We start from the raw sequence: 57,047 nt of genomic DNA, 5'->3' as shown, positions 1-57,047 counted from the left end.
CACGTCGAGGGTTTGCGGGTGGCAGTGGCGCGAGACCAGAAACCGGTCGCGCCCGCGCACCTGGCGGTGGGCAAGCGCCATCGCTTCAGCCGCCGCGGTCGCCTCGTCGAGCAAGGACGCGCCGGCGACGGCCAGCCCGGTGAGCTCGGTGACCAGCGTCTGAAAGTAGAACAGCACCTCGAGCCGGCCTTGCGATATCTCGGGCTGATACGGCGTGTAGGCGGTGTACCAGCCCGGGTTCTCGAACACGTTCCGCGCGATCACAGGCGGCGTGTGCGTGCCAAAATACCCCTGCCCGATCAGGCTGCGAGCAACCGTGTTGCCGCAGGCTTTATCGGCGAGCTCTGCAAGCGCAGCAGGTTCGTCGAGTGGTGGCGGCAACTGCATGGTGTCCTGCCGACGGATCGACGCCGGCACGATCTGCTCGATCAGGGCGTCCAGGCTCAACACGTCGAGTTTCGCCAGCATCCGACGCTGATCAGCGTCGCTTGGCCCGATGTGACGCTTGAGAAAGGGGGAAACAGACTCGCTCATCAGCCGATGCTCGCCTGATAGCCGTCGGCGTCAAGCAACGCGTCCGCCTGAGACGCGTCGCTCGGCTCGATCACGAACAACCAACCGTTCTCGTAGGGCGCGTCGTTGACCAGTTCCGGGCTGTCGGCCAGTTCGCCGTTGACCTCGATCACGGTGCCACCGACCGGTGCGTAGATGTCGGACGCGGATTTCACCGACTCGACCACGGCGATCGCTTCGCCGGCCTCGACCACACGCCCGACCTCCGGCACCTCGACGAACACCACATCACCGAGCTGGTCTTGTGCGTAGTCGCTGATACCACACGTTGCACGCCCCTCTTCGAGTTTGCACCACTCGTGGCTCTCGGCGTATTTCAGATCCGATGGCAAGTTCATGTTCCCCTCTCCTCGTTGCTTGGCAGTGTGGATTGGCCGTTCCTCACAAAGGGAAACGGCACAACCGTGACCGGGACGTGACGCCCCCGAATGTCAACGTTCAAGGTCTCTCTGCAGGGATGCTCGACACGGGCGAGCGCGACCGAACGCGCGGTCGTGGGCGAGAATCCCCCGCTGGTAATCTGACCAATATGGCGATCGCCGTCGTAGACGTCCTGGTGGCCGCGCAGCACCCCACGGCCGTCCAGCACCAGCCCGACCAACTGCCGGGTGACGCCGTCCGCGCGCTGGCGTTCGAGGGGTGCACGACCGATAAAATCCCGATCCGGATCCGACCAGTCAACCGTCCAACCGAGGCGCGATTCGAGCGGCGTGACGCCGTCGTCGAGATCGTTGCCGTAGAGAGCCATGCCCGCCTCGAGCCGCAGCGTGTCGCGCGCGCCGAGACCCGCAGGGCTGACTCCCTGCGCCAACAACGCCTGCCACAGAGCATCGGCGTCGGCAGCCGGCACAGCCACCTCGAAACCGTCTTCACCGGTGTAGCCGGTGCGCCCGACAAACACGTCGCCGTGCTCGATCGCCTGAAACCGGTCGAGCGCTGCGGCCTGCCGTCCGACGTCCGACGCCAGCGCAGCGACTGCCTTGTCAATCGCCTCGGGCCCCTGCACGGCCACCATGGCGAGCGCATCGTCAGAGGTGAGCGCGACCTCGAAGTCCGCCGCCACCTGGGCCATCCAGGCAGCGTCCGACTCGCGTGTGGCCGCGTTGCTGATGACGCGGTAGCGGTTGTCGCCGAAGCGGTAGGCAATCAGGTCGTCGATCACACCGCCGTCCGGGTTGAGCATGCAGCTGTAGAGCGCGCGTCCATCGGTGTCGAGTTTCGCCACGTCGTTGCCGAGCAAACGGCGCAGGAACGCGGTCGCACCCGCACCCTCGACCGACGTGTGCGCCATGTGCGAGACATCGAACATACCGGCGTGACGGCGCACCGCGTGGTGCTCATCGACTTGCGAGCCGTAATTGATCGGCAGTGCCCAGCCTGCAAAGTCCACGACCTTGCCACCGGCATCGAGGTGTTGTTGGTGCAGCGGGGTGTGTTGGGGCATCAGGTTTTCCGTTCGGGTCAGATGACCGACACGCCTGTGCGCGTCGCATCGCCCCTCTGTCCGGTTACCTGAGAGATTGAGCCGCTGACGCGGCCTTACCCCGTTGGCGGGCGCGTCTCGCGCCACTCTCCAGAGTCGACTGTTTCTGCAGGTCCGGGTACCTGAGCGTTTCCGGGCGGGTTGCGCCTTCGGCGGCTCGCAGTGCGAGCACTCTCCCTGCAGAACGTAACGTCGTCAGACAGTATAGGCCAAGCGCCGACGCCAGGCCAACACCCCCGGCACACCGACGCCGAGTACCAGCACCAGCACCACCGGGACATTGCCCCCGTTGACGTAGGGTGTCGTGCCCTCGCGTGGCTGCACGTCGACGTCGACCACCGCCTCGACGAAGGACGGCCCGCTCTCGCGCACCCGGCCGCGGTGATCCACCAGGGATGTGATGCCGGTGTTGGTGGCGCGCAGCTGGGGACGGCCGGTTTCGATGGTGCGCATGCGGGCGATCTCGTGGTGTTGCGCGGGCGCCCAGCTGTCGCCGAACCACGCGTCGTTGCTCACGTTGACCAGCAGATTGGCCACCGGCAGCTGGCGAATCAGCTCCTCCCCGAACGCGTCTTCGTAGCAGATCGACACCGCCACGCGGACGGGCCCGAGATGCAGCGGTTCGGGTTGTGTTGGACCGGCTGAAATATCCGACATCGGCACCGCGATGATCGCCGAGAGGGCGTCGAGCAACCCGCGGAATGGCAGGTATTCCCCAAACGGCACGAGGTGGTGCTTGCGGTACTCCGGCAAGGCCGGGTCGGTGATCAGCCGAACAGCATTGAACACGCGCCGCGTGTCCCAGTCGAAGGAAAAGCCGCCAATCAACCAGTGCCGTCCCTGCGCCACCAGGTCGTCGCGAAACCCGCCGATCACCGGCCCGACCTGGTCGAAGAACGCCGGCACCGCGGTCTCGGGCCAGACCAGCACATCGTAGTCGGCCCCGCCCTGCTTCGACAGGCTGACGTAGCGCGCCAGCGAGGGCACGAGGTTGTCGGGGTCGAATTTGATGCCCTGTTCGATGTTGCCCTGCACCATGCGCACCCGGAGCGGCTCCCCGACCGGCGAGGTGAACTCGAGCAGGCGGAGCTGTGCCGCGCCACCCGTGAACACGAGTGCCACAACCAGCGCCGCCGCTGACGCCCGGCCCACCGCCGGCCGGCTGCACAGGCAAGCGAGCCACGCGGGCAACAGCAGCAACAGCCACCCCGCACCGTAGACACCGACGACTGCCGCAGAGGCGTCGAGCGGGGTGTCAAGCGTGGCATAGCCGCTGACGAGCCAGGGGAAGCCGCCAAGAAACCAACCGCGGAACCACTCGACCAGCACCCACAGGGACGGCAGCGCGAGACAACGCGAGGCAAACGGCAACGGCCCGCCAAAGCCGCGCGCCCAGAGCCAGGCGAACAGCGCCGTGTAGAGCGCGGCAACGGCGATGAACGCCGCCGTGCCGAGCAGCGCCACCGCGGCGATCGCCTCGCCGAAGTAGCGCAGACTCTCGTACACCCAGGCCACTCCGACACCGAACAGGCCGAGTCCGAAAAGGTAGCCGCGCGCAGCGGCGCGCCGCGGTGCGAGGCCGTCGAGCGACCACCAGAACAGCACCAGGGCCACGACCACGGCGGGCCGAAAGCCGATCGGTGCAAAGCCCAAGGGGTAGAGCGCGCCGGCGAAAACGGCGAGCCCATCGCGCCAGCGGGAGTGGGGGGCGGGAAGCGTGATCATCTCGGCGTGCGACGCAGCAGGGCCGCCCGGCGGCCACCGCGGCGACCGAGTGCAGAACGGTTCAGCCCGGCTGGGCGGCCGGCATCACGGAGAGCGACTCGATGCGGCGCTTGTCGGCGGCGACCACCGCGAACTCCCAGCCCTGGAGCGCCACGGACTCGCCGGCTTCGGGCACGCGGCCAAAGGCGTGTGTCACCAGGCCGCCGATGGTGTCGAACTCCTCGTCGGAAAACGCCAGGCCGAGCAGGTCGTTGACGTCCTCGATCGGCGTCAGTGCCTGCACCGCATAGTGCTGTTCGCCCTGCTCGCGGATGTTCGCGTCCTCCTCGGTGTCGTGCTCGTCGTCGATGTCGCCGACAATCTGCTCAAGGACGTCCTCGATGGTGACCAGCCCGGCGACGCCACCGTACTCGTCGATCACGATCGCCATGTGGTTGCGGTTGTTGCGGAAATCCCGGAGCAGCACGTTCAGTCGTTTGCTCTCGGGGGTCAGAACCGCCTTGCGAAGGTGGTCCTGCATGACGAAATCGGTGCCCGCCGCGACGACTTTCAGGATGTCCTTGGCGAGCAGCACGCCGCACATCTCGTCCCGGCTCTCGCCCACCACCGGAAAGCGCGAGTGGCCCGATTCGATGACGGTTTCGAGGATTTCGGAGAACGGCGAGTCGGATTCCACGCAGACCATCTGGCCCCGAGGAATCATCACATCCCGCACCTGCATGTCGGCGACTTCGAACACGCCATTGATCATCGACAACGAATCGCCGTCGAGTAGCGCCCTTTCGTGTGCATCGGTCAGGATTTCGGTGAGCTCTTTGCGGTCTCGGGGCTCACCACCGAGTGCTTGTGCTATGCGCCCCACGAAGGAGCGCTGACTACTGTCGGGGTTGTCGTCAGCCATGGCTGTCGGTTGGGTGACCTCGTGTGTCGTCGTATGGGTTGCCGATGCCACGGGAGGCGAGCAGCTCACACTCGAGTCGCTCCATCTCCTCGGCTTCGGGGTCGGTTATATGATCGAATCCCCGAAGATGCAAGACACCGTGCACAATCAAGTGCACGAAATGGTCCCGAAGCCGCTTGCCCTGGGTGGCCGCCTCGGCTCGGGTCACGGGCAGGCAGACCGCAATGTCGCCGAGGGTGCGCGGCGCCTGGTCCTCGGGCAGCACGGCGAGCCACTCGGCCGGCAGCGCGTTCGGAAACGACAGCACGTTGGTGGCCGCGTCGCGCCCCCTGTGCTGGTGGTTCAGGCGCCGGCTCTCGGCCTCGTCGACGAGCCGGACGGTGCAGCCTGGCCCGGTCGGCGGCAACGCGAGTTCAGCGGCCTCGACGGCCAGTTCCACGCCGCCCGGCACATCATCGAGCGCGGTCGTGCCCCCCACCTGCACGCAGATGCGGCCCGTCCAGGTCTCGTGCACATCGGCGCGCTCGGGGTTCACGAGCTGCGCGAACCGCTCGCCTCGTCCGCGTCGTAGGCGTTGACGATCCGCTGCACCAGCGGGTGCCGCACGACGTCCCGGCTCGCGAAACGGACAAAACCCACGCCGTCGACGTCGGCCAGCACCCGTTTGGCGTGCACCAGACCGGAGCGGCGCTTGTCCGGCAGGTCAATCTGCGAGGTGTCCCCGGTCACGATTGCTTTCGATCCGTAGCCGATGCGGGTGAGGAACATTTTCATCTGTTCCTGCGTGGTGTTCTGGGCCTCGTCCATGATCACGCACGCGTGATTCAGGGTGCGGCCGCGCATGAACGCCAGTGGCGCCACCTCGATCACGTGACGATCGATCAGTTTGCCGACCCGCTCGAAGCCCAGAAACTCGTAGAGCGCGTCGTAGATCGGCCGCAGATAGGGGTCGATCTTCTGGCTGAGGTCCCCGGGCAGAAAGCCCAGGCGCTCGCCGGCCTCGACCGCGGGCCGCACCAGCACCAGCCGGCGCACCTGTTCGGATTCGAGCAACGAGACCGCGCACGCCACGGCGAGGTAGGTCTTGCCGGTGCCGGCCGGCCCCTCACCGAAACAGAGGTCGCGCGACTCGATCGTGCGCAGGTACTCGGCCTGGTTCTGGCTGCGCGCGCGGATCTGTTGCCGGCGCAAGCGCACAACCACCTCGCCGTCGGCGCTGTCGAGCAACTCGGCAGCCGAACGGTCTGCGGCCCGGTTGCCGACTTCGCTCAGCGCGAGGTGCACGTCTTCGCCGCGCACGTCGCGCTCGCCCGCGAGGCGGTAGAGCTGGCGCAGGATCTGCTCGGCTTGTGCCGCCGCATGCGGGTCGCCGTGGATTTCGAAGCGGTTGCCCCGGTTGGCAATGTCGACGTTGAGCGCGCGCTCGACGTGCTCGAGGTGGCTGTTGAGCTCACCGAGCAGGTTGATCAGGCGGTCGTTGTTATCGGGTTCGAGGGCGAAGGCCGCGGGTGCACTCTGGCTGACGTCAGGCGCTGGCAAGGTGGTGTTCCTGTCGGTAGGGGTCGTTCAAACCGATGAACTCGCCACGCAGCGAGTTCGGTCGGGCCTCGGTGATGCGCACGTCGACGAAGCTGCCGATCAGGCGCGTGTGGCCCGGGAAGTTGACCACGCGGTTGTTTTCGGTCCGGCCGGCCACTTCGGCCTGTCCGCGACGCGCCGGCCGGTCGACCAAGACGCGCTGCACCGTGCCGACCATCGCGTCGCTGATCGCTGCGGCCTGGCTGTTGACCTGGCTTTGCAAGCGCTGCAGCCGGGCTTTCTTCGCATCGGCCGGTGTCGGGTCGTCGAGTTGCGCGGCGGGAGTGCCCGGGCGCGCGCTGTAGATGAAACTGAAGGACTGGTCGAAACCGACCTCCTCGATCAACTTCAGTGTGTCCTCGAAGTCGGCGTCGGTCTCACCGGGGAAACCGACGATGAAATCGGAGGAGAGACAGATGCCGGGGCGCGCGGCCTTCAGCCGTCGAATCCGGCTCTTGTACTCCAGTCGCGTGTGGCCGCGATTCATCGCTGCCAGAACCCGATCAGATCCGCTCTGCACCGGCAAGTGAACGAAGCTCACCAGCTCGGGCACATCGGCGAAGGCGGCGATCAGGTTGTCGCTGAACTCGCGTGGGTGCGAGGTGGTGAAGCGGATACGATCGATACCCGGAATGGCGGCGACACGCCGAATCAGCGCCGCGAGATCGGCCAGGTCGCCGTCGAGGGTGTCACCCCGGTAGGCGTTGACGTTCTGACCCAGCAGGTTGACCTCGCGCACGCCCTGCCTGGCCAGGGAGACGACCTCGGCAATCACATCGTCGAGCGGCCGACTGATCTCTTCGCCCCGGGTGTAGGGCACCACGCAAAAGCTGCAGTATTTCGAACACCCCTCCATGATCGAGACAAAAGCGCTCGGCCCGTCGGCGCGCGGCTCCGGCAGGCAATCGAATTTCTCGATCTCCGGGAAGCTGATGTCGACCACGGGCGCCTGGCTGGCGCGCGCCTCGGCCACGAGTTCGGGGAGCCGGTGGAGTGTCTGGGGCCCGAACACCATGTCCACCTGCGGCGCGCGCTCGGCGATGTAGTCGCCTTCCTGACTCGCCACGCACCCACCCACGCCAATGATCACACCCGGTTTGCGCGCTTTCAGCGGCTTCCACCGACCGAGTTCGGAAAACACCTTCTCCTGCGCTTTCTCTCGGATCGAGCAGGTGTTGAGCAGCAGGATATCGGCCTCTTCAGGCGAATTGGTCAGCTCGACCGCGTCCGACTCACGCAGCACGTCCAGCATCTTGGCGGAGTCGTACTCGTTCATCTGACAGCCGTGCGTCTTGATAAACAGCTTTGTCATGGCGTTGGCATGGGTGTTTCAGCCCCACAGTTTACCGGCTTTGGCCCGGATCCGCGTGTCACGGCTGACAGTTTTTCACGCCATCGGACGTCGCTGTTCCAGGACGGTCACGCCCGCCGTCTGCAGACGCATCAGGAGGGCGGCGATGGCGGCAAACCAGTTCCAGGTGAACCGCCAATCGGAGTTGTGCAGGTGAAAGTTCGGCAGATTCCAGAGCGCCCAGCTCAGCATCACCGCACCGAGCAGCCAGCGCAACTGCCGGGCGTCGAGGCTCTGTCTCGGACTGTGCACCAACACGCCCCGGATCAGCGCAACCAACAGCAGAGCAACGGCCGCGCCGCCAACCACCCCGCCCTCGACCAGCACCTGGACGTAGGTGTTGTGCAGGTGCGGGTGGATGTGGAAATCCGGGTCCTGTTGCAGAAACACCGGCACAGCGGCGGGGCCGTGGCCCATCAGTGGCCGTTCCAGCCAGCGTTCGATGCCGTAGGCCGCCAGGAAAATCCGCCGGTCCGGAAAGATGTCCACCGAGCGGTCCATCTGCTCGAGCGAGAACCACCGAATGCCGACGTCGGAGGTCACGGAGACGCGGTGCTGAATCTTGTCATACGAACCGAGCACGACCACCGCCACGACGAGCGCCCCGGCCAACGCCGCGCTGCGGCGCAGCCGTGGCGTGGTGTGCTCGATCAGGTGACGGCGGCTCCACCACAGCAGGGACACCAAGCCGACCGCGGTGCAGATCCACGCCCCGCGCGACCCGGATGTCACGAGCCCCTGCAACAGCAAGGCGAGCGCCACGCACGCCGCGAACCAGAACACCCGCCGCCGGCCCGTCGACCCGATTCGACGCTGCGTCAGGCCGAGCAGCGCGACGCCGCAAATCAGGGCGAGCGTCGCGTGCATGCCGAAGGTCACATGGTGGGTGCCGAAGCCGAAGTGCTCGGTGTTCAGGAAGGTGCCTGCGAGGTCTCCGTAGTCGGTTCGGTGAAGCATGCGCACAACGACGGCGATGACCGGCACCCACAGGAGCCAGATCAGGTGCCGGCCAGCGTGCCAGAGGGCGACCGAGAGCGGAATGAACAGGGTCAGCTCGGCGTAGTGTCGGTAGGCCACCAGGGTGTCGACGAGCGGGTATTCCCCGCGCCACACCACCCAAACAGCGTGGCCGCACCACACCGCGAGGTACGCCAATGCGGACCGGATCAGCCACCGTGGCAGTGGCGGAGCGCTCGGGCGCACGCGAAGCCACCAGAACGCGAGCAGCAGCACGCCGAGCCAGTACACCCCGCCGCTGCTGCGGTAGGTGAAGGCAAAGAAGAACAGGCCGAACAGCAGCACGCCGTTAAGCCAGGTAGCGCGGGCACCGTCAAGGGCAGGCTGGGAGCGTGGCACGGGGCTTCCGGTGGCGGGGTTGAGCACATCGCAGCGACGCCGAACCCGAGCCGGTTCGGTCATTCGGTGCGCGTTCGGGGAGTATAGGCCAGTGGCACCGGGCGCCTGGCAGCGCAGCCGGCCGTGCTCAGTAGGCGTTCTTGTTGACGAAGCCGCGTATCAGCGTGAGACAGAGAATCTTGAGATCGAACAACAGCGACCAGTTGCGGATGTAATACAGGTCGTGTTCGATCCGCTTGGTCAGGTCCGTGTCCCCGCGCCAGCCGTTGATCTGCGCCCAGCCGGTGATGCCCGCCTTGACTCGGTGCTTCTGCATGTAGCCCGGCACCTCGTGCTTGAACTTCTCGACGAATACCGGCCGCTCCGGGCGGGGCCCCACGAGCGACATCTCGCCTTTGATGACGTTGAACAACTGCGGCAACTCGTCCAGGCTGGTTTTGCGCAGGAAGGCGCCGAAGGGTGTTGCCCGCCGGTCTTCCGGCTTGTTCCACACGGGCCCTGACACCTGCTCGGCGTTTACCGGCATCGTGCGAAACTTGTACATCTGCAGGGGCTTTCCGCCCCACCCCACACGCTCCTGTTGATACAAGACCGGGCCTTTCGATGTCAGCCTGATGCAGAGCGCGATGCACAGCATCGGCACCGCCGCGATCGCCAGAAACAGCGCCGCGAGTACACGGTCACCGATCTCCTTGAGCATCATCTTGCCGCCGTCGATCGGCGCCATGGCGAGGTTCAGCATCGGCAGGCCGGCCACGGTGGTCAGCGAGCCCCGCATCATGTCCGCGCCGGCCTGGTCGGGGGCATAGCGCACGCCGACAACAAAGCGGCTGAGCTTGTTCGACAGCGCCGACGTGGTTTCGGCGTCGCGCAAGGGCAGGGTCAGCCACACCTGATCGACGTGGTTGGCCTGCAGGTACTGCGCAATGTCGTCCCAGCGGGCCAGCACCGCGTTGTCGCCGGACTGTCCGGTGAACACCCGGCTGATGTGAAAACCGGCCCAGGGCGCGGCCCGAATCGCCCGCTCGGCACGCCGGCAGAGTGCGGGTGTGCCGATCAGCAAGACGTGTCGCCGATTGAATCCCGAGCTGCGTAGCCAACTCAGTGCGCTGCGGATGAGCACGCGCGAGCACATCAGACCGGTGAGCGTCAGCAGAAACCACAACCCGAACCAGACGCGCGAAAAGAGGTCGGTCGCGCCACTCATGACCGCCAGCACCATCAGCGAACCGAACAGCGCGACCACGGCAAAACCGAGGTTGCGCAGCTCGGACAGCACCCATTCACCGCGCCTCGGGCGATACAGGGACACCAGCGGAAAATACAGGGCTGACATTAGCACCGCAGCCATCAAGGCGGCGTAGTAATAGGAGTCTACCGGGCGATCGCCCAGGTAGACAGCATGCGCAATGTAGAAGCCGATCGCGGGCACAGCAATATCGGCAAGCCACGTCATCGCGACAAAGCGGGTGGAATGAGATTGAACGTATCCGGGTAACACGTGGCTGAGTAGGAGCGCGGCGGATGCCACTTAGTCTAGCAATTCTGACTCCTTACACAGCCCGGACCAACACCGAATTGATTCATTTAGGGGACTCACATAGCCCTTCCAGACGACGGCTTAGCTCGGAGCCTGCCCGGCGGATCCGCTGCGATCAGTGCGCCCGCTGCAGCCGACGTCGAAGCACTCGGTATGCCCACAGCGCGTGCCGACCACCGGGCACCGCGTGCGCTGCACGCCGAGCAACGGACAGCGCCCTGCCGCGCACGCGCCAGCAGCTTGCACCGGTCACCGGAGCTGCGCCTTCCAGTGTCAAGGCAGAACCGGCGTCGAACAGGTGTGCATGCCTGGCTCTGGCGTCCTCGTAGGCGTCATCCAGGCGTCCTTGACGCACATCGCATTCACGTTGGTCGGCGGGCACGCGGTACCGACTGGTGGTTTTATCCACATGCAGGAAGCTAGCACCGGTGGCATACCGCACCCAGAGGTTCCAGTCTTCGAGCTGATCCATGTCCTCGGCAAACCCACCCTTCCGCTCGAACAGAGCACGCTTGAACAGCACGCTTTGAATTGGCAGAAAGTTGCTGTTCAGAAGGCGACGGTAGTCGAAGTGCGATTTGTGCACAGTCGACGCGGGGAGCTCGTCGTACCGAAGCGGGTCGAGCGAGTGGAAATGCGTTGGCACCTCCCACGCCCAGCCGTAGGCTGCATCCACGTTCTGATCGAGTGCGACCTGAAGCAGCGACTCGACATGATCGAGGTAGAGCCCGTCATCGTCGTCGAGAAAACAACACCACTCTCCTCGACTGGCCTCGAGCGCACGGTTGCCGGCAACGGATCGACCCTGTGGTGTACCGAGGCAAATGTAACGCACATTCTGTTCACCGAATTCCGTGTCAATCAGCGCGCGCGAACCGTCCTGACCGTCTTCGACGACCACGACTTCGACGTTGGGGTAGGTCTGGCGGGTCGCGGTGAGCAACGCCTCACGCAGCAATTGAGGCCGATTGCAGGTGCGGATTAATATGGACACGAGCGGAAGCCGCTGCCACTGAGCCCGTTCACGGTACACTTCAAACGCCCCGTCGCGGTGCACTGCATAGTCCCAGAGCTGAAACTCCGCGATACCAGCGCTTCGCCGACGCAACGACGCGTACTCGCGGCGGATGCGCGACAGGCGGGCGAGGAACCGGCGACCAATACGGAGCAAGCCGCGTCGACGGCCCGGGAAGTCCTGCGGTGCGCACACCTCCGCAGCCAGCTGCAACAGTCCGGCACCCACAGCGCGCAGCGTGCCGAACTTGGCGCGCAGGTAGAGGTTGGAGTACGTGCCTTCGAGCGCTTGAAGCGGCTTGACCTGCCCTGCATAGTCATAGGTATCGTGACGCCCCGCCGCCCAGGGCAGGTATCTCAGCCGCCGTCCACTGGCGCGGACACGCCAAGACAGGTCGACATCCTCACCGTACATAAAAATGTCCGGATCGAATCCGCCAATCGACTCAAACGTGTCGCGTCGAATCACAAACACAGCCCCACTTGACCAAGACGTCTCGAGTGACACGGGGTTGTAATTTTTCGGGTGCTCGTACGGGATCTGGCGCAGCTCCCACAACCCACCGTCGGCGTCGGCTCGTGCAAACTGGATGACCTCTGCCAATGCGCCGGGTTCGAGGCGGATGTCCTGGTTCAGTACGAGCACATACTCGGCGTTGCCAAAGGACACTGCAGTGTTGTTGCCAATGCCAAAACCCGCATTCTCACTGCTCTGTTCACAGCTGACACACTCGAAGCGGGATTCGAACTTGGCAGACAGCACACGGATAGCGGCGAAGACGCTGTTATCGCACGAGTTGTCGTACAGGTATAGTCTGAGCTGCTCGCGCGGAATGCCCTGCTTACACAAACAAGCCAACGAGGCGTTGAGCTTGTCCAGATCGGGGTGGTACGTCACGATGCAGACATCGATTCCAGGCGATGGAAGATCGATATCGCAAGGCGCTTGCATTGGCATAGAGCTGTGAGTCACTTGCGGATTCGCCTGGCTCATTCACGTGGCGCTGGGGACAGCGACGTCGTCACGGGGTCCGGTGCCACGCTGTGCTGGCACGGACAAAGGCACGACGCAGAATCCCCGGCGTGAAACCGGCAAGGCCAGGCTCCATCGGGGGTTGATGCCAGCGCCGCACCTGGTCCGACTGCCCTATCGTACAACATCATAGCTGCCTAACAACGCCTGCACACGCTGAATGCCAAGCCACCTCGGCTGTCACCATCACATCAAAGCGCCGGGATTTTGGCGCAACCGGGCCCGCACCACCGACAGTCGAAAAAAGAGCGTACCCGATCGGGCGGTTCACGCTGAGTGCAACGTTTAACGAGTCGTGCCGGGGAATCTGCGCGCTCAGCTGCAAACCGGCGGTTGCGTTAACGCTGTCTCGGACCGAGACGCCTTGGCAACCACTAGCGGACGTTGCAGTACTTCGACCCGAGACATCAGCAGTGAGACACGGTCGCTCCAACGTTGTTCACGGCCAAACGCGACCCGCCGCGCGCGCGCCCCATCGTCCTCAGGATGTGACAAACACGACGCCAAGGCCTGAAGGAATGCCGCGTGGTCAGCCGCAATGTCAATGACGTCAGCATAAAACTGCATCTCGGGTAAATCTGTTGCGACCACCGGTTTTCCCAGGCACAAGTACGTAAGCAGCTGGGTGGGACTCACGGTCAATGCGTTCCGCGTGACGCGCATTGGCGCGATGCACACGTCCACACATTGCAGTTGGTTCGCCGTTTCACTGGCCGAGATGCCACTCTGGTACACCACATTCGGATTGGCGAGAAAGGCGTCCGAGCAGTCGCCGCAGCCCTCGTCGAAAACGTAGACATCACACTCTGGAAACCGGTGCGCAATGCGATCGATCAACTCGATATCGAACGCGTCATCGACAGGGCCGACGCAGCCGATCGCCTTTCGCGCTGTGGAATGTGTGACCACATCAATCGGGTTGACGCCGAGGAGCTGATCGTCTGCCGCATCCCTTAACAGCAGAGACGCGCGTGCGCACGTCTCGGCATCCTGCGCCATAAGCTCCGTGGACGACACCGTCAGGTCAGCCAGACACATCAACTCACGGTCAAGAGCACCGAGTTGCGAAGAGGCTGACGCCGTGTGCAAACGCATCACCCGGTCGTAGACGGTGACCCCATCCGGCCAACAGACTGCAACCTGCCCCCATCCCGCGTGGGTCACCAGGGACAACCTGCGTTCCGATTGCGCCCAGTCGCAGACTTTCCGCGTGGTCGCCATGAGTTGCGTCAACGTCGGGCTTGGCAAGCCACCCTGTTTGACGTCGGCGGACGAAGGCAAGCGAACAGTCAGTGTGTAAAGTCGGTTCGTGCCCTCGACCCGACTTGCATCGAACCCAGGTCTGTTTGCAGCACGAACCACGGCGGACACGTGAAAAACGCGGTGACCCCGTGCCGCCATGCCCAGCGCGAGCTGTCGCGTGCGACAGCTGCTGACTGGCCAGTCTGCCTCGGCCCAGAGGAACACATCCGTTCGATCACGCTCAGCTGCAATCGGTACGTCGGCGGGTATCTGTAACACACCATCGAGCGTCGCCTCATCCGCAGTCTGTGGTACCCACTTGAACTGTCTGCGCTGCCGGGCTTGCGCGATGTAACTGTCCAAAACCGCCGGTATCCAGAGGGACTCATGGGCCCGCCTCAGCCCCGTCCGAGCCAATTGAAAAAACCGGTGCTGCACGTGCCTTGCATGCCGCGCCAGCCGTCTGAGCGGCGCCGTCAGCCGCCACGAGGCACTCGACTCGAGCGTTCTCAAGGCCGATTCTAATGCATCGATACGCGCCCTTTGAGCGGTTCGCTCCGCAGCGAGATCAAGGCCTTCAGGCAACCCACGGAGAACCTGGTCTGCACGGTGTTTAACAGGCATCACGCGGTCGAACGCGTCCAGCAGTGACCCTGGCGCCAGGCCGGATACCGCTCGCTGAAAGGCGAATTCGCGCTCGAGGTACACAAGATACGTGCGCTCGTTAAGCTCGATTCCGCATCGGCGTGCTAACTCGAGCGTGATGCTACGCCAACTTTGCGGTTCGCCTGCTGCGGCCGGTGCAGTGTGAACCAGCGCGCACAAGCTCACAAAAACGGCTCTGAAAAAAAGGTATGCGCGTGGCAGGGGGGCGTCACACACCCACTCCAAATCAAACGGCTGGGCGTGACCGGTCGCATCGACAATCAGATTCTGCGGTACCAGATCCATAAGTTCGCCGGGCACATTCTCAGACGAGCACGCAACTCTACGCGCCGCCATGACCTCATCGACATGGCCGAGGTAGGCCGAAAAAACGGCTGCCAATTCATCGAGTCGCCACCCAGCACGGCTTACGCAATGGTGGATCTGATCGGACAACAGGGTGCCTGCATGGTAACGCTCGCATGGCGTGAGCTGGTGGCTCACGTGACCTTCCTCTAGTGACAGCGTCTGCGCAGCCTGATTGCCATTGAGCCGGTGAGATTCGACCTGGACACCATCGCGCGTGCGTCGAAAGTCGGCCCGTTTGCAGAGCGAAGGTTGTCTGGAGGTACTGTAGTGAACGGCGAGAAGCCCAGGCTCGACGGCCTCAACGTCACCACGTGACGCAACTGCCACGAAAGAATTGGACATGACGCCGCCGAGACCGTTCTGCAAGATCTGCGGCCAAACAAGGTTGGTGAAGAACGCTGCGGGTACATCTCGTCGCGTGTGCGTGTCTCGCGCGCCGCAGATCAACGGCAGTGGGTCGAAAACCGGATCAGAGAAACCGGCTTCGGTAATCACCGCCTGGGACAACTTGTAGTCGGGAAAGGGGTAGAGAAATTCCACGCTAACCAATCCCGCGTCGGCGAGCAGTTCGGCCAACGCGCGCCTGCCGAAGGTACGAACCCCCTCCGGCTCATACCGGTCCTCAAGGCCGACCATCGCTTCTGCGAGGTGGTCCTCGTGACCACCGGAAAAGTACTTCAATCCGAGCTGGTTCTCAATTGCAACGACCAGACATCCGCCAGGTTTCAACAGGGAAGACAATCGTTCAAGCAGTTCATGGCAGCCGGTCGCGCTGCCAAAAAACAGATTCGCATACTCGAGCACTCCGATCAGCGTGACGACATCGAATCGCGCAGTCGTCTCGAACTGTTTGATGTTCTCGGCGATGACAGTGACATTGGCCAGATCGCGCGTGCGCAGGCGCGTGATGCGTGCCCGTCGGAGACTGCCCTCGAGTGCGGTGACCCGTGCACCCGTTTCACCGAGGTAGCGCGTGATGGCACCACAGCCAGAACCCACTTCGAGTACATCACCCTTGAACAGAGACTCGAGCGGCCGCACCACGTTCGCACGTGTGCCACTGAAGTGGTAGAGCGTGGGCCAATCAACACACTGCCTACGCAACTCGACTGAACCCAAGGACACGTTTTCAGCATCGGCCAGAATACGCTCAATCGCACTTTCTACCGCGTCGCCATCGTTGTAGGGAATGCCTTGGTATCCCGGTCGTCTCCAAATTCCGGTGTCCGGGTCGAGACCGTAGCCCTTGTCCTCAAGATGTGACTTCACAACGCGCTTCCGACGACTGCATGTGCAATTGCAAGTTGACCAGGCCCGAGTACGCCGTGTCACCGACCACATGGACATGGATCGAATTGTACCGCCGATCATGCGGCACAATCTCGCTGCCAACCGTGGATGCGACGCCGAGCGATAGGAAGTAATCGCCCGGTGCTAGCACGCATTGGAAGCTCAACCGCACGAACACGCCCTGGCCGGTGTCGTAGACGCCAGTCAGACTGGTCTCAGCGAGGGCTTGTGAATTGGTGCCGTAAACGAACACGCCCTCGGTGTTCCTTACCGTGATACCAAATATGGGGTCGAGGATGCGCGAACAGAACTGAACAGCCACGTCCAGAACGATCTCTGCGCCTTGTTGCACTGTTGCCGGGTTGGATTGGCCGAGCGAGGCAATATGGTAGTCCTGTATCAGCGCGCGTTTGTCGCCCCAGCGATACTCCTCAACGTTGTAATTCGGCCGTGTTGCAAAGCTGTCCTCATCGAGGTTCAGCTTTGCAGGGGACGCCACGTTGATATCGACAGTCCTCGCTGACGCCCTGTCGGGCTTTCGATCGGGCGAGCTCTGTGGACTACCAAACATGCGATCCAAGTAGCGATTTACCACTGTTTTCGGGTCGCCGTGTGCGATCTTCACACCTTTCTCGAGCAGCAGCGCCGACGCACAGTGTGTGAGGATTTGCTCGTGGGAGTGTGTCACCAACAACACGCTTGCCCCACCCTCCTGAAGCTGGCGTAATCGGTCGTAGCACTTGGCTTGAAACTTCGCATCACCTACAGCCAGGGCTTCGTCTACAACGAGAATATCCGGGTCGACCTGGGATTGCACCGCAAACGCAAGCCTGACAACCATACCGCTCGAGTAATTCTTGACGGGCTGGTACAGGAAATCACCGATGTTTGCAAAACTGGCGATGTCGTCGAACTTATTCTCGATCTCTGAGCGCGGGATGCCGAGTATGGAGGCATTCAGAAAGACATTCTCGACACCACTGAAATCGGGGTTGAATCCGGAACCGAGCTCGAGCAGCGCAGCAATGCGGCCTCGAGTCAGCACTTCGCCCGCACTCGGCTCGAGTGTGCCACAGATAATCTGCAGCAGCGTTGACTTGCCAGAACCGTTTCGGCCGATGATGCCCACCGTTTCGCCTCGCCCAACCTCAAAAGACACCCTTTTGAGCGCACTGAATTCGGCGAAGTAGTCTCCAGTGTGAGCGCCAAGTCGCGCACGCAGTCCGGGCGCGATCCGTTGCTTCACCCGATCGCTCACTGATGCATAGACTCGGTAGTGCTTTTCGACGTTAGAGACCCGAATGGCGAGGTTGTCAGACAACATCTGCAAAGCCCCGCCGCAGAGACTGGAACACCCGATAACCAAGCCATGCAATCAGCACGGCGATAACCGAGTACACTGCCAGGCCGCTCCAATCCGGTGGCAAGCCGAGAAGTGTGACGCGGCGCACCTGATCAACAACGAAAGTCAGCGGGTTGAGCATAATCCAGCCCCGAAACCCCTCCGGCACTGCTGTGATGGGATAGAAAATGGGAGCGAGGAACAAAAGCACCATGGTGAGTAGCGGCATGACTTGCTCTAGGTCTCGCACGAACACTGTCACGGATGCGAACAACCACGCCAAACCCACCGCGAGCACACAAAAGGGCAACAGCACGACCGGCATGAACAGTACGGTTGGGTAGGCTGTCTGGTACACGATCGCGTGAAGCACCAGCAGCACAGTGACACCGAGACACAGCTGAAAGAGCGCGGAAATGGCTTCGACAACCGGCAATATTTCGAGTGGAAACACCACTTTCTTAACGTAGTTGGCATTGCCGCTGATCAGGCGTGTAGAGCGGTTGAGGACCTCGGCGAGAAACGCGTGCGTGACCAAGCCTGCAAACAGTAGCATGGCAAAATCAAATCGGTTTTCTGCCTCACCGATACTGCCCCAACGCGCCTGAAACACCACGGAAAACACAAAGGTGTACACGGCAAGCATCAATATCGGTGTGATCAGCGACCAGGCGATACCCAACAGGGACCCACGGTACCGCGCCGACACAGCACGTTTGCTCAAATCCCAAACAAGTTGTCTGTGTTGCACGCCACTGGCGTACAACGACGTGACCGATGCTGGATACTGGGCGCCAGCTCGCACGGTTCTAACGGGCGCGCTCATGGTGTATCGAACTGCTGGGCGAGTGTGGGAGCCTGGCGATCCTTGTCAGATAGCACTGGATCAGCGTCCATGGGCCACTCAATGGCAATGTCAGTATCGTCCCATACGATGCACCGTTCGTCATCCGGGTAGTAGTATTCGGTTGTTTTGTACAGAAAATGCGCGGTGTCGCTGAGGGTGAGGAACCCGTGGGCGAAGCCGCCGGGCACCCAGAGTTGCCGTCGGTTCTCGGCGGACAGGGTCTCGCCGACCCACTGGCCGAAGTGCGGCGAGTCGCGGCGGATGTCGACCGCGACGTCGAACACCGCACCGGCCACCACGCGCACGAGCTTGCCCTGCGGGTGCGATGCCTGAAAGTGCAAGCCGCGAAGCACGCCGCGGTTGGAGACGGAATGGTTGTCCTGGACGAACTCGACCGACGGGTCGACGCACTCGCGAAACCGCCGCAGATTGAAACTCTCGAAGAAACAGCCCCGCTCGTCTTCGAACACCCGGGGTTCGAGGATCTTGACGGCGTCGATCGCGGTGTCGACCACGTTCATGACCGGGCCACCAGAAAGCGGTCGATCGGGTCCAGCGCAGCGGCCCAGTCGCCGGGCTGGATCCCGAAGGCCTGCGTCAGTTCGTGTGTGTCCAGGCGGGAATTTGCCGGCCTGCGCGCGGCGGTCGGGTACTCGGCTGTCGTGATCGACCGAACCGTCGGGACGTCAAACAGGCCGCGGGCAGCCACGCGCTCGAAAATGGCGGTGGCGAAGCCGTGCCAGCTCACGTAGGGCAGTCCGCAATAGTGGTAGGTGCCCCAAGGGAACGCGGCCAAGGTGTCTTTGGCGTCGTCAGCGTGGACACGGTGCGCCAGCGTGATCAGTGTGCGTGCGATGTCGCCGGCGTAGGTCGGCCCACCGACCTGATCGTCGACCACGCCAAGCTCGTCCCGGGCCTGCCCCAGCCGCAGCATGGCCTTGACGAAATTGGCACCCTGCTCGCTGAACACCCAGGCGGTGCGCAGGATCAGGTGGTGCGGGTTGGCTTCAGCCACCGCCACTTCCCCCGCGAGTTTGCTTTCGCCGTAGACCCCGCATGGCGCGGGTGCATCGGTCTCGCGGTAGGCCGTGTCGCTCTCGCCCGAGAACACGTAGTCGGTCGACACGTGGAAACACGCTGCCCCGACGGCTGCTGCCGCCTGCGCCAGGTGTCCGGCACCGTGGGCGTTCACCGCAAACGCGGCCTCACGCTCGGATTCGGCCCGGTCGACCGCCGTGTAGGCCGCCGCGTTGATGACGAGCTGCGGTTGCAGCTCGGCCACGGCGGCGTCGACGCGTGCGGCATCGGTGATGTCGAGTTCAGTTCGGTTGCAGACCGTCACCGACCACGACAGGTCTGCGGTCTCACGCCGCAGGCTGTGCCCGAGTTGGCCGTCGCCGCCGGTGATCAGCACCCTCATCGGGCTTCGGTTCCGTCGGCCAGACGTTGCAGGTAGTGTGCGTAGCCCGTGCTGCCCATGCTGTCGGCACGCACCGCGAGTTCCTTGGCGTCAATCCAGCCCTGGGTAAAGGCGATCTCTTCCAGACACGCGACCTTGAGCCCCTGCCGGTGTTCGATCGTCTGCACGAACTGACTCGCTTCGAGCAGGCTGTCGTGGGTGCCGGCATCGAGCCAGGTGAAACCCCGCCCGAGTCGCACGACCTGCAGGTCGCCCGACGCCAGGTAGGCGTTGTTGACCGCGGTGATTTCCAACTCGCCGCGCTCGGACGGCTCGAGCGACTCCGCGATCTCGATCACACGGTTGTCGTAGAAATACAACCCTGTGACCGCGTAGTTCGACTTGGGCATCGCCGGTTTCTCTTCGATCGAGCAGACACGACCCCCGGGATCCACGTCGACGACGCCGAAACGGTTCGGGTCCCTCACCCAGCACGCGAACACCGTGGCCCCGTGCGTCGACGACGAGGCCGCCGTGAGTTTCTCCGAGAAACCGTCGCCGTAGAAGATGTTGTCACCGAGCACCAGGCAGACACTGTCTGCACCAATGAAATCCCGGCCGATCAGGAAGGCTTGTGCCAGGCCATCGGGGCTCGGCTGCTCGGCGTAGGCGAGCGACACGCCGAACTGTGCGCCATTGCCGAGCAGTTTTTCGTAGTTCGGCAGGTCAGCGGGTGTCGAGATGATCAGGATGTCCCGGATGCCGGCGAGCATCAGCACGGACAACGGGTGGTAGATCATCGGCTTGTCGTAGATCGGCAACAGCTGTTTCGATACGCCTTGCGTGATCGGGTACAAGCGCGTACCGGAGCCACCGGCGAGGACGATGCCTTTCATCCGGTTCCGGCCCCCTGCTCGCGCTTGCCAGCGATGTGCTCGAGCCAGCGCTGATTGCCGAGGTACCAGTCGATGGTGTCACTCAACCCGGATTCGAAGCTTCTCGAGGGGGTCCACCCCAATTCAACGGCAATCTTGTCGGTGCAGACAGCATAGCGAAAGTCGTGTCCGAGCCGGTCTGTCACGTGGGTGATCAGCGCCTCGTAGGACCCTGAAGGACGTGGGGCCTTGGCATCCAGCGCAGCGCAGACCGCCTGCACGACATCGATGTTGCGTCGCTCGGCGCTGCCGCCGATGTTGTAGGACTCCCCCACACGACCGCGGCAGAGGACAGCGTGGAGCGCAGCAGCATGGTCCTCGACGTGAAGCCAGTCGCGTATTTGCAAGCCCGAACCATACACCGGCAAAGGCTGACCCGACAGCGCGTTCTGCACCATCAACGGGATCAGCTTTTCGGGGTACTGGTAGGGGCCGTAGTTGTTGGAGCAGTTCGTGACCAGCGCCGGAAAACCGTAGGTGCTGTGCCAGGCGCGCACCAGGTGATCCGACGCCGCCTTGCTGGCCGAGTAGGGTGAATTCGGCTGGTACCGGCTGTGCTCGCTGAACTCGCCGCTCTCGCCCAGCGCACCGAACACCTCGTCGGTGGAGACGTGAACGAAACGGAACTGCGCCCGCTGCGCCCCGCTCAACGACTGCCAATACCGGTGGCACTGCTCCAACAGCGTGTAGGTACCGACCACGTTGGTCTCGATGAACACGCGCGGCCCGGTGATCGACCGGTCGACGTGGGTCTCGGCCGCCACGTGCATCACGGCGTCCGGCTGGAACTGCGCCAACAGCGCAGCCAGCGACGCTGCATCACCGATGTCGCCCTGCACGAATCGGTAGCGGGGGTTGGACACCACGGTTTCGACGGTACTCGGGTCACCGGAGTAGGTCAGCTTGTCGAGGTTGCAGACTGCGTAGCCCGCGTCGGTTGTCAGCAGGCGAACCACGGCAGAGCCGATGAACCCACACCCACCCGTCACCAACACCTTCATGCCTGCCGCTCCCGACGCGTCCGGATGCCATCAACCGAGGCGCTCGGCCGCGTCGCAGGTCGGGTGCTCCACATTGAACGGTCCGCGTTCACCTTCGTTCCGCTCCGGTTGTGAAATAGGCTTTGTTCATCGTCATGGCGCGCTTCACGAACGCGGGCAGGCGTTGCGCCCGGAGACCGATCCGGTAGCCGAGATACCGCAGGCCGTTTCGACATACCAATGCGAAGGCGGTCAGCGGGTTGCTGCCGGCCACCGCCCGGATTTCCGACCGCACGAACGCACGACCGCTGGCCCCGGCGCCGCCGCGCAGGCTGTGCAGCTCCGTCTCAGCGGCGTGCATCACTCCCATGTCGAAATAGCGTTTGTACTCCTGCAGTGGAGTGTAGTCATGGGCATGCCACACACACGCGGCGGGCACGTAGCACTTGGCGTAGCCCGCCCGCAGGATGCGCAGCGCCGCGAGCATGTCTTCACCAAAAACCACCGACTCCGGAAAGCCGCCCGCTGCCGAGAGTGCCGTGCTCCGGTAGGCGGCAAAGGAATTCGAGCAGAACGCTGCTCGCAATCCCTGGCGCTCCAGGTCGCTGGCGTCAACGCGCGCGGGCTCGTCCGGGTAATTGTAGGTGCGATGGTGGCGGGCGATGGCGGTGTGCGACGGCCGAGCGAGCTGCCGCCCGTAGGCGCAACCCACACCTGGGTCGTCAAACGCCGCCATCAGGGCGGCCAACGCCGTGCTGTCAGCCAATTCGGCATCCTGGGTCAGGAACGCCGCGACATCGACGGCGTCGCGCACCCGATCAAAGGCCCGCTGCCGAGTGCCACCGTGGTCAAAACCCGCCCGGTCGATCACGGCCACGTCGAAGCCCGCCTGCGACGCGAGCACAGCGGTATCGTCGGTGGACGAGGAATCGACCACCAGCACGGTGTCGGGCGCGCGGCTCTGCTGCGCGACCGCGGACAGCCACGCCGGCCAGGCCTCCCCGGCGTTGAGGGTCGGTACGATCAGAGCGAATCGCAGCGCACCGCCACTGTTCATCCGCGTGCCGAAACCGGCTCAGTAACGGTAGTGCTCGGCCTTGTAGGGGCCATTCACGTCCACCCCGATGTACGCGGCTTGCTCGGGCGTCAGCTCGGTGAGCTTGGCGCCGATGCGATCAAGGTGCAAGCGCGCCACTTTCTCGTCGAGGTGCTTGGGCAGGATGTACACCTCGTTGCCGTACTGGTCCCCGTTCTGCCACAGCTCGATCTGCGCCAGGGTCTGGTTCGTGAAGGAATTCGACATCACGAAACTCGGGTGTCCGGTCGCGCAGGCCAGATTCACAAGCCGGCCCTCGGCGAGCAGGATGATCTTCTTGCCGTCCGGAAAGACCACGTGGTCCACCTGCGGCTTGATGTTCTGCCACTCGTAGTTTTTCAACCCCGCCACATCGATCTCGTTGTCGAAGTGGCCGATGTTGCAGACGATGGTCTGGTCCTTCATGCGGCGCATGTGGTCCTGGGTGACAATGTTGGCGTTGCCTGTCGTCGTCACCACCAGATCGATCTGGTCCACGACATCGTCCAGACGCACAACGCGGTAGCCCTCCATCGCCGCCTGCAATGCGCAGATCGGGTCGACTTCGGTGACCATCACGGTGGCGCCGAGGCCCCGAAGCGATTGCGCCGACCCCTTGCCGACGTCGCCGTAGCCGCACACCACCGCAACCTTGCCGGCGATCATCACGTCGGTTGCCCGCTTGATCGAGTCGACCAGCGATTCACGGCAGCCGTAGAGGTTGTCGAACTTGCTCTTGGTCACCGAGTCGTTGACGTTGATGGCCGGGAACGGCAACTCGCCGTCCGCTTGCATGCTGTAAAGCCGCTTGACACCCGTTGTGGTTTCTTCGGTCACGCCCTTGATGCACGCGAGTCGAGTGGAATACCAGTTGGGGTCGGTCGCGAGCTTCTGCTTGATCGCGCTGAAGAGTGCAACCTCCTCGTCGGAATCGGGCGCCTCCAGAAACGCGGGATCGGACTCGGCACGGGTGCCGAGGATCAGCAGCAAAGTGGCGTCGCCGCCGTCGTCGAGGATCATGTTGGCCTGATCACCCGGCCAATCGAAGATGGCGTGGGTGTAGGCCCAGTATTCGTCAAGCGTCTCACCCTTGAAAGCGAACACCGCCGTGCCCCCGTCGGCCACGGCCGCGGCGGCGTGGTCCTGCGTCGAGAAGATGTTGCAGCTCGCCCACCGCACGTCGGCGCCGAGCGCCTCGAGGGTCTGGATCAGCACGGCCGTTTGAATGGTCATGTGCAATGAGCCCGCAATGCGGGCGCCTTTGAGCGGCTGTGCGCCACGGTACTCTTCGCGGATCTGCACGAGGCCCGGCATCTCCGTCTCGGCAATCTCGATTTCCTTGTGCCCGAAAGCAGCGAGCGCCATGTCGCGCACGATGTGGGCTTGGCCGGTGTAGGCCGGGGCTTCAAAACTCATGGGGTTGTGTCCGGTGAGGGTCAGGCGATGCCAGCGGCATCTTTGAGGGCGGCGGCGCGGTCGGTGCGCTCCCAGCTGAAATCCGGGTCGTTGCGGCCGAAGTGCCCGTAGGCCGCCGTCTGGCGGTAGATCGGCCGTTCGAGCTCGAGCATCTTGAGAATGCCGTAGGGCCGAAGGTCGAAGTGTTCGGCGACGAGGGCTTCGATGCGCTCGTCCGAGACCGCGCCGGTGCCGAACGAGTTCACGGTGATGGACGTCGGGCGCGCCACGCCAATTGCGTAGGACACCTGGATTTCACACTGCCGGGCAAGCCCGGCGGCGACCACGTTCTTGGCCACGTAGCGCCCGGCGTAGGCGGCCGAGCGATCGACCTTGGAGGGGTCCTTGCCCGAGAAGGCCCCGCCGCCATGGCGTGCCATGCCGCCGTAGGTGTCGACGATGATCTTGCGTCCGGTCAGGCCGCAGTCGCCAACCGGCCCGCCGATCACGAAATTGCCGGTGGGGTTGATGTGGATGTTCTCGTGCGGACACGCGGCCAGCCACTGCGCCGGGAGCACGGGCTTCAACACGTGCTCCATGACCGCTTCCTGAAGGTCCTTGAGGCTCACGTCAGGCGCGTGTTGCGTCGAGAGCACGACCGCGTCGATGCCCGCGGGTTCACCGTTTTCGTAGCGCAGGGTCACCTGGCTCTTGGCGTCCGGGCGCAGCCAGGTGAGCTGCCCGTTCTTGCGCACCTCGGCCTGACGCTGCACCAGGCGGTGGGCGTAGGTGATAGGCGCGGGCATGAGCACATCGGTTTCGTCGCAGGCGTAGCCGAACATCAGGCCCTGGTCGCCCGCGCCCTGCTCCTCATCACGCTCGCGATCGACGCCCTGGGCAATGTCGGGTGACTGTTTGCCGATGGCATTGAGCACCGCGCAGGTGTTGCCGTCAAAACCGACCTCGGAGTGGTCGTAACCGATGTCACAGACCACCTCGCGCACGATCGCCTCGATGTCGACCCAGGCGGTGGTGGTGATCTCCCCCGCCACCGCGATCATGCCGGTCTTGGCCAGGGTTTCGCACGCGACCCGAGCGTGCCTGTCCTCACTCAGAATGGCATCGAGGATGGCGTCCGATACCTGGTCGCACAGCTTGTCGGGGTGCCCTTCTGACACCGATTCCGATGTAAATATAAAGTTGTCACGCATGGTTTAGTGTTTCAATTCTTTCCGAATGAGACAGGCACAGACTTAAATCTAGACGAAAGTCACCTGAAAGGCTGCAACGTCGATCACACTAGAACGGAATATCGTCGTCGAAATCGACCTCGGGCACAGGTTGGCTCGACGCGGGCGCGCTGTCGCGGCTCGGCTGAGACGGACGCGACTGGCCGTGCGGTGGCGCGAACCCGGCCCCGCCCGCGTCACCGCCGCGGCCACCGAGCATCTGCATCTCGTTGGCGACGATCTCGGTCGAGTACCGCTCGATACCGTCCTTTTCCCATTTGCGGGTCTGCAAGCGCCCCTCAACGTAGACCTGGGACCCCTTGCGCAAGTACTCGCCAGCGATCTCCGCCAGTCGGTTGAAAAACACCACACGGTGCCACTCGGTGCGCTCCTGGCGTTGCCCGCTCTGTTTGTCGGTCCACGAATCCGCGGTGGCAAGTGATACGTTGCACACCGCGCCACCGCTCGGCATGTAGCGCACTTCCGGGTCCGCGCCGAGGTTGCCGACCAGAATCACCTTGTTGATTCCTCTCGCCATTTGTAGTCTCCCATTGCAAGGGCGCACGCGGCGCCCGGTATTCGGTCAATTGCCTTGTGCCGCCGCGACGTCCGCGCGCGGCTTCGCGCTGCCGGACATGCCGGAGGCAATGCCCAGCCAGAGCAGCGCCAACGCGGCACTGCCTGAAAACAACCACACGGCGCCGCCGGCGCCAAACAGCAGCCCGCCCAACACGCCGCCCGCAAACGCGCCGAAGAACTGGCAGCTCGCGTAGACCCCGAGGGCAGTGCCCTTGAGGTCCGGCGTGACGATCTTGCTCACCCGCGATGGCATCACGGCTTCGAGCGCGCTGAACGCGCCGAAGAATACCGCGAGCAGCACACCGAAATGCCAGGTTGCGTCTGCCAGCGTGACGCCAAAGGGCGTGATCGCCAGCAAGGTGATGCTCAGCAGAAACACCGCGCGCAATCGGGCGCGCCGCTCGGCCAGGTACACCAGCGGCAGCAGCACCAGCAGCGACCCGAGCACGGCCGGCACGTACACCTGCCATTGGTCGCCGCCGCCGATGCCCGCGTCGCGCAGCGCCAGGGGCGCGGCGACGAACAGCGCTGTCATCATCGCATGCAACACGAACACACCGGCGTCGAGCCGCCACAGTTCCGGGTGCGCGATCACCCGGGACAGGCCGGCCGCGGGCTGTGCTGCAGGGCGACCCGTCGCAGGCACACCGGGGGGTGTGGGCACCCAGGTGTGAAGCACGGCGATCGCAGCCAGTCCAAGCGCGGTTGCCGCCCAGAAAACCGCCCCAAGACCGCCCACCGCCGCCAATGCCGGCCCGAGTACCAACGACAGCATGAACGCGAGGCCGATGGTGCCACCGAGGATCGCCATCATGATGGTGCGTTGCCGTTCACGGCTGAGGTCTGCCGCCAGTGCCATCACGGCGGCAGCCACGGCCCCGGCGCCCTGCAGCGCTCGGCCGAGAATGAGCGTGAGCACATGATCCGAGTTGGCTGCAACGACGCTCCCGAGCACGAAGATCAGCAAACCCGCGGTGATCACGGGCTTGCGCCCCACGCGGTCGGACACCATGCCGAAGGGGATCTGCAACGCGCCTTGCATCAGGCCGTAGATGCCGATCGCGAGTCCGATCAGCAGCGGTGTCGCACCGGCCAGGTCGTCGGCGTAGACACTCAGCACCGGCAGCACCATGAACAACCCCAGCATGCGGCACGCAAACACCGCAGCCAGGCCTGAAGCGGCTCGGCGTTCGTCGCGCGTGAATGCGGTGCCTTCGGCCATGGGGGTTGAGTGTGGGCGTATTGGGTAAACCGGGTATATTACCACCCGCTCTCCCTCCAACCCACCCGCGCTGTCGAGGCAACACATGGCCAGCATCCGGGTGCGCGGTGCCCGCGCGCACAACCTCAAGAACGTCGACATCGATTTGCCGCGCAACGCGCTTGTGGTCGTCACCGGGCCCTCGGGCTCGGGCAAGTCCTCCCTGGCGTTCGACACGATCTTCGCAGAGGGACAACGCCGGTATGTCGAGTCGCTCTCCGCCTACGCGCGCCAGTTCCTGGCGCAAATGGAGAAGCCGGACCTGGACCACATCGAGGGGCTCTCACCGGCGATCGCAATCGAGCAGAAGAGCACGTCGCACAACCCACGCTCCACCGTTGGCACGATCACCGAGATCCACGACTACCTGCGTTTGTTGTTCGCCCGCATCGGCACGCCCCACTGCCCCGAGCACGGCGAGCCGCTCACCGCGCAGACCGTAAGCCAGATGGTCGACACCATCCTCGAACAACCGGAGGGCAGCCGATTGATGCTGCTCGCACCGATCATAAAGGACCGCAAGGGTGAACATGTGCAGGCGCTGGAGAGCCTGCGTCAGCAGGGGTACTTGCGCGCCCGCGTCGATGGCGAGGTGGTGGAACTCGACGGCACCCTGCCCACGCTCGACGGTCGTCGGCGGCACAGCGTCGATGCGGTGGTCGACCGCTTCCGCGTGCGGCAGGACCTGCGTTTGCGCCTCGCCGAGTCGATTGAAACCGCGCTGGCGCTCTCCGAGGGCACCGTTGAAGTGGCCTCGATGGATGACGACAGCCTGGCGCTTGAATTCTCGTCCACATTCTCCTGCCCACGGTGTGGCTTCGCCGTGGCCGAGTTGGAACCCCGCTTGTTCTCGTTCAACAGCCCGCACGGCGCCTGCACACAGTGCGACGGCCTCGGCGTCGAACAGTTCTTCGACCCCGCCCGGGTTGTGGCAGACCCGACACTGTCGATAGCCGAGGGCGCAGTGCGCGGCTGGGACAAGAAAACCGGCTACTTCTACCAGCAAATGCAAAGCCTGGCGACGCACTACGGCTTTGATCTCGACACCCCCTTTGCCGAGCTCGGCGACGCTGTCCAACACCGCATTCTCTACGGCTCCGATGGCGAGGAAATCACGTTCCGCTACGTCAACGACCGCGGTGACAAACGCGACCGGACCGACACCTTCGAGGGCGTGATCAACACCCTGGCCCGCCGCTACCGGGAAACCAGCTCCACCCCGGTGCGTGAGGAGCTGGCGAAACTCCAGGCCAAGCGGGTTTGCGACAGCTGTGGCGGCAGCCGCTTGAACGCATCGGCACGCCACGTCACGATCGGCGAGCTGAACCTGCCGGCACTCGCCGACTTGCCGATCGACCTCGCGCGCGCGCGCCTCGCGTCGCTTGCGCTGACCGGCCAACGGGCACAGGTGTCAGAGAAGATTCTCCGCGAGCTCGACCAGCGACTGGGTTTTCTGGTGGACGTGGGGCTCGACTACCTGAACCTGGCACGCGGCGCCGACACACTCTCCGGCGGCGAAGCGCAGCGGATTCGCCTCGCCAGCCAGATCGGCGCCGGCCTCTCGGGTGTGATGTACGTCCTGGACGAGCCGTCGATCGGCCTGCACCAGCGGGACAACGACCGCTTGCTGGCCACGCTTTCACGCCTGCGCGACCTCGACAACACCGTCATCGTGGTAGAGCACGACGAGGACGCGATTCGCCACGCCGACCACATCGTTGACATGGGGCCCGCCGCGGGCGTGCACGGCGGTGAGGTGGTGGCGTCGGGCACGCTCGACGAGCTGCTGCAACACGACACGCTGACCACGCAATACCTCAGCGGCCAACGCGAGATCGCTCCGCCGGCAAAGCGGCGCAAAGGCACCGGTGACCGCCTGACCCTCTCGGGTGCGAACGGCAACAACCTCAAGGACGTCAGCATCGACATTCCGCTCGGTACGCTCTGCTGCATCACGGGCGTCTCGGGTTCCGGCAAATCCACGCTGATCAACGACACACTGCTGCGTGCCGTCGCACAGCACCTGCACCGCGCACGGCGCACACCGGCACCCTACGCCACACTCGAGGGCCTCGACGCCCTCGACAAGGTCATCGCCATCGACCAGAGCCCGATCGGCCGCACGCCGCGCTCCAACCCGGCGACCTACACCGGCGCGTTCAACCTGATCCGCGATCTCTTTTCCGGCACTCAGGAAGCCCGTTCACGGGGCTACGGGCCAGGCAGGTTCAGTTTCAACGTCAAGGGCGGACGCTGCGAGGCCTGCCAGGGCGACGGGGTCATTCGCGTCGAGATGCACTTTCTGCCCGACGTCTACGTGCCCTGCGACGCCTGCCGCGGTGCACGCTACAACCGGGAGACGCTCGACATTCTCTACCGCGGCAAGAGCATCGCAGACGTGCTCGGCATGACGATCGAGGACGCCAGCGCGCTGTTCGACCCCGTGCCACAGATAAAACGCAAGCTCGACACCCTGCTGGATGTGGGCCTGGGTTACCTGACACTCGGTCAGAGCGCCACGACGCTGTCCGGCGGGGAGGCGCAACGCGTCAAACTCGCGCGCGAGCTGTCGCGTCGCGACACCGGACGCACCCTGTACATTCTGGACGAACCGACAACGGGCTTGCACTTCCACGATGTCGCCCAGCTCATGGCTGTGCTGCAGCAGCTCACCGCGCGCGACAACAGCGTTGTTGTCATCGAACACAACCTCGATGTGATCGCCTGCGCCGACTGGATCATCGACCTCGGGCCAGAGGGCGGCGACAAAGGCGGAACCGTCGTGGCAGCGGGCACGCCCGACGCGGTGGCGAAGGTCAAGCGCTCGCACACCGGGCAGTACCTCAAGCGCCAGCGCGCGGCCCGACGTAAACGCGCGAAAGCCGGCTGACACCGCCCCGTCAACCCCCGAATTCCCTGTACCCGGCCACAAAAAAAGCCGCCTGGATGAGGCGGCTTTTCGTGCGAAACAGGTTAGGCTCAGCTGCCCGCTTCGTCCACCAGCTCGATGATGGCCATCGGCGCCTTGTCGCCAGCACGGTAGCCGCACTTCAGGATGCGCGTATAGCCGCCCGGGCGGTCCTTCGAACGCGGACCGAGCTCAGTGAACAACTTGCCCACGGCGGCCTTGTCACGCAGGCGCGAAAACGCCAAGCGGCGGGTGTGCACACTGTCGTTCTTGGCCATGGTGATCAGGGGCTCGATCACACCGCGAAGTTCCTTCGCCTTGGGCAAAGTCGTGCGGATGTGCTCGTGCTCGATGAGCGACGCCGCCATGTTGCGGAACATGGCTTTACGGTGGCTGCTGTTCCGGTTGAATTTGCGGCCGGATTTTTGATGACGCATCGTTGTGTACCGTTCGTGATCGCGCTGTTCTAGCGGACGCCTGCTTCACGCTGCTTGAGCAGCTCGGGCGGCGGCCAGTTGTCCAGGCGCATGCCGAGTGACAGGCCCTGCTGGGCCAGCACATCCTTGATTTCCGTGAGCGACTTCTTGCCCAGGTTGGGCGTTTTCAGCAGCTCCACCTCGGTGCGCTGAATGAGGTCACCGATGTAGTAGATGTTCTCGGCCTTGAGACAGTTGGCCGACCGCACCGTGAGCTCGAGGTCGTCGACCGGTCGCAACAGCACGGGATCGAGGTCGCTTGCCGGCGCTTCTTCTTCCACGTGCTCGTCGCCGCTGAGCTCGACAAACACCGACAGTTGGTCCTGGAGGATGGCCGCCGCTCGGCGTATGGCTTCCTCCGCGTCCAGCGTGCCGTTGGTCTCGATGTCGATGACCAGCTTGTCGAGGTCCGTGCGTTGTTCAACACGCGCACTCTCGACGCTGTACGCCACCCGGTAGACCGGGCTGAAGGTCGCGTCGATCTGGAGCGCACCCACCGGACGGGACTCACCCTCTTCCAGGCCACGCTGCGTGGCGGGCTCGTAGCCACGACCCTTGCGGACCTTGAGGGTCATGTTGATCTCGCCGGCCTTGGTGAGGTTGCAGATCTCGTGGGTCGGGTTGACGATCTCGACGTCATGGTCGAGCGAGATGTCCGCGGCTGTGACCAAGCCCGGTCCTTTCTTGCGCAACTGCAGCACGACTTCGTCGCGCTGGTGCATCTTGATGCCGACGCCTTTGAGGTTGAGCAGGATGTCGAGGACGTCCTCCTGAACCCCTTCCATCGTCGTGTACTCGTGCAGCACACCGTCGATCTCGACTTCCGTGATCGCGGCGCCCTGCATGGAGGACAGCAGGATGCGGCGCAACGCGTTGCCGAGGGTGTGGCCAAAGCCACGTTCCAACGGTTCCAGCGTGACCTTCGCCTGACGGCTGGACACCTGGTTGACGTTGACAATGCGGGGTTTGAGGAATTCTTTGTAAAACGCAGCCATATGTCGCAGCCCCTATTTCGAGTACAGCTCGACCACAAGCGATTCGTTGATCTCGGCGGGCAGATCAGCGCGCTCAGGTACGGCCTTGAAAACACCGTCCATCTTGTTGCTGTCAACGTCGACCCACGAGGGCACACCGCGCTGTTCAGCAATCTTCAGGGCATCCGCGATACGGGTCTGCTTCTTGGCGCGCTCGCGCACGCTCACAGCCTGCATCGGTGCAACCTGGAAAGACGGGATGTTCACGACAGTGCCGTCGACCACGATGCCCTTGTGTGCCACCAACTGGCGCGCTTCGGCACGGGTCGAGGCATAGCCCATGCGGTAGACCACATTGTCCAGACGGCACTCGAGCAGCTGCAACAGGTTTTCACCGGTTGAGCCTTTGCGGCGCGCTGCCGTCTTGTAGTAGTTGCGGAACTGGCGCTCCAGCACGCCGTACATGCGACGCAGTTTCTGCTTCTCGCGCAACTGCAGCGCGTAGTCGGTCGCCCGGCCACGCTTCGCACCGTGCATTCCGGGCGGCGTTTCGGCCTTGCATTTGGAATCGAGCGCACGCAGGCCAGACTTCAGGAAGAGGTCAGTCCCTTCCCGGCGGCTGAGTTTGCACTTGGGTCCGGTGTATCGAGCCACAGAGATTCTCCAGAAAAACTAGACGCGACGACGCTTGGGCGGCCGGCATCCGTTGTGCGGAATGGGCGTCACGTCGACGATGTTTTGAATTTTGAAACCGCAGTTGTTCAACGAGCGCACGGCCGAGTCACGGCCCGGACCGGGCCCGTTCACACGGACATCGAGGTTCTTGACGCCGTATTCCTTGGCCTTCTCGCCGGCGCGCTCGGCTGCCACCTGCGCGGCAAACGGCGTGCTCTTGCGGGAGCCACGAAAGCCCGAGCCGCCCGACGTGGCCCACGACAAGGCGTTGCCCTGGCGGTCAGTGATCATGATGATCGTGTTGTTGAAAGACGCATGCACATGCGCGATGCCGTCTGACACCGACTTGCGGACTTTCTTCTTTGCACTCTGAGTTGCCATCTGAGCTCAGTTTCCTTAACGCTTGATCGGCCGACGCGGACCCTTGCGGGTGCGGGCGTTGGTCTTGGTCCGCTGGCCGCGCAACGGCAAGCCGCGGCGGTGCCGGATGCCCCGGTTGCAGCCGAGGTCCATGAGGCGCTTGATGTTCATGGACACGTCGCGGCGCAGATCGCCCTCAACGGTGAATTTCGCGACCTCGTTGCGCAGCTTCTCGACCTCGTCTTCGGTCAGGTCGCGGATCTTGCGGGCAGGCTCGATGCCCGCCTCGTCGCAAATCTTGTAGGCACGCGTGCGGCCAATGCCGTAGATCGAGGTGAGTGCGATCCACGAGTGCTTGTGGTCTGGAATGTTGATGCCAGCTATGCGGGCCATCTCCGAACTCCGGAATTCACGTAAACCGCCCATTGTAAAGGCGATTCACCGGTTAATCAATCAGTTGGGTGCCAGACGCTGTCCAGACTGCCCCAACACGAACAGTGTCTTCAGCCCTGACGCTGCTTGTGACGCGAGTCTGTGTTGCAGATCACGCGCACCACACCGTGGCGACGAATCACCTTGCAGTTGCGGCAGATCGGCTTGACCGATGCTCGAACTTTCATGCAAAAACTCCAGGTTGGTACGGGTCAGCGCAAGCCGCGCGAGCCATACCCTTTCAAGTTGGCCTTTTTCATCAGGCCTTCGTACTGGTGGCTAAGGAGGTGCGACTGCGTCTGCGCGACAAAGTCCATCACCACCACCACGATGATCAGCAGTGAGGTGCCACCAAAATAAAACGGCACGTTCCACCACAGGATCAGGAACTCCGGCAGCAGGCACACCAGGGTGATGTACAGCGCGCCGACCAGGGTCAGCCGCGTCATGACACCGTCGATGAACTTGGCGGTCTGTTCGCCCGGACGAATACCCGGCACGAACGCGCCCGACTTCTTCAGGTTGTCTGCCGTTTCACGCGCGTTGAAGATCAACGCGGTGTAGAAGAAGCAGAAAAACATGATTGCTGCGGCGTAGAACAGGATGTACAGCGGTTGCCCAGGCTGGAGCGTCGCCACCAGCGACTGGACCCAGGACACGCCTCCACCCGAGTTGCCCACCATCTGGCCGAGCGTCGCCGGGAACAGGATGATGCTCGAGGCAAAGATCGGCGGGATCACGCCGGCCATGTTCAGCTTCAGCGGCAGGTGGCTGGTCTGGCCTGCGATCATCTTGCGGCCCTGCTGACGCTTGGCGTAGTTGACCGTGATCCGGCGCTGCCCGCGCTCGACAAAAATCACGAAGGCCGTCACGGCGATGGCCATGAGGAACAGCAGGATCACGGTGATCGACGCGAGCTCACCGGTGCGCGCCAGCTCGAGGGTGCCCCCGATCGCCGCGGGCAAGCCCGCGACGATGCCGGCGAAGATCAGGATCGAGATGCCGTTTCCGATGCCACGCTCGGTGATCTGCTCGCCGAGCCACATCAGGAACATGGTGCCCGTGACCAGCGTGATCGCAGCAGTGACCACGAACCCCGGCCCCTGCACGTACACGAGCGGCGCGGGACCGGCAGATTGACCCTGCAACGCCACGCACACACCGACCGCCTGCACGGTCGCCAGCACCAGTGTGAACCAGCGGGTGTAGGTTGTGAGCTTGCGACGGCCGGACTCGCCTTCCTTGCGAAGCTGCTCGAGCGACGGCATCACGTGGCTCATGAGCTGGATGATGATCGACGCCGAGATGTACGGCATCACACCCAGCGCGAAGAGCGACATCCGGCTCAAGGCACCGCCACCGAACATGTTCACCATGTCCAGGATGCCGCCGCGCTGCTGCTCGAAGATGTCCGCCATCACCTGGGGGTCGACACCCGGGATGGTGATGTGCGACCCGAGGCGGAAGATGACCATGGCGAACAGCACAAACAAGATGCGCGAGCGCAGCTCGGCCGATTTGCCGAGGCCCTCCAGCGCGCTTCCGCCAGCTGTGCGTTGCTTTGCCACGTCCGTCAGACCTCGACTTTACCGCCAGCCGATTCGATCGCGCTGCGCGCGCCCGCACTGACGCCAACACCGTCGCCGCTGACCGTCAGGCCCTGCGGGGCGTCGCCGGAGAGCATGATCTTGGCAAACCGCGTCTGATCCGGCACCACGCCGGCCGCGAGCAACGACTGGAGCGTCACCTGACCGCCGTCCACGCGGGCCAGTTCGCTCGTGCGAACCTCGGCCACAAAGCGCGAACGACGTGAGGTGAAACCGTATTTCGGCAGACGGCGCTGCAGCGGCATCTGGCCGCCTTCGAAACCGACCTTGTGGTAGCCGCCGGAACGGGAGTGCTGACCCTTGTGACCGCGGCCACAGGTCTTGCCCGAGCCCGAACCAATGCCGCGTCCAACGCGGCGTGCAGCACGCTTGGAGCCGGCTGCTGGACTCAATTCATTCAAGCGCATCACGCACTCTCCTCGACCCGTAACAGGTAATAGGCTGTGTTGATCATGCCGCGGTTTTCCGGCGTGTCCGCCACTTCCACGGTCTGGTGGATGCGGCGAATGCCGAGTCCGCGCACGCTTTGCTGGTGGTTTTTCAGTCGCCCGTTGAGGCTCTTGACCAGGGTGACCTTGAGGGTTTTGGCACTCATGCGCCCAGGACCTCTTCGACGGTTTTGCGGCGTTTTGCAGCCACGCGCTCAGGCGAGTGCATGTCACACAACCCCCGCACCGTGGCCTGAACGACGTTGATCGGGTTGTTTGTGCCGACGATCTTGGCCAACACATTGCGTACGCCGGCCGCTTCGAACACCGCACGCATCGCACCGCCGGCAATGATGCCGGTACCTTCAGAGGCGGGCTGCATGTACACCCGGGCGGCGCCGTGCCGTACCATGACCGGGTACTGCAACGTGCCGTCCTTCAGGTGCACGTCCGCCATGTTCTTGCGCGCGCGCTCCATGGCTTTCTGGATCGCCAACGGGACTTCGCGCGCCTTGCCGTAACCAACGCCGACCCGCCCTTCGCCGTCACCGACCACGGTCAGTGCGGTGAAGCTGAATTGGCGGCCGCCCTTGATCGTCTTGGCAACGCGGTTCACCTCGACGAGCTTCTCGATCATGCCGTCGGTGTTGTTGTTGTTGTCGTGCTGCTGAGCCATGTCGGAATCCGATTAGAAATTGAGGCCGTTTTCACGGGCGGCGTCAGCGAGTGCCTTCACGCGGCCGTGGTAACGAAAGCCGGACCGGTCGAACGCGACGTCACTGACGCCCGCGTTCGACGCCCGCTCGGCGATGGCCTTGCCGACCGCCGCAGCGGCGTCCACGTTGCCGGTGTAGTCCAGCGATGAACGCATGTCCTTCTCGAGCGTCGAGCTCGTCGCGAGCACGGTCGCGCCGTCGGCACTGATGATTTGAGCATAGATGTGGCGCGGCGTGCGGTGCACACACAGGCGCGCCCGTCCGCTGTCACGAACGCGTGCGCGGCTCTTGGCGGCGCGACGCAGGCGTTGGCTTTTTTTGCTGGGTGCTGCCATGACTTATTTCTTCTTGGCTTCTTTCATGATGACGCGCTCGTCCGCGTAGCGAACGCCCTTGCCCTTGTAGGGCTCGGGGGGACGGAAGGCGCGGATCTCCGCGGCCACCTGACCCACCGCCTGCTTGTTGCTGCCCTTGACGACGAGCTCGGTTTGCGACGGGCTCTCGACCGTCACACCCTGCGGCACGTCGTAGACGACCGGGTGCGAAAAACCGAGGGTCAGATTCAACTTTTGGCCCTGTGCCTGCGCCCGGTAACCGACGCCGATCAAAGTCAGTTTCTTCTCGAAGCCGTCGCTGACGCCGACCACCAGGTTGTTCAGCAGCGCGCGCATGGTACCGGCCATCTTGTAGCCTTCCCGGTCTTCTTTGACCGGTCGCACCTGCAGCGCCGCGTCGTCCTGATCGACTGTCACCGCCTCGTGCAGCACGAGTGATTCGTTGCCCTTGGGGCCCTTCGCGCTGACTTCCTGTCCGGAGACAGACACGGTCACGCCCTTGGGCAGACTGACGGGTGCTTTTGCAACTCTTGACATTGGTAACCGCCCCTTATGCCACGTAGCACAGGATCTCGCCGCCCTCACCGGCCTGACGAGCTTTCTTGTCGCTCATCACGCCGCGGGAGGTCGAGACAATGGCCACGCCAAGACCGCCGAGCACCGTCGGGATCTCGTTCTTGTTCTTGTAGATGCGCAAGCCCGGGCGAGACACGCGCTTGATCATCTCGATGACCGGCTTGCCCTCGAAGTACCGCAGCTCGATCTCGAGCTCGCGTTTGGCACCAGCCTCACTGACGGCAAACTCGCCGATGTAGCCTTCGTCTTTCAGGACGTTTGCCACAGCGACTTTTTGCTTGGATGACGGCATCGCGACCTTCGCTTTCCCGGAGGTTTGCGCGTTGCGAATGCGGGTCAACATGTCCGCTATGGGATCAGACATACTCATTATCGATATCCCCCTTGTTACCAGCTTGCTTTCACTAGGCCAGGCACGTCGCCTCGCATAGCCGATTCACGGAGCTTGTTTCGGCTGAGGCCGAACTTGCGGTAGTAGCCGTGCGGGCGACCGGTCACACCACAGCGGTTGTGGCCGCGTGTGCTGGAACTGTCCCGAGGCAACATCTGGAGGCCCTTTGAAGCCGCCATCTTTTCCTCGTAACCGGCCTCCGGGTCGAGCAGGACCGCCTTGAACTCGGCGCGCTTTGCCGCGTACTTCGCAACCAGCTTGGTGCGCTTGGCTTCGCGGGCAACCATGGATTTCTTAGCCATAACTGTACTCTTACTGCCGGAACGGGAAGTTGAAGCCGCGCAACAAGCTGCGCGCTTCGTCGTCGTTCTGGGCGGAGGTGGTGATCGTGATGTCCATGCCACGAATGGCGTCGATCTTGTCGTAGTCGATCTCGGGGAAGATGATCTGCTCTTTCACACCCATGGAGTAGTTGCCACGGCCGTCAAAGGATTTCGCGTTCAGCCCCCGGAAGTCACGGATCCGCGGTATCGCCACGTTGACCAGGCGATCCAGGAATTCGTACATGCGCTCGCGGCGCAGCGTGACCTTGACGCCGATCGCCATGCCGTCGCGGATCTTGAAGCCGGCGATGGATTTGCGGGCGTAGGTGATCACGCCGCGCTGACCGGTGATCTGAGCGAGGTCGGACAGCGCCGAGTCGCAGATCTTGCGGTCTGCCACCGCCTGGCCGAGCCCCATGTTGATGCTGATCTTCTCGATCCGCGGAATCTGCATGCTGCTCTTGTACGCAAACTCCGACATCAGCGATGGCGCAATGGTCTCTTTGTAAACTTGCTGTAGACGTGCCATTGTCAGTGTCTCAGGAATCGATCTGCGCGCCGTTCGACTTGAACACGCGTACTTTCTTGCCGTCATCGAGCGTCTTGATGCCAACGCGATCGCCCTTGCCGGCTTCGCTGTTCCACACCTTCACGTTGGACGCCTGAATCGGGGCCTCTTGCTCGACTATGCCGCCAGGCACACCCGCCATCGGGTTGGGCTTGGTGTGCTTCTTGACCATGTTGACGCCGTCGACGATCAAACGGCCGTCCGCACGCACGGTTCTGACCGTGCCGCGTCGGCCCTTGTCACGGCCGGTCGTCACAATGACTTCATCGCCGGAGCGAACCTTGTTCATCTTGTGTTCCTCAGAGCACTTCTGGGGCGAGCGAGATGATCTTCATGAACTTCTCGCTGCGAAGCTCGCGCGTGACCGGCCCGAAGATACGGGTGCCGATCGGCTCGAGCTTGTTGTTCAAAATCACGGCGGCGTTGCCGTCGAAGCGGATCAGCGAGCCGTCAGGCCGACGCACACCGTGGCGCGTGCGCACCACCAGCGCGTTGTACACCTCACCCTTCTTGACCTTGCCCCGCGGGATCGCGTCCTTGACGCTGACCTTGATGATGTCCCCGATGCCGGCGTAGCGGCGGTGCGACCCGCCGAGCACCTTGATGCACTGGACGCGACGGGCACCGCTGTTGTCCGCTGCGGAGAGCACTGACTGCATTTGAATCACGGCGACGTCCTCAGCGTTCGGTGGAGGCTTCTACAACGCGCAGAAGCTTCCAGGTTTTGGTCTTGGACAAGGGGCGACACTCTTCAACCTGCACGGTGTCGCCGACGCGGCAGGTGTTGTCCTCGTCGTGGCAATGCAGCTTGTTCGAGCGGCGGACGAACTTCCCGTACAACGGGTGCTTGACCTTGCGCTCGACCATCACGGTGATCGACTTGTCCATTTTGTCGCTGACCACGATGCCGATGGCCGTGCGACGCAGTGACGTGTTTTCGGCACTCATGCCTGCTCACCTTGTTGTTTTTCCCGGATCACGGTCTTGACCCGAGCAATGTTGCGACGCGCCTGCTGCCAGATGTGCGGGCGGACTGTCTGGCCGCTGCCGCGCTGCATGCGCAGGTTGAACTGCTCCTTGCGCAGCTCGACCAGCTCGGCCTCGAGCTCGTCGACGGATTTTTCGCGAAGTTCAGTGGCGTTCATCACATCACCGTCCGGGCAACAAAGGTGGTCTTGACAGGCAGCTTGGCCGACGCCAGGCGAAAGGCTTCGCGTGCGACGTCTTCGGCCACGCCTTCCATCTCGTACAACATGGTCCCGGGTTGCACTTTCGCGACCCAGTACTCGACGTTGCCCTTGCCCTTGCCCATGCGGACTTCGATCGGCTTCTTGGAGATTGGCGTGTCGGGAAAGACACGGATCCAGATCTTGCCACCCCGTTTGATGTGACGGGTCATCGCGCGACGCGCCGCCTCGATCTGGCGCGCAGTGATGCGGCCGCGGTCTGCCGATTTCAAGCCGAACTCGCCGAAGCTGACCTTGTTGCCCGCTTGTGCGAGACCGCGGTTGCGGCCCTTGAACATCTTGCGGAATTTTGTGCGTTTTGGTTGCAGCATGATGTGTACGCCTTACTTGCGGCCCGCCGACGTTTCCGCCGCCACGGCCGCACGCTTCTGTTCGAGATCGAAGACCTCGCCCTTGCAGATCCACACCTTGACACCGATGATGCCGTAGGTGGTTTTCGCTTCTGCGGTGCCGTAATCGATGTCTGCACGCAGGGTGTGCAGCGGCACACGCCCGTCGTGGTACCACTCGCGACGCGCGATCTCCGCGCCGTTCAGGCGTCCGGACACCGCGACCTTCACGCCCTGGGCGCCGAGTCGCATGGTGTTGCCGATCACGCGCTTCATCGCGCGGCGGAACATCACGCGGCGCTCGAGCTGTTGTGCGACGCCCTCTGCGACCAGCTTCGCGTCGAGCTCGGGCTTGCGAATCTCGGCGATGTTGACCTTCACGTTGTTGACGTTCAGACCCAACAGCGGCGCCACTTCCTGCCGCAGCTTCTCGATGTCCGCACCCTGGCGGCCGATGACGATGCCGGGGCGCGCCGTGTGGATCACGATCTGCGCGGAGCGCGCCGGACGGTTGATCTGAATGCGGCTCACGGACGCGTGGGCGAGCTTCTTGAGCAGGAACTCGCGCACGGCGAGGTCGTTGTTCAGGTAGTTCGCGTAGTCACGCTTGTCGGCGTACCAGGTTGAATTCCAGTCCGCCGAAATGCCGAGGCGGATACCTACCGGATGTACTTTCTGTCCCATAGCTCTCTCAGCCCTCGGCCACTTCGATGGTGATGTGGCTGGTCCGTTTCAGGATGCGGTTAGCCCGACCCTTGGCCCGCGGGCGAATTCGTTTCATGGTCGGGCCCTCGTCGATCATCACGCGTGACACGTGCAATTCGTCGACGTCGGCACCCTCGTTGTGTTCCGCGTTGGAGATCGCGGACTCCAACATCTTCTTCAGCGTCACAGCGGCTTTCTTGTTGCTGAACTGCAGCAACTGGAGCGCCTTGGCAACGTGCAGGCCGCGGATCTGATCCGCCACCAGGCGCGCCTTCTGAGCCGAAATGCGGACATGGTGTTGTCTGGCGGTCGCTTGCATCGTCCCTACCTCGACTTCTTGTCCGCGACGTGGCCCTTGAAGGTCCGCGTCAGCGCAAATTCGCCGAGCTTCTGCCCGACCATGTTCTCGTTGATCAACACCGGCACGTGCTGGCGCCCGTTGTGCACGGCGATGGTCAACCCGACCATGTCAGGCACGATCATCGAACGGCGCGACCAGGTCTTGATGGGCTTGCGACTGTTGGCCTCGCGCGCGGCGTCCACCTTGGCTTGGAGGTGGTGGTCGACGAAAGGGCCTTTCTTGAGTGAACGTGGCATGGGTGCTCGTCCTACTTCTTGTTGCGGCGACGCACAATCAAGTGGTCGGTGCGTTTGTTGTGACGGGTTTTGTAGCCTTTGGTCGGCACACCCCAGGGCGTGACCGGGTGACGGCCGCCCGACGTTCGACCCTCACCACCACCGTGCGGGTGATCAACCGGGTTCATGACCACACCGCGTACGGTCGGGCGAACGCCGCGCCAGCGCTTGGCGCCGGCCTTGCCGAGCTTGCGCAGCGAGTGTTCGCCGTTGCTGACAACCCCGACGGTGGCACGGCACTCGGACGGCACCTTGCGCATCTCGCCCGAGCGCAGCCGCAGCGTGACGTGTGCACCCTCGCGCGCGACGATCTGCACCGAGGCTCCGGCGCTGCGGGCCATCTGCGCGCCCTTGCCGGGGCGAAGTTCGACGCAGTGGACCACGGTACCCACCGGGATGTTCGAGAGCGGCAAGGCGCTGCCGGGCTTGATCGGCGCATCGCGCCCCGACCGGATCGGCGCACCGGCCTTCACGCCGTTGGGCGCGATGATGTACCGGCGCTCGCCGTCGGCGTAGAGCACCAGAGCGATGTGCGCGCTGCGGTTCGGGTCGTACTCAACGCGCTCGACACGGCCGTCAATGCCGTCCTTGTTGCGCTTGAAGTCGATGATCCGGTACCGCTGCTTGTGCCCACCGCCAATGTGGCGGGTGGTGATCCGGCCGGCGTTGTTGCGCCCACCGGACTTGGTCTTCTTCTCGACCAACGCTTCGTGCGGCCGGCCCTTGTGCAGGGACCGGTCGACGATCTGGACCACACCACGGCGTCCAGCGGAAGTCGGTTTAGCTTTGACGATTGCCACGGTTAGCTGCCCTCGAATGCGGTCATGTCGATGTCATGGCCGTCCGCCAGCCTGACAACGGCCTTTTTCCAGTCACTGCGCTTGCCGAGCCGTTGCCCGTGGCGCTTGACCTTGCCCTTGACAGCCTGGATCTGGACAGAGCTGACCTTGACACTGAACAACTGCTCGACGGCCCGCTTGACCTCGAGCTTGTTGGCATCGGTTGCCACCCTGAAGGTGTGACGTGCATTGAGCTCGGCATCCACAGTGGCCTTCTCAGACACATGCGGTCCCAGCAACACCTGGTAAAGACGCTCGGCATTCATGAGAAGCGCTCCTCGAGCTGCTTGACCGCGGCAGAGGTCACGATCACCTTCTCGTGCCCGACCAGGCTGACCGGGTCGATGTGGAAGACGTCGGTCGCCTGCACGTACGGCAGGTTGCGCGACGCGAGGTCGACCTTCTCGTCGTAGCCTTCGAGCACGATCAGGCAGTCGCTGACCGACATGCCCTTGAGCTTCTCGTTGAGCATTTTGGTCTTCGGTGCATCGAGACCGAAGGACTCGACCACAATCAACCGCTCCTGGCGCACCAGTTCGGACAGAATGGCCCGCATTGCACCGCGGTACATCTTCTTGTTGAGCTTCTGTTCGAAGCTGCGCGGGCGCGCAGCGAAGGTCACACCACCGCTGCGCCAGATCGGCGAACGGCTTGTGCCGGCGCGTGCACGGCCAGTGCCCTTCTGCCGCCAGGGCTTGGCACCGCCACCGCTGACATCGGACCGCGTTTTCTGCGCCTTGGTGCCCGCACGACCGCCCGCCTGGTAGGCGACGACAGCCTGGTGCACCAACGACTCGTTGAAATCGCGCGCGAACACGGCGTCGGCTGCTTCCACAGACCCGTCACCGTCAAAGAATTTAAGCTCCACGTCGACCCCCAACTACGCTTTGGCTTTGACGGCCGGCGTGACGAAGACGTCACCACGCTTGCCGCCAGGGACTGCACCGCGCACGAGCAGCAGGTTGCGCTCTGCGTCGACACGCACAATCCGGAGGTTTTGAACGGTGACGCGCTCGTCACCCATGTGACCGGCCATTTTCTTGCCCTTGAACACGCGTCCGGGCGTTTGGTTCTGACCGATTGAGCCGGGCGCGCGGTGTGACAGCGAGTTGCCGTGCGTCGCGTCCTGCATGCTGAAGTTGTGGCGCTTGACGCCACCCTGGAAGCCCTTGCCCTTTGAGGTGCCAGCGACGTCAACCGTCTGACCGTCCTCGAACAAGCTCACGGTGAGCTCCCCGCCGGCGGCGATGCCGGCCTGCTCGAGCGCCTCGGCACTCGCGCGGAACTCCCACAAGCCGCGACCGGCTCCGGTACCGACCTTGGCGAAATGACCCGCCTCGGGCTTGGTCAATCGAGACGCTTTGCGCTCCCCGACGGTGACCTGGTAGGCGGAGTAGCCATCGACCTCTTCCGTGCGAACCAGCGTGACGCGGTTCGGGTCGACTTCGATGACTGTCACGGGCTCAGACACGCCGTCTTCGGTAAAGACACGCGTCATCCCGGCCTTTCGACCGACAAGTCCAATAGACATGATTTTCCTCTATTCACCTCACCGATTGCGATTGACCGGCGATGACTGAAGCAGGTAAAAAAAGCTGGCCCGGCTGAGTAACTCAACCGGGCCAACTGAGCTGCGCAGTATAGCAGTCGATTTCAGCCGGTGACAACTGCTGGACCGCAATTGCCGGCGAAAAGCCCTAAAGACTTCCCGCAACCGGCCGCTACCCCGCCGCCTAGGTGAGCTTGATCTGCACGTCCACGCCCGCGGCGAGGTCGAGCTTCATCAGTGCATCAACGGTTTTGTCGGTCGGGTCGACGATGTCCATCAGGCGCTTGTGCGTGCGGATCTCGTACTGGTCACGTGCGTCCTTGTTGACGTGCGGGGACGTCAGAACGGTGTACCGCTCCTTCTTGGTCGGCAGCGGAATCGGGCCGAGAATGCGGGCGCCGGTGCGCTTGGCCGTCTCGACGATTTCACGCGTCGACTTGTCGATCAGCTTGTGGTCGAAACCCTTGAGCCGGATGCGGATAACCTGGTTTTGCATTGCAGACATAGTGTTTTACTCGAAAATTTTAGCGACGACGCCAGCACCCACGGTGCGGCCACCTTCGCGGATCGCAAAGCGAAGTCCGTCTTCCATCGCAATCGGCGCAATCAGCTCGACCGACACCTTCACGTTGTCGCCCGGCATCACCATCTCGGTGCCCTCTGGCAACTCCACCGCACCGGTCACGTCGGTCGTGCGGAAGTAGAACTGCGGACGGTACCCGTTGAAGAACGGCGTGTGACGGCCACCCTCGTCCTTGCCCAGCACGTACACTTCGGCTTCGAACTTGGTGTGCGGCGTGATCGTGCCCACGTGGCACAGCACCTGACCACGCTCCACTTCGTCACGCTTCGTGCCGCGCAGCAGCACGCCAACGTTGTCGCCCGCCTCGCCCTGGTCGAGCAGCTTGCGGAACATCTCAACGCCCGTGACCGTGGTCTTCTGCGTCTCCTTGATACCGACGATCTCGACCTCTTCACCGACCTTCACCAGACCACGCTCAACGCGGCCCGTGACCACCGTACCGCGGCCCGAAATCGAGAACACGTCCTCGATCGGCAGCAGGAACGGCTTGTCGACCGGACGCTCCGGCTGCGGAATGTAGGTGTCCAGTGCTTCGATCAGCTTCGCGATCGCCTCGCCACCCAGCGCACCCTCGTCGCCCTCGAGCGCCTTCAGCGCCGAACCCGTCACGATCGGCGTGTCGTCGCCCGGAAACTCGTAGGTGTCCAGCAGCTCGCGGATCTCCATCTCGACGAGCTCAAGCAGCTCCTCGTCGTCGACCATGTCCGCCTTGTTCAGAAACACCACGATGTACGGCACACCCACCTGGCGAGCCAACAGAATGTGCTCGCGCGTCTGCGGCATCGGGCCGTCCGCCGCTGAACACACCAGAATCGCGCCGTCCATCTGCGCCGCTCCCGTGATCATGTTCTTCACATAGTCGGCGTGACCCGGGCAGTCAACGTGCGCGTAGTGACGCGACTCGGACTCGTACTCCACGTGCGAGGTCGCAATCGTGATGCCGCGCGCCTTCTCTTCCGGCGCGTTGTCGATCTGGTCAAACGCACGCTGCTCGCCGCCAAACTTCTTGCCCTGTACCACCGTCAACGCCGCCGTCAGCGTCGTCTTGCCGTGGTCAACGTGGCCTATCGTGCCCACGTTTACGTGCGGCTTCGTGCGTTCGAATTTTTCCTTTGACACTGTGATGTCCTCTCAAAAAAACGGTCAGATCCTGCGGTGCGCCGCCGGGTCGGTGTGCCGCCCGGGTGCGCGGTTGTTCATCGGTGCGACAACGCGTCCACCACGTTCTTGGGCGCCTCGGCGTAACGCGCGAATTCCATGCTGTACGAAGCCCGCCCCTGCGTCGCCGAGCGCAGGTCGGTCGCGTACCCGAACATCTCCGCCAGCGGCACTTCGGCGGCCACCTGCTTGCTGCCCGACGGTGAGTCGGTCATGCCGGACACCAGCCCGCGCCGACGGTTCAGGTCGCCGATAACGTCGCCCATGTACGCTTCGGGCGTCTCGACTTCGACTGCCATGACCGGCTCGAGCAGCTTCGGCGACGCCTGCTCGACGCCGTCGCGAAACCCCATCGACCCGGCAATCTTGAATGCCATCTCGCTCGAATCGACGTCGTGGTAGGACCCGTCGAACAAGGTGACCTTGACGTCGACCACCGGGAAGCCCAGCAACACGCCGCTTTGCATCTGCTCCTGTACCCCGCGGTCGACGGCGGGGATGTACTCCTTGGGCACGACACCGCCGGTAATCGCGTTCTCGAAGGCGTAGCCCTCGCCTGCCGCTTGCGGTTCGAGACGTAACCACACGTGGCCGAACTGCCCGCGCCCGCCGGTCTGCCGCACGAACTTGCCTTCGACTTCGGTCTGCTGACCGATCGTCTCGCGGTAGGCCACCTGCGGTTTGCCCACGGACGCATCGACGTTGAACTCGCGCTTCATGCGGTCGACCAGGATTTCCAGGTGCAATTCGCCCATCCCGGAGATGATCGTCTGCCCCGATTCCTCGTCCGTGTGCACCCGAAACGACGGGTCTTCCTGCGCCAGACGCCCGAGCGCGACCGCCATCTTGTCCTGGTCGGCCTGCGACTTCGGCTCAACGGCGACGGAGATCACCGGCTCGGGAAACTCCATGCGCTCGAGCACGATCTTCTTGTCCATCGCGCAGAGCGTTTCGCCGGTGGTCACGTCTTTCAACCCGACCGCCGCGGCGATGTCCCCCGCCCGCACTTCCTTGATTTCTTCACGCGAACTCGCGTGCATCTGCAACAGCCGACCGATGCGCTCGCGCTTGCCCTTGACCGAATTGAAAACGGCATCGCCGGACTTCAGCACGCCCGAATAGACCCGCATGAAGGTCAGCGAACCGACGAACGGGTCGGTTGCGATCTTGAAGGCCAGCGCGGCAAAGGGCGCATCGTCGTCCGCGGGACGCTCGTCTTCGGTGTCGTCGACCAGACCGCGGATCGGAGGCACGTCGAGCGGCGACGGCATCAGGTCGATGACCCGGTCGAGCAGCGTCTGAACGCCCTTGTTCTTGAACGCGGTGCCGCAGGTGACCGGCACGATGTCGAGGTTCAGGGTGCGAAGGCGCAAGCCCTCGATGATGTCCTCGGCACCGAGGTCGCCGTCCTCGAGGTATTTCTCGGTCAGCGCCTCGCTGCCGTCGGCGGCGGCTTCGACCATGCGCTCGCGCCAGAGTCCGCAGACGTCGCTGAGGTGATCCGGCACAGGGCCGGTGGCGAACTGCGCGCCCATGTCCTCGTCGGACCAGGTGTAGGCCGTCATCGTGATCAGGTCGACCACACCGACGAAATCGTCCTCTTCACCGATCGGCCACTGCACCGGCACCGGGTTGGCACCGAGGCGCTGCGTCAGGCTGTCGACCACGTACTCGTAGTTCGCGCCGACGCGGTCCATCTTGTTGACGAAGGCCATGCGCGGCACGCCGTACTTGTTGGCCTGCCGCCAGACGGTCTCGGACTGCGGCTGCACGCCGTCGACCGACGAGAGCACAAAGACCGCGCCGTCGAGCACGCGCAACGAGCGCTCGACTTCGATGGTGAAGTCGACGTGCCCTGGCGTGTCGATGATGTTGATGCGGTGCTGGTCGAACTGCTGCGCCGACCCGGTCCAGAAGCAGGTGGTTGCCGCGGACGTTATCGTGATCCCGCGTTCCTGCTCCTGCTCCATCCAGTCCATCGTGGCAGCGCCATCGTGGACTTCACCGATCTTGTGGTTGACGCCCGTGTAGAACAGAATCCGCTCGGTCGTCGTGGTCTTGCCCGCGTCGATGTGCGCCATGATGCCGATGTTTCGGTAGCGCTCAATGGGTGTGCTGCGGGACAAGACAAGATTCCAGACTGCGCGCCAACGCTACCAGCGGTAGTGGGCAAACGCCTTGTTGGCCTCGGCCATGCGGTGCGTGTCTTCACGCTTTTTCGCCGCAGCGCCGCGGTTCTCGGTGGCATCGAACAGCTCGCCTGCCAGCTTCTGGGTCATGGACTTCTCGCCGCGCTTGCGCGCCGCGTCGATGATCCAGCGCATGGCCAGAGTGTTACGGCGCACGGGACGCACTTCGACGGGCACCTGGTAGGTCGCACCGCCGACACGGCGAGACTTCACCTCGACCGCCGGGCTGACGTTATCCAGCGCAGCGCCCATCAGCTCGACCGGGTCGCCCTTGCCTTTCTCGGCGAGGATGTCGAGTGCGCCGTAGAGGATGCCCTCGGCGACCGACTTCTTGCCGCTCTTCATGATCATGTTCACGAATTTCGCCACTTTCAGATCACCGAACTTCGGGTCCGGCAGGATGGCGCGCTGCTGACTTTCTCTTCTGCGTGACATGGCAGATACCTCAGGACTTGGGTCGCTTGGTGCCGTACTTGGAACGGCCTTGCTTGCGGGAATCCACGCCCTGGGTATCGAGCGCGCCGCGCACGGTGTGGTATCGCACTCCCGGCAAGTCCTTGACACGGCCGCCACGGATCAGCACGACCGAGTGCTCCTGGAGGTTGTGGCCCTCACCACCGATGTAGGAGGTCACCTCGAAGCCGTTGGTCAGCCGCACGCGCGCGACCTTCCGCATCGCCGAGTTGGGCTTCTTCGGCGTGGTGGTGTAGACGCGAGTGCAGACGCCCCGCTTCTGGGGGCAAGCCTCCAGCGCCGGTACGTTGCTCTTCTCGACCTTGCTCTTGCGCGGCTTGCGCACGAGCTGATTGATTGTGGCCATATGCTATCCGTTGGTATTCCAGCCGGGGACGCCGCGTGGCGTCACGGCACTTGTCTCCGGGCAAATCAAAAGCAGGCCGTGTTAACACGGCCCGCGAAAACCCGCAATTTTAGGGTTCTGGCGCAATCAGTGTCAACTGAATGCGCCAAAACCCGTCGATCACGACTCGTTGGCCGGCAATGACGAGCCGTCCGCAGACGACTCCGCTGCCGTGACAACGTCGACGGGCGCCTCGGCGGCCGCCTGGTTGTCCACTTCCTCGAACATCGACTGCAGCTCGGACAGGTCGACGTCAACGTCCCGCGCCGGCGCGTTCTTGCGCATGCGCTGGTACGCCTGACCGGTGCCGGCCGGGATCAGCCGTCCGACGATCACGTTCTCCTTCAACCCGCGCAGGTTGTCACGCAGGCCACGCACCGACGCGTCGGTCAACACCCGGGTCGTCTCCTGGAACGAGGCTGCCGAGATGAAGGAATCGGTCACGAGTGACGCCTTGGTGATACCGAGCAGGTTGCGCTCGTAGCGCACCGGCAGCTTGCCGTCCGTCTCGAGCTGGTCGTTCAGATCGCGCACACGCGAAATGTCGACCTGCTCACCGGGCAGCAGGGTGGAATCGCCCGAATCCGTGACTTCGACCTTGCGCAGCATCTGGCGAATGATCACCTCGATGTGCTTGTCGTTGATGCCCACACCCTGCAGGCGGTAGACGTCCTGGATTTCCTTGACGAGGTAGGCAGCCAATTCGCTGACACCGAGCAGGCGCAGGATATCGTGCGGGTTGTGCTCACCGTCGACCACAACTTCGCCCTTCTCGACGTGCTCACCCTCGAACACGTTGACCTGACGCCATTTGGGAATCAGTTCCTCGTAGCGTTCACCGTCTTCCATGGTGATCACGAGGCGCTGCTTGCCCTTGGTCTCCTTGCCGAACGACACCGTGCCGGTCACTTCGGCGAGGATCGCCGGCTCCTTCGGGCGACGTGCCTCGAAGAGATCCGCCACCCGCGGCAGACCGCCGGTGATGTCACGGGTCTTCGAGGACTCCTGCGGCAGACGGGCGACGACGTCACCGATGGCGACCTCGGCTCCGTCCTCGAGCTGAATCAAAGCGCCGGCTGGCAGGTAATAGTGCGCCGGCAGGTCGGTGCCGCTGTAGTTGAGGTCTTCGCCGTTCTCGTCGACCAGGCGCACCATCGGGCGCAGGTCCTTGCCCGCACTGCTGCGTTGCTTCGGGTCGCGGATGACGATCGAGCTGACACCGGTGTACTCGTCGGTTTCGCGGTCGATGGTCACACCGTCGACGAAATCGATGAAACGCACGCGGCCCGCCACCTCGGTGATGATCGGGTGGGTGTGCGGGTCCCAGTTGGCAACAGCCTGGCCGGCCGTGACGGCTTCGCCGTCCTTCGCCGCCAGCACCGCACCGTAGGGCACACGGTAGCGCTCGCGCACACGCCCGCTGTCGTCGAGGACACTGAGTTCGCCGGAGCGTGACACCGCCACTTCCTGGTCGTGCTTGTTGGTGATCAGCTTGATGTTGGACAGGCGCGCCGTACCCGCCGACTTGACGTCGATCGAGCTGGCCGCCGCCGACCGGCTCGCGGCCCCCCCGATGTGGAAGGTGCGCATGGTCAGCTGGGTGCCGGGCTCACCGATGGACTGGGCCGCGATGACCCCGATCGCCTCGCCCGCGTTGATCTGGTCGCCCCGCGCCAGGTCACGCCCGTAACACATGGCGCACACGCCGTAGCGGGTCTTGCAGGTGATCGGCGAGCGCACGGTCACCTCGTCGACGCCCGACTCCTCGAGCAGGTCGACGAGTTTCTCGTCCAGCAACGTGCCGGCTTCGAGCAGGACCTCGTCCGTGCTCGTGTCGATGATGTCGAGCGCAGTGACCCGTCCGAGCACCCGCTCACGCAGTGGCTCGACAACGTCACCGCCTTCGATGATCGGGCGCATGACCAGGCCGTCCTTGGTGCCGCAATCGACTTCGTTGACTACGACGTCCTGTGCGACGTCGACCAGGCGACGCGTGAGGTACCCGGAGTTGGCGGTTTTCAGCGCCGTGTCCGCCAGGCCCTTGCGGGCACCGTGGGTCGAGACGAAGTACTGCAGGACGTTCAGGCCCTCGCGGAAGTTGGCCGTGATCGGTGTCTCGATGATCGAGCCGTCCGGCTTGGCCATCAGACCGCGCATCCCCGCCAGCTGGCGGATCTGGGCAGCACTGCCTCGGGCGCCCGAGTCGGCCATCATGAAGATCGCGTTGAAGGACGCTTGTTCGGCGTCGTTGCCGTCTTTGTCCTGCACCGTCTCGGAGCCGAGCTCGGCCATCATGGACTGGGCGACCTTTTCGTTCGCCGCCGACCAGATGTCGATGACCTTGTTGTACCGCTCACCGGCCGTGACCAGTCCTTGCGCGTACTGAGACTCGATCTCCTTCACCTCGTCTTCGGCCGAATCGATGATCGGCTTCTTGGCTTCGGGGATGACCATGTCTTCGATGCCGATCGACATGCCGGCCTGCGTCGCCTGACGGAAGCCGAGGTACATGAGCTGGTCCGCGAAGACCACGGTGTCCTTGAGGCCACAGTTGCGGTAGCAGGTGTTCACGAGACGCGAGATGTTCTTCTTCGTGAGGTCACAGTCCACCAGGCTGAACGGCATGCGCTCGGGCAGGAGCTCCGACAGCATTGCACGGCCCACCGTGGTTTCGACCCGGCGGATGCTGGAGGTGAACTCGCCCGTTTCCTCGTCGAGCTCGCTGTCGCGTACCCGCACGGTGACTTTCGCACCCAGCCCGACGTGCTTGCTCTCGTAGGCGCGGCGGCATTCGGACACGTCCGCGAAGCGGCTGCCCTCGCCTTTCGCGCCGATCTTTTCGCGCGTCATGTTGTAGAGGCCGAGGACGATGTCCTGCGACGGCACGATGATCGGCTCGCCGTTGGCCGGAGAAAGCACGTTGTTGGTCGCCATCATCAGCGCGCGGGCTTCGAGCTGCGCCTCGATCGACAACGGTACGTGAACCGCCATCTGGTCACCGTCGAAGTCGGCGTTGAACGCCGCGCAGACGAGCGGGTGCAGCTGGATCGCCTTGCCCTCGATCAGCACCGGCTCGAACGCCTGGATGCCGAGGCGGTGCAGGGTCGGCGCGCGGTTGAGCATGACCGGGTGTTCACGGATCACCTCTTCGAGGATGTCCCAGACCTCCGGCCCCTCGCGCTCAACCAGTTTCTTCGAGGCCTTGATGGTGGCGGCGAGACCGCGCATCTGCAGCTTCGAGAAAATGAACGGCTTGAAGAGCTCGAGCGCCATTTTCTTCGGCAGGCCACACTGGTGCAGGCGCAGGGTCGGGCCGACCACGATGACCGAGCGGCCCGAGTAATCGACGCGCTTGCCAAGCAGGTTCTGACGAAAGCGGCCCTGCTTGCCCTTGATCATGTCGGCGAGCGACTTCAGCGGACGCTTGTTCGTGCCCGTGATCGCGCGGCCGCGACGACCGTTATCGAGTAGCGCGTCGACTGACTCCTGCAGCATGCGCTTTTCGTTCCGCACAATGATGTCCGGCGCGTTCAGCTCCAGCAGCCGACGCAGACGGTTGTTACGGTTGATCACGCGACGATACAGATCGTTCAGATCCGAGGTAGCGAAGCGGCCACCGTCGAGCGGCACCAGCGGACGCAGGTCCGGCGGCAGAACCGGCAGCACGGTCAGCACCATCCACTCGGGCTTGTTGCCCGACTCGATGAACGACTCGAGCAGCTTGAGTCGCTTGGACAGGCGTTTGATCTTGGTCTCGGAGCGCGTGGCGCCGATGTCTTCACGTACCTGCAGCACTTCGCGCTGCAGATCGATCGTCATCAGCATCTCGCGCACGGCCTCGGCGCCCATGCGGGCATCGAACTCGTCGCCATACTGCTCGATGGCTTCGAGGTACATCTCATCGGTCAGCAGCTGGCCCCGCTCCAGCGGCGTCATACCCGGATCGACGACCACGAAAGCCTCGAAGTAGAGCACGCGCTCGATCTCGCGCAGGGTCATGTCGAGCATCAGACCAATTCGGCTGGGCAGCGACTTCAGGAACCAGATGTGCGCAACCGGGCTGGCCAGTTCGATGTGCGCCATGCGCTCGCGGCGGACCTTCGTCTGCGTGACTTCGACACCGCACTTCTCGCAAACGACGCCGCGATGCTTCAGACGCTTGTACTTGCCGCACAGGCACTCATAGTCCTTGATCGGACCGAAGATTTTGGCGCAGAACAACCCGTCGCGTTCTGGCTTGAACGTCCGGTAGTTGATCGTCTCCGGCTTCTTCACCTCACCGAACGACCACGACCGGATCATGTCCGGCGACGCAAGCCCGATCCGGATCGCGTCGAAGTCGTCTACGGTGTTCTGGTATTTGAATAGCTTCAGAAGATCTTTCATTAGTCTGTTTCCAGTTCGATGTTGATACCCAGAGAGCGAATCTCTTTGACCAATACGTTGAAAGATTCAGGCATGCCTGCATCCATTTCGTGCTCGCCGTCCACGATGTTCTTGTACATCTTGGTGCGGCCCTGCACGTCGTCGGACTTGACGGTCAGCATCTCCTGCAGGGTGTAGGACGCGCCGTAGGCTTCGAGAGCCCAGACCTCCATCTCCCCGAATCGCTGGCCGCCGAACTGCGCCTTGCCGCCCAGCGGCTGCTGGGTGACCAGGCTGTACGGCCCGGTGGAACGTGCGTGCATCTTGTCATCGACGAGATGATTGAGCTTCAGCATGTACATGTAGCCAACGGTGGTCTCGCGTGCGAACTTGTCGCCCGTGCGGCCATCCGTCAGTCGCATCTGCCCCGTATCACCGTAGTCCGCCAGTTTCAGCAGGTTCTTGATTTCTGCTTCCGTGGCGCCGTCGAACACCGGCGTCGCAGTGGGCAGGCCGTTGACCAGGTTGCCGGCGAGTTCATGCACTTCCGCATCCGACAGGGAACGAATGTCCTCTTCGCGCCCGCCGGTCGTGTTGTACACGTCGGACAGGAAACCCCGGATCTTGGTCGTCGACTCCTGCGCCTTGAGCATCGAATTGATCTTCAGTCCGATACCCTTTGCTGCCATGCCGAGGTGCGTTTCGAGCACCTGACCGATGTTCATGCGCGACGGCACGCCCAGCGGGTTGAGCACGATGTCGACCGGCGTACCGTCGTCGAGGTACGGCATGTCCTCAACCGGCACGATCGTCGAGATCACACCCTTATTACCGTGACGGCCGGCCATCTTGTCACCCGGCTGAATACGCCGTTTGACGGCCAGATAAACCTTCACCATCTTGAGTACGCCCGGCGCCAGATCGTCGCCGGCGGTGATTTTGGCTTTCTTCTCATCGTAACGACGGTCGAACTCATCCCGCTGCGACTTCAGACGCTCGGACGCGCGCTCGAGCTGCTCGTTCGCCTCATCGTTCTTCAGGCGAATTTCGAACCACTTCTCTCGCGGCACCTCAGCAAGGTAGGCAGCCGTTACCTTGCTGCCGGACTTGAGCTTGTTCGGGCCGCCCTGGGCAACCTTGCCCAGCAACATACGCTCCATTCGCTCGTAGATATCCTCTTCGAGAATTCGCAGCGTGTCGTCGAGGTCCTTGCGGACGCTCTCGAGCTCGGCACGCTCGATCGACAGTGCACGTGCATCCTTTTCGACGCCGTCGCGGGTGAATACCCTGACATCGATGACAGTGCCGTCCATACCAGGCGGTACGCGCAGGCTGGTGTCTTTCACGTCCGAGGCTTTCTCGCCGAAGATCGCGCGCAGGAGTTTTTCCTCAGGCGTCAGCTGGGTCTCGCCCTTTGGCGTGACCTTGCCGACCAGGATATCGCCAGCGTTGACCTCAGCACCAATAAACGCGATACCGGACTCGTCGAGCTTAGCGAGCGCGGCGTCGCCGACGTTTGGAATGTCGGAGGTGATGTCTTCGCTACCGAGCTTGGTATCGCGCGCGACGCAGGACAACTCTTCGATATGAATTGTGGTGAAGCGGTCTTCCTGGACGACACGCTCGGAGATCAGGATCGAGTCCTCAAAGTTGTAGCCGTTCCAGGGCATGAACGCGACGAGCAGGTTCTGGCCGAGTGCCAGCTCGCCCATGTTCGTCGACGGACCGTCAGCGAGTACGTCATCCTTGGCAATCATGTCACCCTCGTTCACCAGCGGCCGCTGGTTGATGCAGGTGTTCTGATTGGAGCGTGTGTACTTCGTCAGGTTGTAGATATCGACACCCGACTCCGAAGCATCGGTCTCGTCGTCGTTGACGCGAACCACAATGCGGGATGCGTCGACCGAGTCGATCCGACCACCACGCTTGGCGACGACCGTCACACCCGAGTCCACAGCAACCGCACGCTCGATACCGGTACCGACCAGCGGCGCCTCTGCGCGCAGCGTCGGTACAGCCTGGCGCTGCATGTTCGAGCCCATCAAAGCACGGTTGGCGTCGTCGTGCTCCAGGAACGGAATCAGCGCTGCGGCAACCGAGACGATTTGGCGCGGCGAGACGTCCATGTAGTCGATAGCGTCCGGCGCGCTGAGCGTAAACTCGTTCTTGTGGCGAACGGACACGAGCTCTTCGGTGAACTTGCCGTTCTTGTCGAGCTCGGAGTTCGCCTGGGCGATGATGAAGTTCGCCTCCTCAATCGCCGACAGATAGACGATCTCGCTGGTCGCCTTGCTGTTGGACACCTTGCGGTAGGGCGTCTCCAGAAAACCGTACTCGTTCGTTCGCGCGTACACGGCGAGCGAGTTGATCAGGCCGATATTCGGGCCTTCCGGCGTCTCGATCGGGCAAACACGGCCGTAATGCGTCGGATGAACGTCGCGCACCTCGAATCCCGCGCGTTCACGCGTCAGGCCGCCCGGCCCGAGTGCCGAGACGCGGCGTTTGTGCGTGACTTCCGATAGCGGGTTGTTCTGGTCCATGAACTGCGAAAGCTGGCTCGAACCAAAGAACTCCTTGACGGCTGCGGCAACCGGCTTCGCATTGATCATTTCCTGCGGCATCAAACCTTCGGTTTCGGCCTGCGTAAGGCGCTCCTTCACCGCGCGCTCAACACGGACTAGACCGACGCGGAAAGCGTTCTCAGCCATCTCGCCGACGCTGCGAATACGGCGATTGCCGAGGTGATCGATGTCATCCACGGTGCCGTTACCGTTGCGAATGTCGACGAGCGTTTTCAGCACGTCCAGGATGTCGTCGTTGTCCAGCACGCCCGAACCCTCGGAGGTGTCTCGACCGACTCGACGATTGAACTTCATGCGCCCAACGGACGAAAGGTCGTAACGCTCATCGTTGAAGAACAGATTCTGGAACAGGTTCTCGGCCGCTTCCTTCGTCGGCGGCTCGCCCGGGCGCATCATTCGATAGATTTCAACGAGTGCCTCAAGGCGTGTCGTCGACGGATCGATGCGCAAGGTATTTGAAATGTACGGGCCCCGATCCAGGTCGTTAACGTATAGCGTACGGATGTGCTCGACGCCCTTCTCTATCAGCGCCGCGACCAGTTCTTCGGTCAGTTCGTCATTGGCAGCGGCAATGAGCTCGCCGGTCTCGGTGTCGACGACGTCGTGCGCCAGCACTTTGCCGACGAGGTATTCCTGCGGCACGACCAGCTTGTCGACCGTCGACTTCTCCATGTCACGAACGTGCTTGGCCGTGATGCGGCGGCCTTCCTCGACGATGACCTTGCGGCCGAGCTTGATGTCGAAGATCGCTGATTCACCGCGCAGGCGTTCCGGCACGAGGCCCATTTTGATGTCCTTGTCGGACAGGAAGAACTCGTTGGTGTCGAAGAAGATATCGAGCATCTCTTCGTTCGACATACCGAGGGCACGCATGATGATCGTCACCGGCAGTTTGCGCCGCCGGTCGATGCGGGCGAACACGCAATCCTTCGGATCGAACTCGAAATCGAGCCACGAGCCGCGATACGGAATGATGCGAGCTGAGAACAAGAGCTTGCCGGAAGAGTGCGTTTTGCCTTTATCGTGGTCGAAGAACACACCCGGAGACCGGTGCAGTTGCGACACAATGACGCGCTCCGTGCCATTGATCACGAACGTGCCGTGGTCGGTCATCAGCGGCATTTCGCCGAGATAAACCTCCTGCTCCCGAATATCCTTGACGGGCTTCGGCGTGCCACTCGCCTCCTTGTCATAGATGACCAGGCGGACCTTTACGCGAATCGGTGCTGCGTAAGTCAGGCCGCGCATCTGGCATTCCTTGACGTCGAAAACCGGGTCTCCAAGGCGGTAGCTCACATATTCGAGGGCCGCATTACCGGAATAGCTGACGATCGGGAACACGGACTTGAACGCCGCGTGCAGCCCAATCTCCTCCCGGTTTTCCTCGGCATCGCTCTCGGGACCGACCTGCAGAAACTTCTCGTAGGAGTCGAGCTGAATCGACAGCAGATACGGAACATCAAGAATCGTCGGCCGCTTGCCGAAATTCTTACGAATTCGCTTTTTCTCAGTGAATGAATACGCCATTCGAGATAACCCTCGTTAGTTGCGGTAGCCGGTTGGCAGCGCCTGGGCGCCGGTTACCGCGGATCCATGTGCGAGCCTTGCTTGCCGGTTCTCCCGGCAACAGAACGCAAGAAAGCAGACCGGGAAGCTCGCCCTCCCGGCCTGCTCTTTAACACTGCGAGCTGGCAGCACGCGAGTCGACTACTTGAGCTCGACTTCGGCGCCAGCTTCTTCGAGCTGCTTCTTGAACTCTTCTGCCTCGTCCTTGGATGCGGCTTCCTTGATCGTCGACGGCGCACCCTCGACGGCATCCTTGGCTTCCTTAAGACCGAGACCGGTGATGCCGCGCACAGCTTTAATGACAGCAACTTTGTTGCCGCCAAAGCTCTTAAGTACGACGTCGAACTCGTCTTTCTCTTCGGCAGCGTCCGCAGCCTCACCGCCGGCAGCGCCAGCAGCGGCTACTGCAACGGGTGCCGCAGCAGAAACGCCCCACTCTTCCTCGAGCATCTTTACGAGCTCGACAACTTCCATGATGGGCTTTGCGCTCAGTTCTTTGAGCAGATCTTCGTTTGACATTGCCATTTCG

General features: G+C 63.2%; 59 protein-coding genes and 1 riboswitch (1 of these 60 running past the window's edge). Of the genes, 1 reads left to right on the top strand and 58 read right to left on the bottom strand.

All coding sequences use genetic code 11. The annotated features are described in order from the left end of the window. From gcvP to AAGA11_04160, 23 genes are all read right to left on the bottom strand, one after another. Positions 1–534 carry the 5' portion of an aminomethyl-transferring glycine dehydrogenase gene (gene gcvP / locus AAGA11_04270; protein MEM9602052.1) on the bottom strand. Its footprint begins 2,304 nt before the window's first position, so only the first 534 of its 2,838 coding nucleotides appear in the window; its start codon is at positions 532–534; the stop codon falls past the left edge of the window. Continuing rightward, positions 534–911: a glycine cleavage system protein GcvH gene (gene gcvH / locus AAGA11_04265; protein ID MEM9602051.1), complete on the bottom strand. Its 378-nt coding sequence runs from the start codon at positions 909–911 to the stop codon at positions 534–536. Before gcvH ends, gcvP begins: the two co-directional genes overlap by 1 nt. Continuing rightward, a complete protein-coding gene (gene gcvT, locus AAGA11_04260) occupies positions 908–2,017 on the bottom strand; it encodes a glycine cleavage system aminomethyltransferase GcvT (GenBank protein ID MEM9602050.1) in 1,110 nt (369 codons plus the stop codon). Before gcvT ends, gcvH begins: the two co-directional genes overlap by 4 nt. A 139-nt stretch (positions 2,018–2,156) precedes the next feature. Beyond that, positions 2,157–2,245: riboswitch (glycine riboswitch) on the bottom strand. Between the two features lie 6 nt (positions 2,246–2,251). Beyond that, on the bottom strand, positions 2,252–3,781 hold the full coding sequence (lnt, locus tag AAGA11_04255) for an apolipoprotein N-acyltransferase (protein MEM9602049.1): 1,530 nt from the start codon (positions 3,779–3,781) through the stop codon (positions 2,252–2,254). A 61-nt stretch (positions 3,782–3,842) separates the two neighbouring features. Beyond that, positions 3,843–4,682, bottom strand: a complete 840-nt coding sequence (locus AAGA11_04250; protein MEM9602048.1) for a transporter associated domain-containing protein — start codon at positions 4,680–4,682, stop codon at positions 3,843–3,845. After that, a complete protein-coding gene (gene ybeY / locus AAGA11_04245) occupies positions 4,675–5,217 on the bottom strand; it encodes an rRNA maturation RNase YbeY (protein ID MEM9602047.1) in 543 nt (180 codons plus the stop codon). Before ybeY ends, AAGA11_04250 begins: the two co-directional genes overlap by 8 nt. Next, positions 5,214–6,221 carry a PhoH family protein gene (locus tag AAGA11_04240; protein MEM9602046.1) on the bottom strand — a complete coding sequence of 336 codons (1,008 nt, stop codon included), beginning with the start codon at positions 6,219–6,221 and terminating at the stop codon, positions 5,214–5,216. Before AAGA11_04240 ends, ybeY begins: the two co-directional genes overlap by 4 nt. After that, complete coding sequence (miaB, locus tag AAGA11_04235) at positions 6,208–7,572, bottom strand: tRNA (N6-isopentenyl adenosine(37)-C2)-methylthiotransferase MiaB (GenBank protein MEM9602045.1); 1,365 nt, start codon at positions 7,570–7,572, stop codon at positions 6,208–6,210. The genes AAGA11_04240 and miaB overlap by 14 nt, the downstream gene beginning before the upstream one ends. Before the next feature lie 75 nt (positions 7,573–7,647). Then, a complete protein-coding gene (locus AAGA11_04230) occupies positions 7,648–8,967 on the bottom strand; it encodes an O-antigen ligase family protein (GenBank protein ID MEM9602044.1) in 1,320 nt (439 codons plus the stop codon). A 127-nt stretch (positions 8,968–9,094) separates the two neighbouring features. Then, on the bottom strand, positions 9,095–10,423 hold the full coding sequence (locus AAGA11_04225; GenBank protein MEM9602043.1) for an undecaprenyl-phosphate glucose phosphotransferase: 1,329 nt from the start codon (positions 10,421–10,423) through the stop codon (positions 9,095–9,097). Between the two features lie 199 nt (positions 10,424–10,622). Further along, positions 10,623–12,419: a glycosyltransferase family 2 protein gene (locus AAGA11_04220; protein ID MEM9602042.1), complete on the bottom strand. Its 1,797-nt coding sequence runs from the start codon at positions 12,417–12,419 to the stop codon at positions 10,623–10,625. Between the two features lie 450 nt (positions 12,420–12,869). Then, entirely contained in the window at positions 12,870–16,079 is a 3,210-nt protein-coding gene (locus tag AAGA11_04215; protein MEM9602041.1) for a methyltransferase, read from the bottom strand. Further along, the gene (locus AAGA11_04210) at positions 16,063–17,424 is read right to left on the bottom strand and encodes an ABC transporter ATP-binding protein (GenBank protein ID MEM9602040.1); all 1,362 of its coding nucleotides are present in this window, start codon (positions 17,422–17,424) and stop codon (positions 16,063–16,065) included. The genes AAGA11_04215 and AAGA11_04210 overlap by 17 nt, the downstream gene beginning before the upstream one ends. Then, positions 17,414–18,268, bottom strand: a complete 855-nt coding sequence (locus AAGA11_04205; protein MEM9602039.1) for an ABC transporter permease — start codon at positions 18,266–18,268, stop codon at positions 17,414–17,416. Before AAGA11_04205 ends, AAGA11_04210 begins: the two co-directional genes overlap by 11 nt. Then, on the bottom strand, positions 18,265–18,810 hold the full coding sequence (rfbC, locus tag AAGA11_04200) for a dTDP-4-dehydrorhamnose 3,5-epimerase (GenBank protein ID MEM9602038.1): 546 nt from the start codon (positions 18,808–18,810) through the stop codon (positions 18,265–18,267). The genes AAGA11_04205 and rfbC overlap by 4 nt, the downstream gene beginning before the upstream one ends. After that, entirely contained in the window at positions 18,807–19,709 is a 903-nt protein-coding gene (rfbD, locus tag AAGA11_04195) for a dTDP-4-dehydrorhamnose reductase (GenBank protein MEM9602037.1), read from the bottom strand. The genes rfbC and rfbD overlap by 4 nt, the downstream gene beginning before the upstream one ends. Then, positions 19,706–20,584: a glucose-1-phosphate thymidylyltransferase RfbA gene (gene rfbA / locus AAGA11_04190; protein MEM9602036.1), complete on the bottom strand. Its 879-nt coding sequence runs from the start codon at positions 20,582–20,584 to the stop codon at positions 19,706–19,708. The genes rfbD and rfbA overlap by 4 nt, the downstream gene beginning before the upstream one ends. Further along, positions 20,581–21,624 carry a dTDP-glucose 4,6-dehydratase gene (gene rfbB, locus AAGA11_04185; GenBank protein MEM9602035.1) on the bottom strand — a complete coding sequence of 348 codons (1,044 nt, stop codon included), beginning with the start codon at positions 21,622–21,624 and terminating at the stop codon, positions 20,581–20,583. Before rfbB ends, rfbA begins: the two co-directional genes overlap by 4 nt. Positions 21,625–21,712: 88 nt before the next feature. Next, entirely contained in the window at positions 21,713–22,660 is a 948-nt protein-coding gene (locus AAGA11_04180) for a glycosyltransferase (protein MEM9602034.1), read from the bottom strand. 18 nt (positions 22,661–22,678) lie between these two features. After that, complete coding sequence (ahcY, locus tag AAGA11_04175) at positions 22,679–24,094, bottom strand: adenosylhomocysteinase (protein ID MEM9602033.1); 1,416 nt, start codon at positions 24,092–24,094, stop codon at positions 22,679–22,681. A gap of 20 nt (positions 24,095–24,114) precedes the next feature. Next, on the bottom strand, positions 24,115–25,284 hold the full coding sequence (gene metK, locus AAGA11_04170) for a methionine adenosyltransferase (protein ID MEM9602032.1): 1,170 nt from the start codon (positions 25,282–25,284) through the stop codon (positions 24,115–24,117). A gap of 88 nt (positions 25,285–25,372) precedes the next feature. Continuing rightward, the gene (gene ssb, locus AAGA11_04165; GenBank protein ID MEM9602031.1) at positions 25,373–25,840 is read right to left on the bottom strand and encodes a single-stranded DNA-binding protein; all 468 of its coding nucleotides are present in this window, start codon (positions 25,838–25,840) and stop codon (positions 25,373–25,375) included. 45 nt (positions 25,841–25,885) lie between these two features. Next, positions 25,886–27,103: an MFS transporter gene (locus tag AAGA11_04160; protein MEM9602030.1), complete on the bottom strand. Its 1,218-nt coding sequence runs from the start codon at positions 27,101–27,103 to the stop codon at positions 25,886–25,888. Between the two features lie 85 nt (positions 27,104–27,188). Between AAGA11_04160 and uvrA the strand changes: the two genes are divergently transcribed. Further along, positions 27,189–30,032, top strand: a complete 2,844-nt coding sequence (gene uvrA, locus AAGA11_04155) for an excinuclease ABC subunit UvrA (protein MEM9602029.1) — start codon at positions 27,189–27,191, stop codon at positions 30,030–30,032. A gap of 89 nt (positions 30,033–30,121) precedes the next feature. On the opposite strand, the gene rplQ is transcribed toward uvrA, so the two are convergent. From rplQ to rplL, 35 genes are all read right to left on the bottom strand, one after another. Continuing rightward, positions 30,122–30,487, bottom strand: a complete 366-nt coding sequence (gene rplQ / locus AAGA11_04150; GenBank protein MEM9602028.1) for a 50S ribosomal protein L17 — start codon at positions 30,485–30,487, stop codon at positions 30,122–30,124. 29 nt (positions 30,488–30,516) lie between these two features. Continuing rightward, the gene (gene rpoA / locus AAGA11_04145; protein MEM9602027.1) at positions 30,517–31,521 is read right to left on the bottom strand and encodes a DNA-directed RNA polymerase subunit alpha; all 1,005 of its coding nucleotides are present in this window, start codon (positions 31,519–31,521) and stop codon (positions 30,517–30,519) included. Positions 31,522–31,533: 12 nt separating this feature from the next. Beyond that, positions 31,534–32,154 carry a 30S ribosomal protein S4 gene (gene rpsD / locus AAGA11_04140; GenBank protein MEM9602026.1) on the bottom strand — a complete coding sequence of 207 codons (621 nt, stop codon included), beginning with the start codon at positions 32,152–32,154 and terminating at the stop codon, positions 31,534–31,536. Between the two features lie 18 nt (positions 32,155–32,172). Then, a complete protein-coding gene (rpsK, locus tag AAGA11_04135; protein ID MEM9602025.1) occupies positions 32,173–32,556 on the bottom strand; it encodes a 30S ribosomal protein S11 in 384 nt (127 codons plus the stop codon). A gap of 15 nt (positions 32,557–32,571) precedes the next feature. Continuing rightward, on the bottom strand, positions 32,572–32,928 hold the full coding sequence (rpsM, locus tag AAGA11_04130) for a 30S ribosomal protein S13 (protein MEM9602024.1): 357 nt from the start codon (positions 32,926–32,928) through the stop codon (positions 32,572–32,574). 110 nt (positions 32,929–33,038) lie between these two features. Next, complete coding sequence (rpmJ, locus tag AAGA11_04125; GenBank protein ID MEM9602023.1) at positions 33,039–33,155, bottom strand: 50S ribosomal protein L36; 117 nt, start codon at positions 33,153–33,155, stop codon at positions 33,039–33,041. 24 nt (positions 33,156–33,179) lie between these two features. Then, entirely contained in the window at positions 33,180–34,535 is a 1,356-nt protein-coding gene (gene secY / locus AAGA11_04120; protein ID MEM9602022.1) for a preprotein translocase subunit SecY, read from the bottom strand. 5 nt (positions 34,536–34,540) lie between these two features. Beyond that, positions 34,541–34,981 carry a 50S ribosomal protein L15 gene (gene rplO / locus AAGA11_04115; GenBank protein ID MEM9602021.1) on the bottom strand — a complete coding sequence of 147 codons (441 nt, stop codon included), beginning with the start codon at positions 34,979–34,981 and terminating at the stop codon, positions 34,541–34,543. After that, positions 34,981–35,169, bottom strand: coding sequence for a 50S ribosomal protein L30 (gene rpmD, locus AAGA11_04110; protein MEM9602020.1), 189 nt, complete (start codon positions 35,167–35,169; stop codon positions 34,981–34,983). Before rpmD ends, rplO begins: the two co-directional genes overlap by 1 nt. Continuing rightward, the gene (gene rpsE, locus AAGA11_04105; GenBank protein MEM9602019.1) at positions 35,166–35,678 is read right to left on the bottom strand and encodes a 30S ribosomal protein S5; all 513 of its coding nucleotides are present in this window, start codon (positions 35,676–35,678) and stop codon (positions 35,166–35,168) included. The genes rpmD and rpsE overlap by 4 nt, the downstream gene beginning before the upstream one ends. A gap of 12 nt (positions 35,679–35,690) precedes the next feature. Continuing rightward, a complete protein-coding gene (gene rplR / locus AAGA11_04100; GenBank protein ID MEM9602018.1) occupies positions 35,691–36,053 on the bottom strand; it encodes a 50S ribosomal protein L18 in 363 nt (120 codons plus the stop codon). Positions 36,054–36,056: 3 nt separating this feature from the next. After that, entirely contained in the window at positions 36,057–36,590 is a 534-nt protein-coding gene (rplF, locus tag AAGA11_04095) for a 50S ribosomal protein L6 (GenBank protein ID MEM9602017.1), read from the bottom strand. 13 nt (positions 36,591–36,603) lie between these two features. Beyond that, positions 36,604–36,999: a 30S ribosomal protein S8 gene (gene rpsH / locus AAGA11_04090; GenBank protein ID MEM9602016.1), complete on the bottom strand. Its 396-nt coding sequence runs from the start codon at positions 36,997–36,999 to the stop codon at positions 36,604–36,606. A 17-nt stretch (positions 37,000–37,016) separates the two neighbouring features. Next, positions 37,017–37,322: a 30S ribosomal protein S14 gene (rpsN, locus tag AAGA11_04085; protein MEM9602015.1), complete on the bottom strand. Its 306-nt coding sequence runs from the start codon at positions 37,320–37,322 to the stop codon at positions 37,017–37,019. 10 nt (positions 37,323–37,332) lie between these two features. Continuing rightward, a complete protein-coding gene (rplE, locus tag AAGA11_04080) occupies positions 37,333–37,872 on the bottom strand; it encodes a 50S ribosomal protein L5 (protein ID MEM9602014.1) in 540 nt (179 codons plus the stop codon). Positions 37,873–37,882: 10 nt separating this feature from the next. Continuing rightward, complete coding sequence (rplX, locus tag AAGA11_04075; protein ID MEM9602013.1) at positions 37,883–38,200, bottom strand: 50S ribosomal protein L24; 318 nt, start codon at positions 38,198–38,200, stop codon at positions 37,883–37,885. A gap of 10 nt (positions 38,201–38,210) precedes the next feature. Beyond that, positions 38,211–38,579, bottom strand: coding sequence for a 50S ribosomal protein L14 (rplN, locus tag AAGA11_04070; protein ID MEM9602012.1), 369 nt, complete (start codon positions 38,577–38,579; stop codon positions 38,211–38,213). 10 nt (positions 38,580–38,589) lie between these two features. Further along, positions 38,590–38,859 (bottom strand): 30S ribosomal protein S17, encoded by a 270-nt coding sequence (gene rpsQ, locus AAGA11_04065; GenBank protein MEM9602011.1) that lies wholly within the window; start codon positions 38,857–38,859, stop codon positions 38,590–38,592. Next, entirely contained in the window at positions 38,856–39,056 is a 201-nt protein-coding gene (gene rpmC, locus AAGA11_04060) for a 50S ribosomal protein L29 (GenBank protein MEM9602010.1), read from the bottom strand. The genes rpsQ and rpmC overlap by 4 nt, the downstream gene beginning before the upstream one ends. Then, on the bottom strand, positions 39,056–39,469 hold the full coding sequence (gene rplP, locus AAGA11_04055) for a 50S ribosomal protein L16 (GenBank protein MEM9602009.1): 414 nt from the start codon (positions 39,467–39,469) through the stop codon (positions 39,056–39,058). Before rplP ends, rpmC begins: the two co-directional genes overlap by 1 nt. Before the next feature lie 12 nt (positions 39,470–39,481). Then, positions 39,482–40,171, bottom strand: a complete 690-nt coding sequence (rpsC, locus tag AAGA11_04050; protein MEM9602008.1) for a 30S ribosomal protein S3 — start codon at positions 40,169–40,171, stop codon at positions 39,482–39,484. A gap of 7 nt (positions 40,172–40,178) precedes the next feature. Then, the gene (gene rplV / locus AAGA11_04045; GenBank protein MEM9602007.1) at positions 40,179–40,511 is read right to left on the bottom strand and encodes a 50S ribosomal protein L22; all 333 of its coding nucleotides are present in this window, start codon (positions 40,509–40,511) and stop codon (positions 40,179–40,181) included. Between the two features lie 5 nt (positions 40,512–40,516). Continuing rightward, positions 40,517–40,789, bottom strand: coding sequence for a 30S ribosomal protein S19 (gene rpsS, locus AAGA11_04040; GenBank protein ID MEM9602006.1), 273 nt, complete (start codon positions 40,787–40,789; stop codon positions 40,517–40,519). Between the two features lie 11 nt (positions 40,790–40,800). Further along, positions 40,801–41,628: a 50S ribosomal protein L2 gene (gene rplB, locus AAGA11_04035; protein MEM9602005.1), complete on the bottom strand. Its 828-nt coding sequence runs from the start codon at positions 41,626–41,628 to the stop codon at positions 40,801–40,803. A gap of 2 nt (positions 41,629–41,630) precedes the next feature. After that, positions 41,631–41,933 carry a 50S ribosomal protein L23 gene (gene rplW, locus AAGA11_04030; protein ID MEM9602004.1) on the bottom strand — a complete coding sequence of 101 codons (303 nt, stop codon included), beginning with the start codon at positions 41,931–41,933 and terminating at the stop codon, positions 41,631–41,633. Then, the gene (gene rplD, locus AAGA11_04025) at positions 41,930–42,535 is read right to left on the bottom strand and encodes a 50S ribosomal protein L4 (GenBank protein ID MEM9602003.1); all 606 of its coding nucleotides are present in this window, start codon (positions 42,533–42,535) and stop codon (positions 41,930–41,932) included. The genes rplW and rplD overlap by 4 nt, the downstream gene beginning before the upstream one ends. A 12-nt stretch (positions 42,536–42,547) precedes the next feature. Beyond that, the gene (gene rplC, locus AAGA11_04020; GenBank protein ID MEM9602002.1) at positions 42,548–43,198 is read right to left on the bottom strand and encodes a 50S ribosomal protein L3; all 651 of its coding nucleotides are present in this window, start codon (positions 43,196–43,198) and stop codon (positions 42,548–42,550) included. A 202-nt stretch (positions 43,199–43,400) separates the two neighbouring features. Beyond that, positions 43,401–43,712 (bottom strand): 30S ribosomal protein S10, encoded by a 312-nt coding sequence (gene rpsJ, locus AAGA11_04015; protein ID MEM9602001.1) that lies wholly within the window; start codon positions 43,710–43,712, stop codon positions 43,401–43,403. A 15-nt stretch (positions 43,713–43,727) separates the two neighbouring features. Continuing rightward, the gene (gene tuf, locus AAGA11_04010; protein MEM9602000.1) at positions 43,728–44,918 is read right to left on the bottom strand and encodes an elongation factor Tu; all 1,191 of its coding nucleotides are present in this window, start codon (positions 44,916–44,918) and stop codon (positions 43,728–43,730) included. A 77-nt stretch (positions 44,919–44,995) separates the two neighbouring features. After that, positions 44,996–47,083 (bottom strand): elongation factor G, encoded by a 2,088-nt coding sequence (gene fusA, locus AAGA11_04005; GenBank protein ID MEM9601999.1) that lies wholly within the window; start codon positions 47,081–47,083, stop codon positions 44,996–44,998. A 27-nt stretch (positions 47,084–47,110) separates the two neighbouring features. Beyond that, a complete protein-coding gene (rpsG, locus tag AAGA11_04000) occupies positions 47,111–47,581 on the bottom strand; it encodes a 30S ribosomal protein S7 (GenBank protein ID MEM9601998.1) in 471 nt (156 codons plus the stop codon). Between the two features lie 10 nt (positions 47,582–47,591). Next, positions 47,592–47,966: a 30S ribosomal protein S12 gene (gene rpsL / locus AAGA11_03995; protein ID MEM9601997.1), complete on the bottom strand. Its 375-nt coding sequence runs from the start codon at positions 47,964–47,966 to the stop codon at positions 47,592–47,594. Positions 47,967–48,125: 159 nt separating this feature from the next. Next, the gene (gene rpoC, locus AAGA11_03990; GenBank protein MEM9601996.1) at positions 48,126–52,391 is read right to left on the bottom strand and encodes a DNA-directed RNA polymerase subunit beta'; all 4,266 of its coding nucleotides are present in this window, start codon (positions 52,389–52,391) and stop codon (positions 48,126–48,128) included. Next, a complete protein-coding gene (gene rpoB / locus AAGA11_03985; GenBank protein MEM9601995.1) occupies positions 52,391–56,479 on the bottom strand; it encodes a DNA-directed RNA polymerase subunit beta in 4,089 nt (1,362 codons plus the stop codon). Before rpoB ends, rpoC begins: the two co-directional genes overlap by 1 nt. A gap of 180 nt (positions 56,480–56,659) precedes the next feature. Beyond that, positions 56,660–57,043, bottom strand: a complete 384-nt coding sequence (gene rplL / locus AAGA11_03980; protein MEM9601994.1) for a 50S ribosomal protein L7/L12 — start codon at positions 57,041–57,043, stop codon at positions 56,660–56,662. Positions 57,044–57,047 lie beyond the last annotated feature (4 nt).

It is taken from the genome of Pseudomonadota bacterium (genome assembly GCA_039196715.1).
GTDB lineage: Bacteria > Pseudomonadota > Gammaproteobacteria > CALCKW01 > CALCKW01 > CALCKW01.
The sequence above is the reverse complement of the archived record's forward strand: the minus strand, read 5'-3'. Positions and strand labels throughout refer to the sequence as shown.

Coding starts and splice junctions, on each gene's coding strand:
- rplC (MEM9602002.1), bottom strand. CDS start 43,198: ATGTCTATTGGACTTGTCGGTCGAAAGGCCGGGATGACGCGTGTCTTT.
- rpsN (MEM9602015.1), bottom strand. CDS start 37,322: ATGGCTAAGAAATCCATGGTTGCCCGCGAAGCCAAGCGCACCAAGCTG.
- rpsM (MEM9602024.1), bottom strand. CDS start 32,928: ATGGCCCGCATAGCTGGCATCAACATTCCAGACCACAAGCACTCGTGG.
- ahcY (MEM9602033.1), bottom strand. CDS start 24,094: ATGAGTTTTGAAGCCCCGGCCTACACCGGCCAAGCCCACATCGTGCGC.
- AAGA11_04180 (MEM9602034.1), bottom strand. CDS start 22,660: ATGAACAGTGGCGGTGCGCTGCGATTCGCTCTGATCGTACCGACCCTC.
- rplR (MEM9602018.1), bottom strand. CDS start 36,053: ATGGCAGCACCCAGCAAAAAAAGCCAACGCCTGCGTCGCGCCGCCAAG.
- gcvT (MEM9602050.1), bottom strand. CDS start 2,017: ATGCCCCAACACACCCCGCTGCACCAACAACACCTCGATGCCGGTGGC.
- rpsK (MEM9602025.1), bottom strand. CDS start 32,556: ATGGCAACTCAGAGTGCAAAGAAGAAAGTCCGCAAGTCGGTGTCAGAC.
- rpmJ (MEM9602023.1), bottom strand. CDS start 33,155: ATGAAAGTTCGAGCATCGGTCAAGCCGATCTGCCGCAACTGCAAGGTG.
- rpsH (MEM9602016.1), bottom strand. CDS start 36,999: ATGAGTATGTCTGATCCCATAGCGGACATGTTGACCCGCATTCGCAAC.
- rpoC (MEM9601996.1), bottom strand. CDS start 52,391: ATGAAAGATCTTCTGAAGCTATTCAAATACCAGAACACCGTAGACGAC.
- rpmC (MEM9602010.1), bottom strand. CDS start 39,056: ATGAACGCCACTGAACTTCGCGAAAAATCCGTCGACGAGCTCGAGGCC.
- ssb (MEM9602031.1), bottom strand. CDS start 25,840: ATGGCGAGAGGAATCAACAAGGTGATTCTGGTCGGCAACCTCGGCGCG.
- rplL (MEM9601994.1), bottom strand. CDS start 57,043: ATGGCAATGTCAAACGAAGATCTGCTCAAAGAACTGAGCGCAAAGCCC.
- rplQ (MEM9602028.1), bottom strand. CDS start 30,487: ATGCGTCATCAAAAATCCGGCCGCAAATTCAACCGGAACAGCAGCCAC.
- rfbA (MEM9602036.1), bottom strand. CDS start 20,584: ATGAAAGGCATCGTCCTCGCCGGTGGCTCCGGTACGCGCTTGTACCCG.
- AAGA11_04210 (MEM9602040.1), bottom strand. CDS start 17,424: ATGTTGTCTGACAACCTCGCCATTCGGGTCTCTAACGTCGAAAAGCAC.
- rfbC (MEM9602038.1), bottom strand. CDS start 18,810: ATGAACGTGGTCGACACCGCGATCGACGCCGTCAAGATCCTCGAACCC.
- rfbD (MEM9602037.1), bottom strand. CDS start 19,709: ATGAGGGTGCTGATCACCGGCGGCGACGGCCAACTCGGGCACAGCCTG.
- rplF (MEM9602017.1), bottom strand. CDS start 36,590: ATGTCAAGAGTTGCAAAAGCACCCGTCAGTCTGCCCAAGGGCGTGACC.
- AAGA11_04225 (MEM9602043.1), bottom strand. CDS start 10,423: ATGACGTGGCTTGCCGATATTGCTGTGCCCGCGATCGGCTTCTACATT.
- rplE (MEM9602014.1), bottom strand. CDS start 37,872: ATGGCACGTCTACAGCAAGTTTACAAAGAGACCATTGCGCCATCGCTG.
- rpoB (MEM9601995.1), bottom strand. CDS start 56,479: ATGGCGTATTCATTCACTGAGAAAAAGCGAATTCGTAAGAATTTCGGC.
- rpsC (MEM9602008.1), bottom strand. CDS start 40,171: ATGGGACAGAAAGTACATCCGGTAGGTATCCGCCTCGGCATTTCGGCG.
- lnt (MEM9602049.1), bottom strand. CDS start 3,781: ATGATCACGCTTCCCGCCCCCCACTCCCGCTGGCGCGATGGGCTCGCC.
- AAGA11_04250 (MEM9602048.1), bottom strand. CDS start 4,682: ATGGCTGACGACAACCCCGACAGTAGTCAGCGCTCCTTCGTGGGGCGC.
- rplV (MEM9602007.1), bottom strand. CDS start 40,511: ATGCAAGCGACCGCCAGACAACACCATGTCCGCATTTCGGCTCAGAAG.
- AAGA11_04160 (MEM9602030.1), bottom strand. CDS start 27,103: ATGGCCGAAGGCACCGCATTCACGCGCGACGAACGCCGAGCCGCTTCA.
- rpsS (MEM9602006.1), bottom strand. CDS start 40,789: ATGCCACGTTCACTCAAGAAAGGCCCTTTCGTCGACCACCACCTCCAA.
- rpmD (MEM9602020.1), bottom strand. CDS start 35,169: ATGAGTGCCAAAACCCTCAAGGTCACCCTGGTCAAGAGCCTCAACGGG.
- metK (MEM9602032.1), bottom strand. CDS start 25,284: ATGCGTGACAACTTTATATTTACATCGGAATCGGTGTCAGAAGGGCAC.
- rfbB (MEM9602035.1), bottom strand. CDS start 21,624: ATGAAGGTGTTGGTGACGGGTGGGTGTGGGTTCATCGGCTCTGCCGTG.
- AAGA11_04205 (MEM9602039.1), bottom strand. CDS start 18,268: ATGAGCGCGCCCGTTAGAACCGTGCGAGCTGGCGCCCAGTATCCAGCA.
- rplP (MEM9602009.1), bottom strand. CDS start 39,469: ATGCTGCAACCAAAACGCACAAAATTCCGCAAGATGTTCAAGGGCCGC.
- rpsL (MEM9601997.1), bottom strand. CDS start 47,966: ATGGCCACAATCAATCAGCTCGTGCGCAAGCCGCGCAAGAGCAAGGTC.
- rplW (MEM9602004.1), bottom strand. CDS start 41,933: ATGAATGCCGAGCGTCTTTACCAGGTGTTGCTGGGACCGCATGTGTCT.
- rpsG (MEM9601998.1), bottom strand. CDS start 47,581: ATGTCACGCAGAAGAGAAAGTCAGCAGCGCGCCATCCTGCCGGACCCG.
- rpoA (MEM9602027.1), bottom strand. CDS start 31,521: ATGGCTGCGTTTTACAAAGAATTCCTCAAACCCCGCATTGTCAACGTC.
- uvrA (MEM9602029.1), top strand. CDS start 27,189: ATGGCCAGCATCCGGGTGCGCGGTGCCCGCGCGCACAACCTCAAGAAC.
- rpsJ (MEM9602001.1), bottom strand. CDS start 43,712: ATGCAAAACCAGGTTATCCGCATCCGGCTCAAGGGTTTCGACCACAAG.
- rpsQ (MEM9602011.1), bottom strand. CDS start 38,859: ATGAGTGCCGAAAACACGTCACTGCGTCGCACGGCCATCGGCATCGTG.
- gcvH (MEM9602051.1), bottom strand. CDS start 911: ATGAACTTGCCATCGGATCTGAAATACGCCGAGAGCCACGAGTGGTGC.
- miaB (MEM9602045.1), bottom strand. CDS start 7,572: ATGACAAAGCTGTTTATCAAGACGCACGGCTGTCAGATGAACGAGTAC.
- rpsE (MEM9602019.1), bottom strand. CDS start 35,678: ATGGCTCAGCAGCACGACAACAACAACAACACCGACGGCATGATCGAG.
- rplX (MEM9602013.1), bottom strand. CDS start 38,200: ATGAACAAGGTTCGCTCCGGCGATGAAGTCATTGTGACGACCGGCCGT.
- rplO (MEM9602021.1), bottom strand. CDS start 34,981: ATGCGCTTGAATGAATTGAGTCCAGCAGCCGGCTCCAAGCGTGCTGCA.